Origin of the sequence: Colwellia psychrerythraea, from assembly GCF_000764225.1 — a bacterium.
Lineage (GTDB): Bacteria > Pseudomonadota > Gammaproteobacteria > Enterobacterales > Alteromonadaceae > Colwellia > Colwellia psychrerythraea_D.
In genome coordinates this window covers 1-57,671 of sequence record NZ_JQED01000046.1, presented here as the reverse complement: position 1 = coordinate 57,671, position 57,671 = coordinate 1, and the positions used below count along the sequence as shown (strand labels likewise).

52 protein-coding genes and 1 rRNA gene (1 of these 53 running past the window's edge) are annotated in these 57,671 nt (G+C 37.6%); 32 read left to right on the top strand and 21 right to left on the bottom strand.

Annotation, left to right across the window (positions count from 1 at the left end; all coding sequences use genetic code 11):
- From ND2E_RS05185 to ND2E_RS05225, 9 genes are all read left to right on the top strand, one after another.
- Nucleotides 1-547 carry the 3' portion of a pilus assembly protein PilM gene (locus tag ND2E_RS05185; protein ID WP_033095018.1) on the top strand. 533 nt of this gene lie to the left of the window's left edge, so only the last 547 of its 1,080 coding nucleotides appear in the window; the start codon falls outside the window, past its left edge; it ends in the stop codon at nt 545-547.
- On the top strand, nt 535-1,101 hold the full coding sequence (locus ND2E_RS05190) for a PilN domain-containing protein (protein WP_033095017.1): 567 nt from the start codon (nt 535-537) through the stop codon (nt 1,099-1,101). The genes ND2E_RS05185 and ND2E_RS05190 overlap by 13 nt, the downstream gene beginning before the upstream one ends.
- Entirely contained in the window at nt 1,101-1,697 is a 597-nt protein-coding gene (locus tag ND2E_RS05195; protein WP_033095016.1) for a type IV pilus inner membrane component PilO, read from the top strand. Before ND2E_RS05190 ends, ND2E_RS05195 begins: the two co-directional genes overlap by 1 nt.
- Nucleotides 1,694-2,248, top strand: coding sequence for a pilus assembly protein PilP (locus tag ND2E_RS05200; protein ID WP_052056835.1), 555 nt, complete (start codon nt 1,694-1,696; stop codon nt 2,246-2,248). Before ND2E_RS05195 ends, ND2E_RS05200 begins: the two co-directional genes overlap by 4 nt.
- An 11-nt stretch (nt 2,249-2,259) precedes the next feature.
- The gene (locus tag ND2E_RS05205; RefSeq protein ID WP_033095015.1) at nt 2,260-4,362 is read left to right on the top strand and encodes a type IV pilus secretin PilQ; all 2,103 of its coding nucleotides are present in this window, start codon (nt 2,260-2,262) and stop codon (nt 4,360-4,362) included.
- Between the two features lie 240 nt (nt 4,363-4,602).
- The gene (gene aroK / locus ND2E_RS05210) at nt 4,603-5,121 is read left to right on the top strand and encodes a shikimate kinase AroK (protein WP_011041333.1); all 519 of its coding nucleotides are present in this window, start codon (nt 4,603-4,605) and stop codon (nt 5,119-5,121) included.
- A 35-nt stretch (nt 5,122-5,156) separates the two neighbouring features.
- Nucleotides 5,157-6,221: a 3-dehydroquinate synthase gene (gene aroB, locus ND2E_RS05215; RefSeq protein WP_033095014.1), complete on the top strand. Its 1,065-nt coding sequence runs from the start codon at nt 5,157-5,159 to the stop codon at nt 6,219-6,221.
- Between the two features lie 61 nt (nt 6,222-6,282).
- The gene (locus tag ND2E_RS05220; protein ID WP_033095013.1) at nt 6,283-7,686 is read left to right on the top strand and encodes an SPOR domain-containing protein; all 1,404 of its coding nucleotides are present in this window, start codon (nt 6,283-6,285) and stop codon (nt 7,684-7,686) included.
- 257 nt (nt 7,687-7,943) lie between these two features.
- Complete coding sequence (locus ND2E_RS05225; protein ID WP_033095095.1) at nt 7,944-8,753, top strand: Dam family site-specific DNA-(adenine-N6)-methyltransferase; 810 nt, start codon at nt 7,944-7,946, stop codon at nt 8,751-8,753.
- 32 nt (nt 8,754-8,785) lie between these two features.
- Here the strand turns inward: ND2E_RS05225 and ND2E_RS22735 are convergent, their stop codons facing one another.
- Together ND2E_RS22735 and ND2E_RS05230 are read right to left on the bottom strand one after the other, a co-directional pair.
- Nucleotides 8,786-8,962 (bottom strand): DUF2970 domain-containing protein, encoded by a 177-nt coding sequence (locus tag ND2E_RS22735; protein ID WP_081962082.1) that lies wholly within the window; start codon nt 8,960-8,962, stop codon nt 8,786-8,788.
- A gap of 445 nt (nt 8,963-9,407) precedes the next feature.
- The gene (locus ND2E_RS05230; protein ID WP_033095011.1) at nt 9,408-10,097 is read right to left on the bottom strand and encodes a TorF family putative porin; all 690 of its coding nucleotides are present in this window, start codon (nt 10,095-10,097) and stop codon (nt 9,408-9,410) included.
- A 426-nt stretch (nt 10,098-10,523) separates the two neighbouring features.
- On the opposite strand from ND2E_RS05230, the gene rpe reads away from it, so the two are divergent.
- Nucleotides 10,524-11,198, top strand: coding sequence for a ribulose-phosphate 3-epimerase (rpe, locus tag ND2E_RS05235; protein WP_033095010.1), 675 nt, complete (start codon nt 10,524-10,526; stop codon nt 11,196-11,198).
- 57 nt (nt 11,199-11,255) lie between these two features.
- A complete protein-coding gene (trpS, locus tag ND2E_RS05240; protein ID WP_033095009.1) occupies nt 11,256-12,263 on the top strand; it encodes a tryptophan--tRNA ligase in 1,008 nt (335 codons plus the stop codon).
- Between the two features lie 119 nt (nt 12,264-12,382).
- Here the strand turns inward: trpS and ND2E_RS05245 are convergent, their stop codons facing one another.
- Together ND2E_RS05245 and ND2E_RS05250 are read right to left on the bottom strand one after the other, a co-directional pair.
- The gene (locus ND2E_RS05245; RefSeq protein WP_033095008.1) at nt 12,383-13,453 is read right to left on the bottom strand and encodes an FHA domain-containing protein; all 1,071 of its coding nucleotides are present in this window, start codon (nt 13,451-13,453) and stop codon (nt 12,383-12,385) included.
- Nucleotides 13,444-14,715, bottom strand: a complete 1,272-nt coding sequence (locus tag ND2E_RS05250; protein ID WP_033095007.1) for a S1 family peptidase — start codon at nt 14,713-14,715, stop codon at nt 13,444-13,446. Before ND2E_RS05250 ends, ND2E_RS05245 begins: the two co-directional genes overlap by 10 nt.
- Before the next feature lie 216 nt (nt 14,716-14,931).
- Between ND2E_RS05250 and ND2E_RS05255 the strand changes: the two genes are divergently transcribed.
- Nucleotides 14,932-15,843 (top strand): penicillin-binding transpeptidase domain-containing protein, encoded by a 912-nt coding sequence (locus ND2E_RS05255; RefSeq protein WP_033095006.1) that lies wholly within the window; start codon nt 14,932-14,934, stop codon nt 15,841-15,843.
- A gap of 180 nt (nt 15,844-16,023) precedes the next feature.
- Nucleotides 16,024-18,306, top strand: coding sequence for a TonB-dependent receptor (locus ND2E_RS22210; protein ID WP_052056833.1), 2,283 nt, complete (start codon nt 16,024-16,026; stop codon nt 18,304-18,306).
- 203 nt (nt 18,307-18,509) lie between these two features.
- On the opposite strand, the gene ND2E_RS05260 is transcribed toward ND2E_RS22210, so the two are convergent.
- The gene (locus ND2E_RS05260; RefSeq protein WP_033095005.1) at nt 18,510-18,818 is read right to left on the bottom strand and encodes a hypothetical protein; all 309 of its coding nucleotides are present in this window, start codon (nt 18,816-18,818) and stop codon (nt 18,510-18,512) included.
- 125 nt (nt 18,819-18,943) lie between these two features.
- Here ND2E_RS05260 and ND2E_RS05265 point away from each other — a divergent pair, with 125 nt between their 5' ends.
- The 3 genes from ND2E_RS05265 to ND2E_RS05275 all read left to right on the top strand — a co-directional run bounded on the left by ND2E_RS05265 (nt 18,944) and on the right by ND2E_RS05275 (nt 22,343).
- Nucleotides 18,944-19,354 (top strand): MmcQ/YjbR family DNA-binding protein, encoded by a 411-nt coding sequence (locus ND2E_RS05265; RefSeq protein WP_033095004.1) that lies wholly within the window; start codon nt 18,944-18,946, stop codon nt 19,352-19,354.
- Nucleotides 19,355-19,708: 354 nt separating this feature from the next.
- Nucleotides 19,709-21,817 carry an LruC domain-containing protein gene (locus ND2E_RS05270; protein WP_052056831.1) on the top strand — a complete coding sequence of 703 codons (2,109 nt, stop codon included), beginning with the start codon at nt 19,709-19,711 and terminating at the stop codon, nt 21,815-21,817.
- 10 nt (nt 21,818-21,827) lie between these two features.
- The gene (locus ND2E_RS05275) at nt 21,828-22,343 is read left to right on the top strand and encodes a hypothetical protein (protein ID WP_033095003.1); all 516 of its coding nucleotides are present in this window, start codon (nt 21,828-21,830) and stop codon (nt 22,341-22,343) included.
- A gap of 218 nt (nt 22,344-22,561) precedes the next feature.
- Here ND2E_RS05275 and ND2E_RS05280 read toward each other — a convergent pair whose 3' ends face one another.
- Nucleotides 22,562-23,425, bottom strand: a complete 864-nt coding sequence (locus tag ND2E_RS05280; RefSeq protein WP_033095002.1) for an alpha/beta hydrolase family protein — start codon at nt 23,423-23,425, stop codon at nt 22,562-22,564.
- 439 nt (nt 23,426-23,864) lie between these two features.
- On the opposite strand from ND2E_RS05280, the gene ND2E_RS05285 reads away from it, so the two are divergent.
- The 3 genes from ND2E_RS05285 to prsT all read left to right on the top strand — a co-directional run bounded on the left by ND2E_RS05285 (nt 23,865) and on the right by prsT (nt 29,155).
- Nucleotides 23,865-24,635, top strand: coding sequence for a PEP-CTERM/exosortase system-associated acyltransferase (locus ND2E_RS05285; RefSeq protein ID WP_033095001.1), 771 nt, complete (start codon nt 23,865-23,867; stop codon nt 24,633-24,635).
- A gap of 67 nt (nt 24,636-24,702) precedes the next feature.
- The gene (locus tag ND2E_RS05290; protein ID WP_052056829.1) at nt 24,703-26,301 is read left to right on the top strand and encodes an FAD-binding oxidoreductase; all 1,599 of its coding nucleotides are present in this window, start codon (nt 24,703-24,705) and stop codon (nt 26,299-26,301) included.
- 28 nt (nt 26,302-26,329) lie between these two features.
- Complete coding sequence (prsT, locus tag ND2E_RS05295; protein WP_033094999.1) at nt 26,330-29,155, top strand: XrtA/PEP-CTERM system TPR-repeat protein PrsT; 2,826 nt, start codon at nt 26,330-26,332, stop codon at nt 29,153-29,155.
- A gap of 827 nt (nt 29,156-29,982) precedes the next feature.
- On the opposite strand, the gene ND2E_RS05300 is transcribed toward prsT, so the two are convergent.
- Together ND2E_RS05300 and ND2E_RS05305 are read right to left on the bottom strand one after the other, a co-directional pair.
- On the bottom strand, nt 29,983-30,900 hold the full coding sequence (locus ND2E_RS05300) for an EDSAP-1 family PEP-CTERM protein (protein ID WP_033094997.1): 918 nt from the start codon (nt 30,898-30,900) through the stop codon (nt 29,983-29,985).
- Nucleotides 30,901-31,519: 619 nt separating this feature from the next.
- The gene (locus tag ND2E_RS05305; RefSeq protein ID WP_033094996.1) at nt 31,520-32,386 is read right to left on the bottom strand and encodes a kinase; all 867 of its coding nucleotides are present in this window, start codon (nt 32,384-32,386) and stop codon (nt 31,520-31,522) included.
- A 227-nt stretch (nt 32,387-32,613) separates the two neighbouring features.
- On the opposite strand from ND2E_RS05305, the gene ND2E_RS05310 reads away from it, so the two are divergent.
- The 4 genes from ND2E_RS05310 (at nt 32,614) to ND2E_RS05325 (ending at nt 34,397) form a co-directional block, all read left to right on the top strand.
- Nucleotides 32,614-32,874, top strand: coding sequence for a DUF3081 family protein (locus tag ND2E_RS05310; protein WP_033095091.1), 261 nt, complete (start codon nt 32,614-32,616; stop codon nt 32,872-32,874).
- 56 nt (nt 32,875-32,930) lie between these two features.
- Nucleotides 32,931-33,536: an HAD family hydrolase gene (locus ND2E_RS05315; RefSeq protein ID WP_052056828.1), complete on the top strand. Its 606-nt coding sequence runs from the start codon at nt 32,931-32,933 to the stop codon at nt 33,534-33,536.
- A gap of 88 nt (nt 33,537-33,624) precedes the next feature.
- A complete protein-coding gene (locus ND2E_RS05320; RefSeq protein ID WP_033094994.1) occupies nt 33,625-34,101 on the top strand; it encodes a CIA30 family protein in 477 nt (158 codons plus the stop codon).
- A gap of 80 nt (nt 34,102-34,181) precedes the next feature.
- Complete coding sequence (locus tag ND2E_RS05325) at nt 34,182-34,397, top strand: TIGR02450 family Trp-rich protein (RefSeq protein WP_033095090.1); 216 nt, start codon at nt 34,182-34,184, stop codon at nt 34,395-34,397.
- A 139-nt stretch (nt 34,398-34,536) separates the two neighbouring features.
- On the opposite strand, the gene ND2E_RS05330 is transcribed toward ND2E_RS05325, so the two are convergent.
- The 3 genes from ND2E_RS05330 to ND2E_RS05340 all read right to left on the bottom strand — a co-directional run bounded on the left by ND2E_RS05330 (nt 34,537) and on the right by ND2E_RS05340 (nt 36,909).
- On the bottom strand, nt 34,537-35,067 hold the full coding sequence (locus tag ND2E_RS05330; RefSeq protein WP_033094993.1) for a lipoprotein: 531 nt from the start codon (nt 35,065-35,067) through the stop codon (nt 34,537-34,539).
- Between the two features lie 124 nt (nt 35,068-35,191).
- Nucleotides 35,192-35,938 carry an SDR family NAD(P)-dependent oxidoreductase gene (locus ND2E_RS05335; RefSeq protein WP_033094992.1) on the bottom strand — a complete coding sequence of 249 codons (747 nt, stop codon included), beginning with the start codon at nt 35,936-35,938 and terminating at the stop codon, nt 35,192-35,194.
- A 98-nt stretch (nt 35,939-36,036) separates the two neighbouring features.
- Nucleotides 36,037-36,909, bottom strand: a complete 873-nt coding sequence (locus ND2E_RS05340; RefSeq protein WP_081962080.1) for a LysR family transcriptional regulator — start codon at nt 36,907-36,909, stop codon at nt 36,037-36,039.
- Between the two features lie 94 nt (nt 36,910-37,003).
- Here ND2E_RS05340 and ND2E_RS05345 point away from each other — a divergent pair, with 94 nt between their 5' ends.
- Nucleotides 37,004-37,504, top strand: a complete 501-nt coding sequence (locus tag ND2E_RS05345) for a lactoylglutathione lyase family protein (RefSeq protein ID WP_033094991.1) — start codon at nt 37,004-37,006, stop codon at nt 37,502-37,504.
- Between the two features lie 74 nt (nt 37,505-37,578).
- Here the strand turns inward: ND2E_RS05345 and ND2E_RS05350 are convergent, their stop codons facing one another.
- The gene (locus ND2E_RS05350; RefSeq protein ID WP_033094990.1) at nt 37,579-38,109 is read right to left on the bottom strand and encodes a hypothetical protein; all 531 of its coding nucleotides are present in this window, start codon (nt 38,107-38,109) and stop codon (nt 37,579-37,581) included.
- Between the two features lie 9 nt (nt 38,110-38,118).
- Nucleotides 38,119-38,361: a hypothetical protein gene (locus tag ND2E_RS05355; RefSeq protein WP_033094989.1), complete on the bottom strand. Its 243-nt coding sequence runs from the start codon at nt 38,359-38,361 to the stop codon at nt 38,119-38,121.
- A 247-nt stretch (nt 38,362-38,608) separates the two neighbouring features.
- Here ND2E_RS05355 and ND2E_RS05360 point away from each other — a divergent pair, with 247 nt between their 5' ends.
- Nucleotides 38,609-40,624: an amidohydrolase family protein gene (locus ND2E_RS05360; protein ID WP_033094988.1), complete on the top strand. Its 2,016-nt coding sequence runs from the start codon at nt 38,609-38,611 to the stop codon at nt 40,622-40,624.
- 97 nt (nt 40,625-40,721) lie between these two features.
- Here the strand turns inward: ND2E_RS05360 and ND2E_RS05365 are convergent, their stop codons facing one another.
- The 3 genes from ND2E_RS05365 to ND2E_RS05375 form a co-directional block, all read right to left on the bottom strand.
- Nucleotides 40,722-42,428 carry an RluA family pseudouridine synthase gene (locus tag ND2E_RS05365; RefSeq protein ID WP_033094987.1) on the bottom strand — a complete coding sequence of 569 codons (1,707 nt, stop codon included), beginning with the start codon at nt 42,426-42,428 and terminating at the stop codon, nt 40,722-40,724.
- A 271-nt stretch (nt 42,429-42,699) separates the two neighbouring features.
- Nucleotides 42,700-43,665, bottom strand: a complete 966-nt coding sequence (locus tag ND2E_RS05370) for an NAD(P)-dependent oxidoreductase (protein WP_052056826.1) — start codon at nt 43,663-43,665, stop codon at nt 42,700-42,702.
- Nucleotides 43,666-43,789: 124 nt separating this feature from the next.
- The gene (locus ND2E_RS05375; protein ID WP_033094985.1) at nt 43,790-44,281 is read right to left on the bottom strand and encodes a putative 4-hydroxy-4-methyl-2-oxoglutarate aldolase; all 492 of its coding nucleotides are present in this window, start codon (nt 44,279-44,281) and stop codon (nt 43,790-43,792) included.
- A gap of 172 nt (nt 44,282-44,453) precedes the next feature.
- Here ND2E_RS05375 and prmA point away from each other — a divergent pair, with 172 nt between their 5' ends.
- Nucleotides 44,454-45,335, top strand: a complete 882-nt coding sequence (gene prmA / locus ND2E_RS05380; RefSeq protein WP_033094984.1) for a 50S ribosomal protein L11 methyltransferase — start codon at nt 44,454-44,456, stop codon at nt 45,333-45,335.
- A 92-nt stretch (nt 45,336-45,427) separates the two neighbouring features.
- On the opposite strand, the gene ND2E_RS05385 is transcribed toward prmA, so the two are convergent.
- From ND2E_RS05385 to ND2E_RS05400, 5 genes are all read right to left on the bottom strand, one after another.
- Nucleotides 45,428-47,227, bottom strand: coding sequence for a tetratricopeptide repeat-containing diguanylate cyclase (locus tag ND2E_RS05385; RefSeq protein ID WP_052056824.1), 1,800 nt, complete (start codon nt 47,225-47,227; stop codon nt 45,428-45,430).
- 8 nt (nt 47,228-47,235) lie between these two features.
- Nucleotides 47,236-47,481: a hypothetical protein gene (locus ND2E_RS05390; protein WP_033094983.1), complete on the bottom strand. Its 246-nt coding sequence runs from the start codon at nt 47,479-47,481 to the stop codon at nt 47,236-47,238.
- A gap of 109 nt (nt 47,482-47,590) precedes the next feature.
- Nucleotides 47,591-48,412: an SAM-dependent methyltransferase gene (locus ND2E_RS05395; RefSeq protein WP_033094982.1), complete on the bottom strand. Its 822-nt coding sequence runs from the start codon at nt 48,410-48,412 to the stop codon at nt 47,591-47,593.
- A 202-nt stretch (nt 48,413-48,614) separates the two neighbouring features.
- Nucleotides 48,615-49,202, bottom strand: a complete 588-nt coding sequence (locus ND2E_RS0121750) for a GNAT family N-acetyltransferase (RefSeq protein WP_052056822.1) — start codon at nt 49,200-49,202, stop codon at nt 48,615-48,617.
- Nucleotides 49,203-49,331: 129 nt separating this feature from the next.
- Nucleotides 49,332-50,657 carry a pepsin-like aspartic protease gene (locus tag ND2E_RS05400; protein ID WP_033094981.1) on the bottom strand — a complete coding sequence of 442 codons (1,326 nt, stop codon included), beginning with the start codon at nt 50,655-50,657 and terminating at the stop codon, nt 49,332-49,334.
- A 291-nt stretch (nt 50,658-50,948) separates the two neighbouring features.
- Between ND2E_RS05400 and dusB the strand changes: the two genes are divergently transcribed.
- The 6 genes from dusB to ND2E_RS0121745 all read left to right on the top strand — a co-directional run.
- Nucleotides 50,949-51,965 carry a tRNA dihydrouridine synthase DusB gene (gene dusB / locus ND2E_RS05405; protein WP_033094980.1) on the top strand — a complete coding sequence of 339 codons (1,017 nt, stop codon included), beginning with the start codon at nt 50,949-50,951 and terminating at the stop codon, nt 51,963-51,965.
- Nucleotides 51,966-52,021: 56 nt separating this feature from the next.
- Entirely contained in the window at nt 52,022-52,309 is a 288-nt protein-coding gene (fis, locus tag ND2E_RS05410) for a DNA-binding transcriptional regulator Fis (protein WP_011041412.1), read from the top strand.
- 147 nt (nt 52,310-52,456) lie between these two features.
- Nucleotides 52,457-54,064 (top strand): bifunctional phosphoribosylaminoimidazolecarboxamide formyltransferase/IMP cyclohydrolase, encoded by a 1,608-nt coding sequence (gene purH / locus ND2E_RS05415; protein WP_033094979.1) that lies wholly within the window; start codon nt 52,457-52,459, stop codon nt 54,062-54,064.
- A gap of 547 nt (nt 54,065-54,611) precedes the next feature.
- Nucleotides 54,612-55,472: a class I SAM-dependent methyltransferase gene (locus tag ND2E_RS05420; RefSeq protein WP_052056820.1), complete on the top strand. Its 861-nt coding sequence runs from the start codon at nt 54,612-54,614 to the stop codon at nt 55,470-55,472.
- A gap of 39 nt (nt 55,473-55,511) precedes the next feature.
- A complete protein-coding gene (gene purD, locus ND2E_RS05425; RefSeq protein WP_033094978.1) occupies nt 55,512-56,807 on the top strand; it encodes a phosphoribosylamine--glycine ligase in 1,296 nt (431 codons plus the stop codon).
- A gap of 778 nt (nt 56,808-57,585) precedes the next feature.
- Nucleotides 57,586-57,671 (top strand): 16S ribosomal RNA (locus ND2E_RS0121745); the annotation flags it as partial.

Below are 57,671 nucleotides of genomic sequence, written 5' to 3'. Positions count from 1 at the left end.
AGCTTATGATTTATGTTTAACCCAGCTTCCAGATGATGCTAAAGATAAAGTTGTCGCGATAGTTGATATTGGTTCTACAGTGACATTATTCTCTGCAACTGATGCAGGCAAGCACATTTATAGTCGTGATCAAATGTTTGGAGGAGAGCAATATACCCGCTCTATTGTCTCTTATTATAATAAGTCTTTTGAGCAGGCTGAAGAAGCAAAAACATCTAACGACTTGCCTCCAAATTATACCTTTGAAGTATTGGCTCCCTTCCATACCGTGTTAATGCAGCAAATACGCCGTGCGATTCAGATGTTTTTAACAACTAGTGGCCAAGAGAAAGTTGACTATTTATTAATTTCTGGGGGCACAGCGGCCTTAGAAGGCATTGAGAGTTTACTTACAGAAGAATTAGGGATACATACCGTTATTGCAAATCCTTTCAATGACATGTCATGTGGTGAACTTATTGAGCAAGATGAACTTGCAAATGTTGCTCCTCAATTAATGGTAGCAACAGGTTTAGCCCTAAGGAGTTTTACACCATGGCACATATAAACCTACTCCCTTGGCGTGAAGCTGCACTGAAGGCGCAGCAAAAAGAATACTTTACCCTTTTAACTGCCGTCGGCTTATTTACCTTAGCATTGATCTTAGCTGTTAATTTTTATTATCAAGCGCATATCGATGGTCAAAATAGTAAAAATCAATACTTGAAAAATGAAATTGCACAACTTGATATTCAAATTGCTGAAATAAAAACCTTAAATGCGAAAAAGTTAGCCTTACAAAAACGAATTAATGTTGTTGAACAACTTCAACGTAGTCGTAATGTAGGTACGCAAGTGCTGGATGAAATAGCAAAAATTATCCCTAATGGTATCTATATCATTGAGCTAGAAAAGCAAGGTAATATTTTACAGCTAACTGGTAAGAGTGAATCTAATAACCATTTAGCGAATATGATTCGTGCGGTTGAGTTATCTGATTTATTTGTTGATGCTACCCCTGAGTCTATTACTTCTGATGATGGGTCGCCTAAATTGCTTAGTAGTTTTAAAATGAAAGTGAAAATTAAAGGCTTAGATGATGCTAAGAAAGGACGCAAATAATGAAATTTGATGCATCCCAATTTGACAATTTAGAACTTGAAAATATAGGCCAATGGCCGGCAGCAGCCAAGCTGCTTTTAGCTGTTTTTTTAGCTGTAATGGTAGGGTTTTTAGGTTATATAGGGTTGATAAGTGATAAGAGAGAACAACTTGATCGCGCCTTTCTTGAGGAGACGACTCTAAAAGAATCCTACCGTGCAAAATACCATATTGCTGCAAATTTAGATTTATTTCGCGCTCAAATGATTGAAGCCGAAGATACTTTCGCTAATCAATTACGTAGTTTACCCAATAGCCATGAGATTCCCGGTTTATTAGATGATATTACCTTTGTTGGTACAACGAGTGGTCTTGATTTTGTTAAGTTAGAGTGGCAACCAGAGATTAGTAAAGCGATTTATATTGAATTACCGATTGATATTGAAGTTATTGGCCCCTATCACTCATTTGGTCAATTTGTTAGTAAAATTGCGGGTTTACCAAGAATCGTGACCTTACACGATTTTAAAATAAAAATTTCACAAAGCGATAGTGATATCTTAAATCTAAAGCTGCAAGCTAAAACATATCGTTATAAAGAGGTGGCAGCCAAATGACACAATTTCAACAAATGTTGATAAAAATAATTTTCAGCGTCACAACACTCACTTTAATTTCAGGGTGTTTTGATGATATTTCAGAAATAAAAACTCACATGGATCAAGTGAAAGCAACAACCACTAATTACATTGAACCTATGCCTGAGGTTAATCCTTTTCATCACATTGCTTACTCAGCTGATGACCTACGCAGCCCGTTTGTATTACCTAGGCCTGAAGCTATTCAGCAAAAAATGCAACAAATGGCAGGATGCTTAAGTCCCGATACAAACCGTCGAAAACAACCACTAGAAAAGTATGCTTTAAGTGATTTAACTATGCGCGGTACCTTAGGTGATGCAACTATGTTGTGGGCTTTACTTGAAGCATCAGATTTAAGCCTACATCGAGTTGCTCTAGGAAATTATCTTGGTTTGTATAATGGTCGAATCACACAAGTGAGTGCAAAAGCAGTGAAAATAATTGAATTAGCTCCAGATGGTGCAGGGTGTTGGGTAGAGCGTGAAGCTACGTTAAATATCGTACAATCTGAAGAGTCAAATAAGTAAAGGAATCAATAATGCTATTTAATCAAATTAAAAATTATAAAGGCTTTACTGCTATTAAAGAGCTATGGCTTATTAGACTATTTTTATTTTCCATTTTTATGCTGTCGTTTTCGGTAAATGCTGTTAGTGATGATAATGAGTTGGTGGGTATATCTTATAACACCATCCAAAGTGATCAAATTGTTGTGGTGTTCAGTTTTACAGAAAAGATAACTTCCTTACCTGTAGTTAAAACATCGATGACGCCTGCTTTTGTTGAAGTAACATTTGACGCCAATACTTTTGGTAAAGATTTAAAAGAAACTTTAGTTAATCATGCGGGTGTTAAAGAGATCAATTTAGATGCTACGACCGGAAAAGTTGTTGCATTAATTAGTTTAGAAAAACTCGCGGTTTTTGATGTTTCATTGAATAATGAAAATGAATTTTCTATTACCTTTAATACTGGCCAGTCAGCTGATGTTGTTGAAGCATTGAGCCCTGCAGGTGATGACTTTATTAACTATATCGAGTCTATTGATTTTAGATTAAATGAAGAGAATGAAGGACAAATATTAGTTTATCTTAAAGACAGTATGTTAGCAGCTGATGTAAATGATAAATTGGGTAAATTAAATGTCGAATTTCATAATACAGAAATTATAGATGATTTGCTTTATAAGTTGGACGTTACTGACTTTGGCACGCTTGTAAACAGTATCGAAACGTTCAAAGAAGGACGAAATGCCCGTTTAGTCATTGATGTTGAAAGTGGCTTTATTTTTACTCAAAAGCAAGAAGATAATTTATTCATACTAACGGTAAAGAAGAAACCAGAAAAGGCGCCGACCTACTTAGGAGAAACGGATGATTTTACTGGTCGAAGTATCTCATTAAGCTTCCAAGATATTCCTGTTCGCACCGTTCTACAGATCATTGCGGATTACAATGAATTTAATTTAATTATCAGTGATACCGTAACAGGTAATATCACCATACGTTTGGATGGTGTACCTTGGGACCAAGCCCTAAGCATTATCTTAAAAGTGAAGGGCTTAGATAAACGCATGCAAGGGAATATCTTGATGGTTGCGCCGAGTGATGAACTAGCGGCACGTGAAGCGCAAACCTTACAAGCAAAACAGCAAGTTGAAGAGCTGGCGACTCTATATTCCGAGTACCTTCAAATTAACTATGCAAAAGCATCAGAGTTTTCTGAACTTATTAAGAATGAAGATACCAGCATTTTATCTCCTCGCGGTAGTGTGTCAGTAGATGAACGAACTAATACGCTGTTAATACGCGATACCGCTAAAAGTATTGAAGATATTAAGCGCATGATTACTATCCTTGATGTGCCTGTTCGACAAGTAGTTATTGAGGCCAGAATGGTAACCGTCAAAGATAACATGAATGAGGAATTAGGTATTCGCTGGGGAGTAACTAACACAGATGGTGAGTTTGCAACTTCAGGTACAATCGAAGGGGCTAGTACCGCCAATGGCACTAGATCAGATACGCCAGGTGTAGGTCAAGTTCCTTCTGTTGGTGATGGACTTAATGTAAATTTACCAGTGGCTAATGCCGCAGGGACAATTGCTTTTCAAGTAGCTCGTTTAGCCAATGGTACTATTCTAGACCTAGAGCTTTCTGCTCTTGAGAAAGAAAATAAGGGTGAAGTCATCGCAAGTCCTCGCATTACTACTGCAAACCAAAAGGAAGCATACATAGAGCAAGGTGTTGAGATTCCATACCAAGAAGCTGCCTCAAGCGGTGCAACATCAACTCAATTTAAAAAAGCTGTATTAAGTTTAACGGTAACACCACACATAACGCCTGATGATAAAATAATCTTAGACTTAGTAGTTACACAAGATACTATTTCGGATATTACCAGTGGCCTTGCTCCAGCAATTGATACGCAGCGTATTGGTACACAGGTTTTAGTTAATAACGGTGAAACCATTGTACTCGGTGGTATTTATCAGCAAGCAATTATCAGTACAGTTTCTAAAATTCCCGTTTTAGGTGATATCCCTTACTTTGGTTGGTTGTTTAGAAATTCAAGCCAGTTAAATGAGAAAAAAGAATTACTCATCTTCGTTACCCCGAGAATTGTGACTGACCATTTTTAGTTTATACCTGAAGAAAATCCATTAAATGCTGTAATTTTTCACCATTTAGTGGATTTTTTGTCTTAATAAGAGAGTTTTTAACTAAGATATCACTATTGTTACTTGCAATTTATGCTTAACACTTGCGATAATTACGCCCTTGAAATTTCCGAGGGAGACCTCTTTTGCGTCAAAAGCTCAATTTCACAGTATTTAGACTTTTGGCTGTTCTGTTAACCCAACGAGTATTAAGTAAATCTAATGGCAGAAAAACGTAACATATTCCTTATAGGCCCTATGGGTGCTGGCAAAAGCACTATCGGTAGAGAAATAGCAGACCGATTGCATCTTGAGTTTTTTGACTCTGACCAAGAAATAGAGCGTCGTACAGGAGCAGACATCGCTTGGGTTTTTGATCTTGAAGGTGAAGAAGGTTTCCGCAAAAGAGAAGAAACGGTCATCGAAGACTTGAGTGAAAAGCATGGCATTGTATTAGCGACAGGTGGTGGTTCAGTAATCAGCACGAATGTTCGTAATCATTTATCTGCTCGCGGTATAGTTGTATATCTAGAAACGACAATCGATAAACAAGTTGCTCGTACACAACGCGATCGTCGTCGTCCACTTTTACAAACATCAGAAGAGCCGCGTACAGTTCTAGAAAATTTAGCTGTTGAACGTAATCCTCTTTACGAAGATATTGCTGATATTATCGTGCAAACCGATGATCAAAGTGCCAAAGTTGTTGCTCATAAAATTATAGAGCGACTCGACTTTTAAATTTAATCTGCGTTGGAGTCTAGTAGTACCCTAATATGGCAATTCTTAATCTTGAACTAGGCGAACGTAGTTATCCTATCTATATTGATTCAGGTCTGATAAGCAAAACAGACCTGCTCTCAACTCATATTCGTGCTAAACGTGTGTGTATTGTAACAAACGATATTGTTGCACCTTTATATCTAGACTCATTAAAAGCTAAATTAACAGACTTTACCGTGGATGAAGTGATACTTCCTGATGGTGAAGCTGAGAAAAACTTAGCAAACTTTGAAGTTATCATGTCTCACTTGCTTAAATATGAGCATGGCAGAGATACGACGTTAATTGCCTTAGGTGGCGGAGTCATCGGTGATATAACTGGTTTCGCAGCAGCCTGTTATCAGCGTGGCATTGACTTTATCCAAATCCCAACAACGCTTCTTTCTCAAGTTGACTCTTCAGTTGGTGGAAAAACAGCAGTAAATCACCCGTTAGGTAAAAATATGGTGGGTGCATTTTATCAGCCTAAAGCGGTATTTATCGATATTGATAGTCTTAAAACCTTGCCAATTCGTGAGTTTAATGCAGGAATGGCCGAAGTTATTAAGTATGGTATTTTAGGTGATAAAGCTTTTTTCATTTGGCTTGAAGATAATATTTCAGCGATTAAAGCAGGCGACGAAGACGTTTTAGCACAAATGATAGAAAAGTGCTGTCAGTGTAAAGCTGATATTGTCGCTAGTGATGAGAAAGAATCAGGTGTTAGAGCATTACTTAATCTTGGTCATACTTTTGGTCATGCTATTGAAGCTGAGCAAGGTTATGGTAAGTGGTTGCATGGTGAAGCCGTAGCTACTGGCATGGTACTTGCTGCTAAATTAGCTGTAGCAATGAATTTGCTTGAAGTGTCAGAACTTCGACGAATTGAAGGAATTATTGCAGCGTTTGATTTACCTATAATAGCTCCTCAAGATATGGGCTTCGCTGAATTTATTCGTCATATGCGTCGAGACAAAAAAAATATTGCCGGTAAGTTAAGGTTTATCATACCAACAGCTATTGGCCAATCTGAAATTCGTGACGATGTCACACAAGATACGCTTCAAGAAATTCTCTAAATACCTTTTCTCGTAGGCATATGATCTACGAGAAAAACTTAAAGAATAGAAAGGACTAAGCATGTCTACATCCGCTAACTCTCGTTCAACATATCCAACAACACACAGACTAACTGAGAGTGAATCTACCTCTGCGGATGGAAATATAGCGATCAGTGTAACTGCACGGATTGATTATAATCTACGTTTTGCTAAACAAACTGTTTTAGTGGTTGGTGACAATACTGAGCAGTATTCACCGTTGGCTAGTCAATTTTTAGTCAGTCTTTCAAATGCTAAGCCAGCTGGTTTGCATTCTGATACTCAAGATAATCATATCAATGTGGCATTTATTGCAGCGTCTTCCAAAATAAATGATATTCAGATGCGATGTCGTTTAATTGAACAATTATTTGTAAATACTCTATTTGATCCTGAACAATCGCTAGCGGTCAGTGTATTACGTTTTGCCAAACAACATGGTGAAGCTATTTCTATTGTTATAGATCATGCGCATGCTCTTTCATTACAAGTTAAATATGAGTTATGCCAATTAGTTACCTTAGCTAAAAAAAATAAACTAACGATTAATGTCGTGCTCTTTGGCTTAACTGAAGCTGCTCAGCAATTGGCAATGAATAAAAGTTTGTTTAAGAATAAAATGGTTGTTATTGCTGCTGAATCTGGTCAAGTGATTAGCTTAGATGATAAAAGAATGACACGGACAAAAAGTGCTAGCCCTTTAAGCTTATGGCAAAAAATAAGTTTGGTTAGCGCCATTGCCATTATTGGTGTTGCGCTCATTTGGGTTTATTTACTTATAGCTGAAGATGTCAATAAACAAGCGTTTAATATAAAAGAGCCAACAGTACTTGAAAGTCATTCCTCTCAAGATATAGTCTTACCTATCTCAAATGACATTCCAAGCAATGAAAATACGAGAAAAATGCAAAAGAAACAAAAGACAACTTTAATTGAGCAATCGACTAATGTTAGTAAAGTAACAGATGCAGTACAAGCAACGAGTGAAGAGATTAATCAAGCTTTAATGACTCATCATCTAGCTAAACCCAACAAGAGAATCCCAGCTGAAGCTGGTGATGTTCTGCAAGCATTATCAGTTGTGGATAAAAAGATTAATGCGAATAAAGAGATAGTTAAGCAGAATATTACTGTTGATATCAATAATAGCTATTATCAAATCAAAGCAGCAGAATTTTCAAAGGGTTATGTTATTCAAATTGCAGGATTTTCAGATGAAATATTAGCAAAGCGATTTTTATCACTGTACTCTGAAGAAGACCTTCATAGCTACCAGAAGCAACATAGTGGAAAACTTTTCACGGTTATCACAACGAAAGCCTTTCCAAATAAAGCCGAGGCTAAGTCGATTATTCAGGCGTTACCAATACAACTCATTGAACGTAAACCTTGGGTTAAGTCTATTTCATCAGTTATCAACGAAATTAATACCTTTAAGCAATAATTCAAGCTACAATCCGCCCTTAAATTATTAAGTAAACCACAGCTTAGGCTCTTAAGTAAAAAAGTTAATTACAAGCAAGATTAAAGAAGATAAATTTCTATTAATCAATGCTATTGATATTAGACTTGTATACTTTGTTCCTGCTAAGATCTAAGCGAAAGATTACAACTGCTATTATTCTTCAGAAAATAACGCCAGCATCAATTACAGTATTGGCAATAAGGTCTAGAGTGAGTAAAGATACATTGCAAACTGATATGCGATCTCCGCTAAAATGGGCGGGCGGCAAGAAAAGAGTTGTAGGTGAAATCCTAAAAGTTTTACCTATAAAAGGTAAAATAAGACTTGTCGAACCCTTTGTCGGTGGAGGCTCTGTGTTCTTGAACGTAGAGTTTGATGAATATTTATTAATTGATATGAACAAGGATTTGATTTCTCTTTTCAATATCATTAAAAATCAGTCTTCTCAGTTTATTGCAGATGCTCAAATATACTTTACTGGTGATTATAACCAGCCAGAAAAATATTATGAGTTGCGTAAGCAGTTTAACGAATCTGAGGACCCTTACCAACGTTCCTTACTCTTCTTGTATCTAAATCGACATGGTTACAATGGGCTATGCCGTTATAATAAAAGTGGAGGCTACAATGTACCATTTGGAAGATATAAGCATCCATACTTTCCTAAAGCGGAGTTAGAGTTTTTCTCAAAGAAGGCTCAAAGAGCTACGTTTCTGCAAGGCGATTTTGAAACAGCATTCACTCAAATAAAAAGTGATGATGTTATTTATTGTGATCCGCCTTACTCTCCAATTAATAGAACGTCTAATTTCACCGCTTATGCTGGTAATGCATTTACCGATGAAGATCAGATCCGCTTGGTGGCTTGCGCTGAAAAAGCAAAGCAGCAGGGGGTGGCGACTATTATTTCTAATCACCATGTAGAGTTTACCCGTGAACTTTATAAAAATGCAGATAAACAGGAGTTTTTTCAAGTGCAACGTTCAATAAGCCGAAAGGGCAAAGGACGAGTAAAAGTTAAAGAAGTATTAGCACTTTATAAATAGTTACTTTACAGATACGTGATTAATAAGTTGCATTAGTTTGGCATAACTAAGCTGACGACTGCTACCAAACACCCTATAAATATTAGTACAGCGATGATGCCTGCAATAATAAAATGGGATAGTCGACCTTCAGAGAAATCTCGTTTACGGTTACTTTCATTTTGCACACCAAAAAAAGCAGCTGCGACACTTTTAAAGGTGTTTTTCATGCTGCTTTGAATGAAAAAAGCTAAAGTTGTTTTAATGGAAGCTATGATGAATAAGCTCTAGTAAATCTAAAAAATGTAAATGCGTTGATTTACTCTCACCTGACAACCAAGATATCCAGCTTTTATTCGACATATTAGTGGTATGACAGGGGTGATTTATATGATTCATGGGCAAGTGCGATTCAACAACCATGCATGAGTTTAGTAATTTTGCTTGAACGCTTTGATCGCCGGAATAATTACTTAGTGTAAATAAGGTGATGAGGGTAAATGTAAAAGCAAAGAGAAATTGCTTAAACTTAGAAAGAAAATAGTTTGTCATAATCCATTTTGACATGATTTTTCACTGTTGACTAAAAGAGGTGAGTCAGTATAACTTAGACACACCTCAAAGTCTTTGACTATTTTTTCAGCTATTTATCAAGTAGCTGAAAAACAGACTGTTTTATAAATCAATATCAATAGAATACGAAACAGTAAACTTCAGATCATCGTTGTCCATGTCTGTATCTGATACCGCGAAGGTGAATCCATCTTTGCTCAAGCTAACACCGTAATCACTATAATCATCGCTTTTGTAGGCATCATCGAATGAGTAATCACCTATATGTAGCGCTAAAGTTAAACCTTCGGCTACTTCAAATTCTGCATCTGCAGAAATGTATAATGCACTATCAGCCCACTTCGCACCATCATCATTATTTACACCGTAGTTGGCTGAAATTGAAAAGTATGAGTAGCTTAATGAACCGTACACTTCACCAAAATCATATTCATTAGTACTATCAGTTTGAGCTGAATCCGGGTAAGCATAATAAATGTATCCAACATCATAACCAATACCTTGACCAAGCTCACCACCAAAGCCTAAATAAAAATCTAATTCAGCGCTAGCATCATCACCAAAATCTACATTAGAAGCCCAAGTCCCTGCATAAAAGCCTGATTCGTGCGCATAGTCAATACCACCAGAAATCGCGGCAGCATCATCTGTTTGTGTAACACCACGCCATAAATAGTTACTAGTTGCCCCAACGTTTGCAGATAACCCTTCAACAGCAAATGCTGTAGGTGCTGTAATCGAAGCTGCTAGTAGAGCAGAAGAAAGTGCGATATTTACCAGTGTTTTTTTCATATTATTCTCATTGTGTAAAAGTTATTAGATAAGTTAAAGATAGTTTTAAGCTAGTTAGAGATTTGCAAAGTTAATGCCCAAGTTGATTTTTAAGTGCCTTTATAAGGTTTATGTATAAAATTCAAATGGATATGGTGTTTTTGCTATGTGGTACTATATCCACAGGATTAGTGGAGCGCGCTTTTTTGGTGCGTTAATTTAAGTTATGTGCAAAAGCAGTGCGTTAGGGCATTCATTTAATCGGCGATTGCAGGGCTAATCGCGTGAGGGAAACACTTGGGCAAATAGCTGTTGAATATTCAGCGCATTGACTAACTATGTTTTATCCCTTTTCCTTGTCAAAAGTTTTGTTAATTCCCACTGAAATCGTGCACTTTGGTTGGTAACGGGTATAATAGCGGCATATTTTTTTAGGAACCTTTGCTCATGTCACCATTTTTAATTGCCCCTTCTATATTATCTGCCGACTTTGCTCGTTTAGGTGATGATGTTGCTGAAGTCCTAGCGGCGGGCGCCGACGTCGTTCATTTTGATGTGATGGATAACCACTTTGTGCCAAACCTAACATTTGGTCCGATGATCTGTAAGTCTTTACGTGATTACGGTATAACGGCTCCAATCGATGTGCATTTAATGGTTAAGAATGTTGATACTCTTATTCCTGGTTTTGCTAAAGCAGGCGCTGACATCATAACTTTCCATCCTGAAGCCAGTGATCATATAGATAGAAGCTTACAACTAATCAAGGACAATGGTTGTAAAGCTGGTTTAGTGCTTAACCCAGCGACACCTCTGCATTGTTTAGATTTTGTCATGGATAAACTTGATGTGATTTTATTAATGTCAGTAAATCCAGGTTTTGGTGGTCAATCCTTTATTCCAACCACATTAGATAAGTTACGTTTGGTAAAAGAAAAAATTGAGCAAAGTGGTTATGACATTCGCTTGCAAGTTGATGGCGGTGTTAAAGCCAATAATATTGCTGAAATTGCTGAAGCAGGGGCAGACATGTTTGTTGCTGGCTCTGCAATATTTTCTCAAGATGACTACAAAGTAGCAATTGATGAGATGCGTAGTGAGTTAGCAAAAGTAGCGCAATAAACATTAGTGAATAATAGCAAAAAACAGTAAAGCATTCTGAATTTAAAGGGTAAAAAAATGACAAGTAAACCTATTGTATTAAGTGGCTGTCAGCCATCAGGCGAGTTAACTATTGGTAATTATTTAGGCGCATTAAAACAATGGGTTGATATGCAATCAACACACGAATGTTACTACATGTTAGTAGACCAGCATGCTATAACCGTTCGCCCTAAGGCCGAAGATCTACGCAATGCAACTTTAGACGGTTTAGCCCTCTATTTGGCTTGTGGCGTTGACCCTGAAAAAAGTACTATCTTCATTCAATCGCATGTTCCAGCACACGCGCAATTGAGCTGGGTGCTGAACTGTTATACTCAAATGGGCGAGTTAAATCGCATGACTCAATACAAGGATAAGTCTCAAAAATCTGAAGCTAATATGAATTCAGGTTTATTTACTTACCCAGTATTGATGGCAGCAGACATCCTGCTTTACGGTGCAGACCGTGTTCCTGTTGGTGATGATCAAAAGCAGCATTTAGAATTAGCAAGAGATATTGCTACGCGTTTTAATAACCTTTATGGCGATATTTTCACCGTACCAGATCCATTCATTCCTGAGCACGGTGCTCGTGTAATGAGCTTGCTTGAACCCACTAAAAAAATGTCTAAATCTGATACTAATCCAGGTAACTTCATTGGCTTATTAGAAGACCCTAAAAAGATTGCCAAGAAAATTAAACGTGCGGTTACTGATTCTGATGAACAAGCTCACATATATTATGATCTTGAAGAAAAGCCAGGTGTATCTAACTTATTGTCATTATTGTCTTGTGCCACAGGTAAAAGTGTTGCTGAGTTAGTGCCAGCGTATGAAGATAAAATGTACGGTCATTTAAAGGGTGATGTCGCTAATGCAGTAGTTGCCTTGTTAGAACCAATTCAAACTAAGTTTCACCAATACCGTGCAGATACAGAGTTCTTAGAGCAAGTCATGCGCAATGGTGCTGAAAAAGCATCTGCTCGAGCAAACAAAGTACTGGCATCGGTATACGAAGCGGTAGGTTTTATTCCCCGACCATAGGTTGCAATACTGAACTGCTTCATAATCAGTAATTGCACAAACAAAAAAAAGCTTATTTTCGTCACAAAATAAGCTTTTTTTATGGGCGCTTCATGAGCGTTGTCTTATTTTTTCTATTATTAGTCTTCTTCTAGAGCGGCTTTACTCGCTTGCTCAAACAAGTTATTACTTTGTTTAATAAAATCGTCAACACTATTGCTGGGCGCTATTAAAAAGACCGGTGCCATAATGGTTGCATTATAATTAGGGTGCGGATTAAACTCCCGCTTTTTACTGTATTGTAATAAGTAGGTGCCGCCAAACAGTAACGCAGTAATGCTTATTGCTACAACAATCCGACGCTTAGCGCTCATATGAAAACCAATATAGCTGTTTAGCCAAAGTAAACCAAAGGCCAAGAAAATTGGTATTAACGCAATGAATAAGCCTAAAACAGAGTTACTAGCAGAATTAAATACAACAATCTCCTCGAGTAAATCACTGAACCACATCAAGATGAAAAAGACAAAACTAATGCCAAACTGAGCTAATACCCTCGGTTCATTTTTCGTGAGGTGGGATACTAAGGCAACGCCAGCAGGCCATAGGGAAAATAATAAACTCATACTAAAAGCGCTAACAAATAACTGGCTTATATTCGTTTCTACTTGTTGATTTAAGTAGGAAATATTACCGGCGATTAGCATAAATAAAGCCAGGCTCATAAAGACTGCAATGGGATGTCGGATAAAATCAATAAGCGACTCAAATGGGCTAAGGGCAATGGTGTCTGATATTTGATGATCACTAAATAGCACTCTTAACTGGCTTTTGCCTAAAGTGATGACATCACCATCGTTAATCACTTGTTGATGCGCATCTTGCCGTTTTTCTTGGTTATGCTGTAATAGCGTTCCATTAACTGAATTGTTGTCATTAAGGCGCCAGAGACCTTGTGAATATGTTAAAGAGAGATGTTTTGGGCAAATATGCGGGTCAGTTAAAATTATATCATTATGATAATTTCGGCCAATAGATATCTCATTTAGGTTAAATTTATGGCGATGTAATAGTTTATGGTTACGACTGATCTCTTCAATAATAATCTCACCTTGTTCAAGTGATAAATTATCGTTTTCCATTGCGGTTGTTGGCGCTATTTCTGTGGCGCGATCATCAGAGTGGTGAGTTACTTCCATACCTACTTCCATGAGACAGCCTCCATAAACCTACCAGTAAATGCCATCGCATTCTCTTGGCTGACGCCAGCAAGAGTAAAGTGACTCACTAACGCTTGTTGATTTTTATCGACACTAGCCCCTAAATATAAAACATCGAATAACCCAGGAAAGTCTTTGTAAGCACGAGTACAGAAAATGCTCTTGTTATTAATAGCCTTGCCAGTATTAGCAGTACTTGATGGTGTTACTAAGTCATGGTGGCATTGATATTCACTGACATCGTTTTTTCCCGCTCTATTGCCAGCACCAGCTCGGGCTATCTGCTGTTGGTATAAATGATAAAACTTATTATCACTTAAGTTTTTTGCCTGCATAAAACGAAATTCAATTTCGACACTACCGGTAAAAAAGTGCGATGAAAGGTAGGTATTTTCATCGAGTGAGCAATTGGCGATGGCTGCTAAAATAAGCGCATCAGTTTTATCAGCATTAGAGTCGCCCCAGCAGCGGATAAAGGGGACTTCGATAATTGGAATCATTGCTTTACCTGCTAGCTCTTTGTTTTGCCAGTTATTATTAAGCAAAGCTTGCATTAACTTGTTTTGATTAGCTAATAACTGTTCAGCCATTTGCTGTTTAATATCAATAGGGGCTTTTTTGTTATAGTCATTAAACAACTTGACCAATTTATCATGAGGGACTAAAAAACCAATTTGGTTGCCTGATGTGGCAACATTAATACCGACTACCTTTTCAGACTTGTTTACTACAGGACCACCACTCATACCGGAGTTAATAGAGCCGGTGAAGTGAATACGTTCATTAAACGACTCTTTTTTTAATCCGTTGTAGGTGCCAGGTACAACAATCATGCCTAAATCATGAGGGTTGCCTAAAGCAAATAACTTTTCACCTTTAATAGGCTTTTGATCCGAAAGCTGGAAATAAGGCATTCCTTCTTCAACCTGACGTTTTACTAATGCCAAATCATTAATAACATCAACACTAACCAATTCCACCTCTGCCATCTTTCCTTGATGATCTAAGTACTCAATGCGATATTTTTCAGGATGACGGGCATAGCTAGATATCACATGATAGTTGGTGGCAATAATGCCATCACTACTGATTTGAAAGCCTGAGCCAATAGAAGACTTCTCTCCGCTGGCTTTATCAATTAATTTAATTTGGTAAAGAGAGGGAGTAAGCTGTGCAAATATTTCCTCGGCTTGCTCAGCGGCAAACGCAGTAGAACTAAATAGTACAAAAACTAAAGTAAAAAAAGTTTTCATTCATTTTCCTGTTGATAACCTATTTAACCATTGTGACACTTAATTTGTATTTGTCACCTTATCAATGACATAAATCATCTTGCTTGATATATGTCATTGCTCCTTATACTGAAGCCACGTATGATTTTTCTTTTATGTATTCTGGTTTTGCTTCAGAATGTAAGTTCAGTAGAGTGACTAAAATTTTCTATTCAGTTTTCCAATAAAGAGGTTTGTGTGAAAAAAATTATCAGTATTGTTAGTGTATTAGCATTAAATGGTTTCATTCACCAAGCAGTTGCTAGCAATGAGTTGTGTCTTGCTAGCAGTAATGATTGTACTTTTGTTTTACTGAGTGAAAAGAAAAGTGAAGCAATGACACAAATAGTCAATGAGGCATTGAGTGAAGATGTAAATACTCAAAATAGTGTCAAGGTGACTCAAGGCTCTTCATACACAGAAGAAAATGAGGTGTTATCACTGGTAAATGAAAGGAGAGCAAAGCAACGCCTATCACCTTTTTCTACTTTTAAAATAGCAAATAGCCTGATTGCATTAGATAGCAAGCAAATAGCGAGCGCACAACAAGTGTTAACCTTTGATAAAGAGAAATATCCGGAAAAAAAATGGTGGCCATCGGTTTGGAAACTTCCAGAGTATGACCTTTCGACAGCATTTAAGTTTTCTATGGTGCCTATTTTTAGACAAGTAGCGTCAAATATAGGGCAAGATAAAATGCAAACTTATGTCTCAAAATTTAATTACGGAAATCAGGATATATCTTCTGGGTTAGATAACTTCTGGCTAAATGGTAGTATGAGAATATCGGCATTAGAACAAGTCCGCTTTTTACAAAAAATGCATGGAGGACAGTTAGGTGTTAGTCAGCACAGCATTGATACCCTAAAAGAAGTCATGTTGGTTGAAAAAAAGGCTAACTATTTGCTCTACGCAAAAACAGGAGCAGGTAAAGCAAATAGCAATGATAAAAGCAGTAAGGCTATGCTAGGTTGGTATGTTGGCTTTGTTGAAAATGATAAAGGTGTACATTATTTTGCCTTTAATTTTACCCGCGGTAGTTATGCAGAAATGAAAGCTGATCGTATTGAAATTGCTCGAAATCACTTGAAAAAAGCAGGTATTATCTAGTATTTTTGAATTAACATTTTCTGCTTTTTTGACCTAGCGCAACTAAGCTAAATTTAAGGTGCGACACTTTGTCGCACATTGTCCAATTCCATTTGTTTCCGAATGTAATCACTTACAAAATAGCGTCATACCAATTCAATTAATTGAATTTATTCCAATATTACTGTAAGTGATAAACACATGAATTTTACTCTAAAACCTCTTGCTCTAGCTGTTAACCTCGTTATCTTAGGTAGTAGTGCTATTACGCTTCCCGCTTTAGCCAATAATGCTCAAGGCGCGATTAAAGATATTGAAGTTATCACTATCTCAAATCAACGTCATAATTCACTCGAAGACAATCAAAGTTTCGCGCAAGGCAAAACAACTGAAGCTGATTTAGCCAATTGGCTAGCTTCTGTTCCTGGCGCCAATATTAACAGCAATGGCCCTGTCACAGGTATAGCTCAGTACCGTGGTTTATTTGGTGACAGAGTTGCTACAACACTTGATGGTCATCCTATTATTGGTGCAGGCCCTAATGCCATGGACACACCTTTAAGTTATTCAACACCACTCATTGTTGATTCAATGACAGTATATCGTGGTATTGCACCAGTTTCTGCGGGCATGAGCACTATTGGCGGTGCTATCGATATCTCAATGCGTAAAGCCGAAGTAATGAATTCAGAAAACCTTCATGTATCTGGTGATTTACAAGCAGGTTATCGAAGCAATAACAGTGCTAGTACGCTGTCAGGTGTAACCAACATAGCTACAGGTGATGTTGCGGTATTACTTTATGGCAATACTCAAGCTGGCGATAGTATGGAAAGTGGTGATGGAACGGTTATTGAACCGACTGATTTTGATAAAACTCAAGCAGGTTTTGATGTAAGACACGCGACTGAAAATAACACTGTTGGTTTGAGTTATCACTATACAAAAACGACCGACTCAGGCACGCCAGCGTTACCAATGGATATTGAATATATAGAAAGTAGCCGAATTAATTTAGATGGTGATTTTCAATTGGGACAATGGCAAGGCGAGTGGTCCGTAGGTTATTTAGATGCTGATCACGGCATGACTAACTTTTTAATGCGTGCCCATGACCCAATGAAAAAACGCCGTAATACAGCACTAGCAGATACGACAGACTTTAAGTTTGTCCTAAATCGTGAGTTCAGTTTTGGCGAATTGAGCTTTGGCGTTGATGGTTATCTTGCAACGCACGACTCAGTTATTACCAATCCAACTAATGAGATGTTTGAAGTAGTTAACTTTAACAATGTTCAAGATGATCGTTTTGGCTTTTTTACTGAATGGCAAAATCAGTATGGACAAACTACCGTTCAGTTTGGTGTTAGAGTAAAACATGCGATATCAAATGCTGATGAAGTAAGCGGTAATATGGCGATGAATATGGACTCAGGCATGGGTGGCATGGACTCAGGTATGGGTGGCATGGACTCAGGTATGGGTGGCATGGACTCAGGTATGGGTGGCATGGACTCAGGCATGGGTGGCATGGACTCAGGCATGGGTGGCATGGACTCAGACATGGGTGGCATGAATTCAGGTATGATGCCAAGTATGGCAAGTTTATTAGGTGATCTAGAAGATGATTTTAATAAGGCAGACCGCAAAGTTTCAGACACCAATGTAGATATTGCCCTTAGCACTCAAACCCAACTCAGTGAAACTTTATCACTTTACGTTGGTGTAGGAATGAAAAACCGCGCTCCATCATACCAAGAGCGTTATTTGTGGACACCAATGGAGTCGACGGGGGGACTAGCAGATGGTCATACCTACATTGGTGATATTGACCTTGAGTCAGAAACAGCGTACCAAGCTGATCTTGGTTTAACCTGGCAATCAAGTGACTTTATGATTGCTCCACACATATTTTATCAAAGCATTGACAACTATATTCAAGGCACGCCGCTGGATATGGATGATTCGTCAGCGAAAATGATGGCGTCGATGATGGCAAATGACGACAACCCACTTAAATTTAGCAATGTAGATGCTAAATTATATGGCGCGGATGTTAATTGGTATTACAACCTGACAGACAATTTCCAATTATCGGGAATTGCTAGTTATGTTAGAGGTGAGCGTCGTGATATTGATGATAACCTATACCGCATTGCACCACTTAATGGTCAAATAAGTGTTAGTTACCATAATGAAAATGTCATCAGCAACTTAACGTTAGTTGCTGTGGCGGCACAAGATGATGTTTCTGCAACAAATACCGAGAAGGCAACCTCAGGATATGGTTTAGTAAACATAGATATTGAGTATTTTGTTACCGCTGATTTTACCCTGCGTGGTGGTGTTGATAATCTGCTTGATAGAGAATATCAAAATCACTTAGGTGGCTATAATCGTGTTAAAGAAGTTGGTACCCCTGTAATGGATAGATTGCCAAGTGAAGGTTTGAGCGCCTGGGTAGAAGCGACATACTCTTTTTAATAAGGTTATATACCCGTTCCACTTGAAGAAGAATGATTCAGCGGGAATATTAAGTGATGAGGTAAATCATTTGCCTAATAAAACCACCTAATCTAAATGACAAAAGCCCTTATTTTTAAACGTAAGGGCTTTTTTATGCAGGAAATTTTTGTTTTATTGCTTCATACATGTCAAAGAATTGTTGGATCTTTGTGTATTTATCACTATTTCATAGAAGACTTCTTATGGAATATCGTATGAAATATTTCACTAAAACTAGCCCTTATCAACCAATAATGCCATGGCTTACTCGTCATAGTGTTTTTCTTCACCGAAGCCTGATCTTTAGCCCGCTCTATTTTATTCTGCTTTAATATGGTGGTTTTTTTTATTATCTCTCGTCGTTCACTCGCTTCATTGGCTCGTTCAGCAAACTCTTTTCTCTTTTTAGCATTCACCTGAGATAAAATACTAACGACATTGTTTGAAGTTTTGCCTTTCATTTTTTGTTTCAGTTTTGGTGTACTACACATAAGTTCACCTGAAATATAAAATTGAATTTATACTATAGAAGAACTTAATGCGGGGCTTAATATTTCATCTTATACAGAAGTACGGTAAATTGTTAATCAGCATTTTTTTGCTAAGGAAGCAAATTATGGTTGATAGCCTAGACTACATAAAAGCAGAACAGTATCTACTTAATAAGCCAGAAACTACGTTAGATTTCCCCTTTGGCGAAGACGTTAAGGTCTTCAAAGTGAAAAATAAAATGTTTGCGACGTTAGCCATCGGAAAGATGGGCAAAGGTGACGGGAAAAGTGATACTTCCAAAAAAGTGGATTGGTGGATGAACTTGAAGTGTGATCCTGATGAAGCCGTTATGTTACGTGATATATTTCCATCCATTATCCCTGGTTATCATATGAATAAGCGCTTGTGGAATACAGTCATTCTAGATGGCTCAATTCCACAGGGTGAAATTGAGCGCATGATCGATAACTCATTTAAATTGGTGGTCGCTAAAATGACCAAGAAAGAACAGCAATCTATTCTAATAAGGCTTTAATAATACGACATACCTAGCGTTAAACGCTTCTAAGTTATACACATCCGTATTTTTATCGCTAAAATTGAATCTTATTCAATACTTCTTCATAAAACTATCTGTGTCTGTATTTAAGAATGTCGTGATGACGTCCATTCGTTAAATTTATCATGACAAAATATAAAAATAAGAACAAAGCACAGTTAATATTTACCATTTTGCATTTTTATTTTCAGATCGCGAAATAACACTACCGTTTAAACATACTAAAATAAAAGCTTGATGTAACCTATTGTAAAATTTGGATATTATTCTTGGCATTGTTGTTGCAAAACTCTATTTAATAATTAATGTTATGTGGAGATGTAACTCACTATGATAAATTCAGCGAGAAAAAAAACAGTTAAAGGTATTTTATTTGCCATAGGTATGACTAGTATAGCTTTACACGCACAACCCTTTACGGAGTGTCCAACAGAAGCCTTTTTAGTTCAGGATAAATTAGCCAATTTGTATGGTGTGCAATTAGCAACGGGATTTTATGAAAAAACCTCACCTGCAGATTGGAATCAGCAAAAAATGAATGCATTGGCATTCAGCATCCATGACCGTTATCTATACGCATTCAACTATTACTACGGCACTATTGTTCGTATTGGTGCGGACTTTGGGGTTGAGCCAATATCGTTATCAAATTTACCAAATAAGGGTTTCTATGTTGGTGACATTTCTGTTTTAGAAAATGCTTATTACCTATACCGTCCTGGAGAGAATTTTGGTTTGTTTCGTGTTTCATTAGATGCGAGCAGTGAAGACTATTTACAAATGGAAAATATCGTTAACGGAACAACCCTTAACCTAGCTATTTACGATTTGGCGTTTCATCCTGATAATGGCTTTGCCTATGCGGTTGATCGTTGGGGTAACCTTTGGAAAATCGATGTGCAAGCGGGTACTTCGGTTAAGCTTAGTAATGTAGGTGAGTCAGGAACATTTGGTGCTGTTTACTTCGACGTTACCGGCAACTTATACATTAGCAGAAATAATGACGGTAATATTTTTAGAGTAAATACGAACTGGGACTATCCTATTGCTGAATTTTTTGCATACGGACCTTCATCTAGTAACAACGATGGCGCGCGTTGCGCACTTGCCCCAATCATTTCTCAAGACTCACCTACGACCGATTTTGGTGATGCTCCTGACTCTTATGGCTCTAGTATAAACAATAATGGTGCACGCCATGATGTGGGTGATGGCACCTTATTCTTGGGTGAGACTGTCGTTAGCGAAACTAATGCTTACGCAGATAATGGTTCTGATATTGATGATAATGATGGCATTCAATTTGTGACCGGTGTTGAGGCTGGTAAAACAGCGATTGTAGACATCACCTCCTCAGCTGATGGCTTTGTAAATGCATGGGTTGATGCTGACAAGGATGGGGAGTTTGACGCTGACGAACAAGTCATAATTTCAGAGGCAGTGAATGCGGGTAGTAATGTTGTCGCTTACGACGTACCAACTTGGAGTGAAACAGGCTCTACTTGGTCACGTTTCAGGTTGAGTTCTGAAGAATCTTTATCCCCTACCGGTGGCGTTTCTGATGGTGAAGTAGAAGATTATCAAATTGATATTGCTGAACAGAATGTTACGGCGATGCACTACCCTTCTTCTGATACTTGGGCTACCTTGGCATTTGAAGATAACTGGCCGCTGGTGGGAGATTACGATATGAATGATCTGGTTGTTCATTATCGACTTTCATCTTACGACGTAGCGGGAACATTAATGCGAGTTAAAATAGAAGGGCAGGTCGTTGCTATTGGCGCATCTTATCATAATGGTTTTGCATTTAGGCTTCCTGGATTACTTCGAAGCGAAGTAGACACTGATCGTTTGGTCTTTAAAATTAATGGTGTTGTGCAAAGTGTTTTACCGCTTGAAGCGGGGAAAGAGGAAGCAATATTTATTGTAGCCGATGATCTTTGGGATTTTGTGACCTCGGGTGAAACATGCAAATATTACCGCACTGAAGCAGGTTGTGGCTCGAGCATTCAAATGACTTTCTCATTGGAAATACCCATGGAAGCGAATGTCAGCAAAGACAATGTCGCTGATTTCCCGTACGACCCCTTCATTTTCTCGTCTGAAGGACATGAAAGAAACTACGTATTTGGCGAAGCACCGGGAAGAAGGTTTGAGGTTCACCTTAAAAATCAATCACCAACAGAGGCTTTTCAAACAAATTTCTTAGGTCGTGGTGATGATGCATCAGATGCTGCTAATGGAGAGTATTTCATCAATGCTAATGGTATGCCGTGGGCTATAAATATTCCGTATGAGTGGCAACACCCCGTAGAGTATATGGACATTAAATATGCCTACCCAGATTTTCATAGTTTCGTAACAACTTCAGGTGAGCTAAATGTAGATTGGTTTACGATTGAAAAAAGCAATACTAACAACGTCTTTAAACAATAAGGAGAAGATCATGAAACTGACTAACATTGTATTGGTATCTATGATGAGTTTCTTAATGGTGGCATGTGGTGGTGGCGGCGGGGATGATTCTTCAACTTCTACACCTCCAGCTGTAGCGACTCCTGCCCCTGTTGACCCGATAGTGAATGAACCTGAAGTGGTTGAAGTCGAGCTAGATCCCAATGCTACCTACGATACAACGGCTGAACTTGTTGTTGCTAAATCATTCATAATTGATCAAGAGTATGAACTAAGGGTAAGTTACAACAATGATGATAACCTGAATGCCTATTTGTCAGTGTGCACTGAATTTACTGAAGGGAAAAGTGGTGTCAAGGTCAATTATAAAAGTTGTTTATTACGAACTTCTATTGAAAGTGATTATGCGGGCACGTTAAGGGTTGCAAACGATAAGGATCGATTGGTGATGGCCATCTGGTATTTAGATGATATGGATAACCCGAGATATGAAATATGGGAAAATGACAGAGATGTTATAGGAGTGCGAACATTTGAAGTCAATTGATAGGACGGTAATCGCCTAGTAAAAATAGTGACAATATTGAACGTGCCTTAGAAATTGCTCTCATCAGGAAGAACTAAACTAAAGGAAAGGTTTAGTTCTTGTTAACTGACATAGCTCTAATTATTTATTTTAAATAAAGGAGTTATAAAATTAATGCAATATCATACTAGGCGCTATGAAAATAAATTAATTAAATAACTAGTCACTAATATCAAGGGCTAATACTTTCCTAACCAGTTTAATGCATGAATCCATAATGCCTGCGATTGTCGACTAAAGAATTTCATATGGCCTATTTCATCTAAGGCATAGTCATCAGCAGATAAAGTGAGTTTTTCTGCAGCTATTTTTGTGAAGACACTAAGCATGTCTTCAACATTTTCATTAATTGCTATGTCATCATCTACTGCATTCACCCACATAGATGGTGTAGTTAATTCATCATATAAATGTGTATGAACTGTTTTACCAAAAGAAGCTTTTACATAACCTTCGCTATTGCACCAAGCACGCCATTGTTGAGCAACTCTTTTAGGCAAAGGTTCGCCCATGCCTAACCATTGAGATTTTGTATGACCAAAAAAGGTATTACTTAATGGGATGAATAAGTTCATAAAAAAATGTGCCTTTATCGCATAGGGTAGAGGCATGTTTTTTAATTGACCTGATGAACTGGCAAAATTAAAGATAGAAGTAAAATCTTTCGCATTATGCATTAGTCCAACCAATTGCCCGCCTGCACTGTGTCCTATTAAATGATAATTGGTATTAGGAAATGTTATTTTCAAATGTTCCAATACGGCAGGCATATCTTTTTCACCCCAAGACTGTAATGACGCATCACTTTCACTAACGCTTCCTGTTAAAGAGCCTCCAATACCTCTATTATCAAAGGTGATTATGCCATAGCCTTTTTCGGCAAGAAAAGCAGCAAAGCTGGCATAAAACTGTCTTTTTATCCCTGTTGCGGGGCCTATTAAAATTGCGCCCTTCAACGATTTTTTGGGGGTGTAGATTGTTGATGCAATTGCAAATTGATCTACACATATAACTGTTACGTCAGTTGAATAAAAGTTAGCCATAAAGGTGATGTTTGTAGTGTTAATATAAATCTTCTGGTATGACCACTTTACAGGGCTGATGATAAAAATCAATAGCTGGCAATTTTAGAGATAAAGTCAAACAAACTCTCTTCCACTATTTGAACTTACACAGCCGTCACTCGATTTAGTTCCTATTAATATCGATTAGCGACTGTCTTGGTATACCTTGTTTTCTCTGAGGGTAAAGTTTTGATTTGCATTTTAGAGCAAAAAACATCCCATATCTCTAATGCAATAAAATGGAGGCCAATATCATCATCAGCTAATCCGTAATTTATCGGGCTTTATCTAGCTTAAATTTTTAAAAAACAAAATCTTAAATTACTAAACTGGAAGGAGAGTAAAGTTAATTACTGTTATGTTCAATTGACGTCTATAATAGTAATTTATAACCCCTTTTCAAGCGAAAAACTCAATAATGGGTGAGTATTCAATTGCTAAAAATTTTAATCAGTTTTTTCAAATCAAATTTGCTGATACAAAATTACTGCGTGAAGAAGCGTTCAAAATTCGATATGGCGTATATTGTGACGAATTAGGTTGGGAACCAGAAAACCTTCTTCAAATGGAAACTGACGATTGCGATGATTATGCATATCACTGCTTGTTAGAGCATAAACGGACTGGCGTATATGCCGGTTGTGTTCGCTTAGTTATTCCTCCGGTAAAAAAACCCGATCTTGCTTTGCCTTTTGAGAAAAATTGCTTACACAGTGCTCATAAAGAGATATTAGACTCCACAAAATTGATACGAGGAAGTTTTGGAGAAATTTCACGACTTGCGGTACTCAATTCTTTCCGACGAAGAAAAAAAGAAAAAAAGGCGCCATTCATTCTAAATGCTGTTAACTCCGACACTATTTATACCGAAGAGGAGCACAGACATTTTCCGAATATTGCCATGGGATTATATATTGCAGCCGTTGCCTTAGCTGATATTTGCAATCATGTAGGTTCTTTCGTAATGATGGAGCCAAAATTAAATAGGCGGTTACGACGATTTGGTCTGCCTTTCGAGCAAATAGGTGATGAGATTGACTATCACGGCATGAGAGCCATGTTTTTTTTGTCTAGATATAATTTTTGCTCACAACTAAATCCTGAGTTGAAAGAACTCTATGCACAGATTTATGACGACTTAGTTAAACAAGTATTTTTATTGCCACATACTGATGTTACGAATAGATAGATTGGATAAGTATTTTGCCCATCGATATATTTAGAATTAAATTGATTTTTTGAGAAAGAGGTTGTTTATGGATTTCAAACAAGCTATTGCACAATGGGCTGAAATTCTGCCACCAGCGAGTGTCATCACTGACAAAGCTACTTTAAACAAGTACGAAACAGCAACCTATCATACTCCTCACTCAGTTGTGGCAATACTCAAACCCAATAACAAGGAACAACTACAGCAAATTGTAAAAATAGCTTCTGAACATAAAACGCCACTTTACCCTATCAGCACAGGAAAAAATTGGGGATATGGGTCGAGCGTACCAACATCAAATAACTGTACAATTGTAGATTTAGGTAACATGAATAAAATTTTGGATTTTGACCAAGATTTAGCCTATGTAACACTTGAACCAGGGGTGACACAAAAACAACTCTATGATTTTCTTCAATCTAAAAATGCACCTTTATGGATTGATGCAACAGGCTCTTCTTCACAATGCAGTATTATTGGTAATACGCTAGAACGAGGGTTTGGCCATACACCCTATGGTGACCATTTCTCAAATGTTTGTGGGCTAGAAGTGATACTTGCTAGCGGCGAAAGTTTGCATACCGGCTTTGGCCGTTTTTCTAATGCCAAAGCTGCAAGTGTATATAAGTGGGGCGTAGGGGCGCACCTTGATGGACTTTTTAGCCAATCAAATTTTGGTATTATTAGTAAGATGACTATATGGTTAATGCCTGCGCCTGAATATACACAAGTATTCTTTTGTAATGTAAACAAAGATGAACTTTCTGAACTTGTTAACTCTCTCAGACCATTACGTCTTAATGGCACCCTTAAAAGTGCTATGCATATTGTCAATGCACATAAAGCTGTATCTGCTTTTGGTCAATACCCTTGGAAAGAAGTAAATGATGTTACTCCGCTTCCTAGTGATTGGTTAGAAAAGCAATGCAAGAAATCTAAAATTGGTGGTTGGAATGCTTCAGGCGCCCTCTATGGTACAAAGGCTGAAGTAGCTTTGGCACGTAAAAAGCTGAAAAACGCCTTAAAACATATTAAATCAGTAAAATTTTTCTTTCTTGATGATCGCCTAATCAAGATGGCAAAAATGATTAAAAAACCTTATCAATGGCTTACAGGTGTAGACCTAGATAAAGCGTTAGAAATCGTTGAACCTCTCTTTGCCTTAAAACAAGGCATTCCAAGTAATACTTTTTTACCCAGCACCTATTGGCGTAAGAATACGCCCGCACCAGCTGCTGATGAAGCAGATCCAGACAAAGACAGGTGTGGTCTACTGTGGTTAGCACCAATAGCACCGATGACAGGGCAACATGCGGTGATTCTTGAAAAAATCATAGAAGATACATTGATTAAATATAGATTTGACCCTGCTATTTCCATGACACTTTTAACAGAACGTTGCATCGATAGTGTTATCGCTATTACCTATGATCGTGATCGTCAAGGAGAAGAAGAGAGGGCTCTTACTTGTCATGATGAATTACTGAAAAAATTAATTGAAAAAGGCTATTACCCCTATAGGCTTTCTACTCATGCAATGGGACAGCTCCCACAAGCTGAAAAAGGCCATGGGTTAGCGATAAATAAAATAAAACAGGCTCTTGATCCGAATAATATATTTTCGCCGGGACGCTACGAAAATTAATAAGCACCACTTGAATAAGGACGATATTTTGAAAACATTAATGAGTAACGATATAAAACAAACTAACAACAGACTGTTTAAAGTATTAGCTTTGTTCTGCCTTTTTTCAATCCAAGCATGTAATCCAGCGCAGGATTATAGTAACTATATGGTTGAAGTGAAAAGTCAGTTAAAACAAGGTAGGCCTCAAAATGCTATCATCCTTTTAAAAAATGTAATAAGTGAGAAGCCTCAAGATAGTATAGCTCGATTAGCTTTAGGAAATATCTATTTAGATATAGGTAATCTAATTTCAGCTAAAAAAGAAATAAATATTGCCTATAAGCTTTCGCCTGAAAATCCAGAAATAATAGTTGGTTTAGCCAAACTATTTGTTCATTTAAACGAGTTTGAAGAAATAAACCAGCTGTTTTCTAATAGGGGGGATTGGCCATCAGAGTTAATAGTTGAATCTTATGCCATTCAATCACAAGTTGATATTTATCAGGGCTATTTAGAACAAGCAGATGAAATTTTAACCAAAGCGGTTCAAATAAATGCAAAACACCCTGACGTTTTATATTCATTAGCGCTTTTAAAAAGTCAGCAATTATTGTTCTCCAAAGCGGATGGCTACCTTGAACAACTACTAGAGCATAACCCAAACCACTTTGCAGGTATTTTACTCAAAGGTGACATCGCTTTAAGAAACAAATATTTCGATGAGGCTATTCGGTTGTATGAAAAAGCGAACAAGGTAGTTCGCGCCGATAACTTGGCAAAAATAAAACTTGCGCAGGCGTTAATAGAAGCAAATAAGTTAGATACCGCTAAAGAACAACTACTCAAGTATTTACAGACCACCCCTGATGATATTTACATAAACTATTTATTGGCTACCATTGAATTCATTCAAGAAAATTATGAAAATTCCGCGCAATTTGCTGAAAAAAACCTCAGTAATTATTCAAAGCACCCTGAAAGTTTGTATATTGCATCGTCATCAAACTATTTAATCAATAATTATGAATCTGCTTACAATCAAGTTCGAAAACTCCTTGTAATAATGCCAGAATATGCAGCTGCTCTAAAACTAAGAGCTGCTTTGGAATTGAAATTAGGTTTAAACGAGCAAGCAACCACAACCTTGGCTCAAATAGAGGATAGTACCTTTACTGCAAATGATAGCGAATTAATCATAGCTGCAGGTTTGGCTTCCATCAAAACCGGTAAGATTGAACTCGGCAAGCAATTTTTCGTTAGGGCTGATGCCTTAAACGCGGAAAAGTTAGACAGTAAACTAGCGCTGGCAAGCTTAGCATTACAGCAAGGCGATGTTAAGTCGGCAATAACTGTGCTGGGTCAAGCCGTAGAAACAGCCCCGCAATCATTGCAGGCAAAAATAGCCCTAACCCTAAGCTATTTCAAAGACAGGCAGCCCGAGCAAGCTCTGAAAGTTGCACAACAGATAAGTCTTGAGCATGCCGAAAGTCCCTATGGCCCAATGCTTGAAGGACTAACTTATGTAATGAAACAGCAATTGAAAAATGCAGAAAGTGCATTTATGCGAGCACTGTTAATTCGTCCTGGTCACCCTAACACCACCCATTTATTAGCGGCACTGGTAATGCAACAAAGCAAGGATGTGAAACGAGCACGTAGCTTATATATATCAGTGATTAAACAGTACCCCGATGATGTCACTTCATTGATAGAATTATATGTTATTGACCAACAGGCGGGCAAAAAAGAGCAAAGCATTAATTGGCTTGAGCAAGCCATCGAAATTAGCCCTGAGAAACTGAAACCTAGGTTACTATTGGCACAATACTATTTAAGCAATAATGAAGCTAGTAAATCTATGGTGATCAGTAAAAAGGCATTAAAGGTGCACCCGGAACATCCTAGTTTATTAGCACTACTCGGTGATGCTCAAAGGCATATAGGATTGCAAAAAGCATCGATTGAAAGTTATCAACAACTTCAACAAATTGCACCTGAGATGTTTTTTCCATATTATCGCTTGGCAGAGGTTTACGAAAAAACAGGACAGCTTGAGATGGCGCGGGAATCAGTAACCCGTGCGCTAAAGCTCAAACCTAAACACATAGGGAGCTTGGTGATTAAAGCTCGAGTCGCCTTAAAAAAGGGAAATGTCGAAAGTGCAAAAACGATAGTTAAATCATTGGATAAATCAAACCCTCATCCTCTTTCTGTCACCAAATTACAGGCGCAAATTGCGTTGAGTGAACAACGTCCTGCTGATGCGGTGAACTTGTATCAAGAGATACTCGCTAAACAAGAGACCAACCACAATACCATTCACCTTTCGTCAGCGTTATGGCAGCAATCTGAGCGACAAAAAGCAATAGATACCTTAGTGACTTGGCTAAATAAACACCCTAAGGACATTATGACCATGAATGTCCTTGCAGATTATTATTTGAATGATAATCAAGACAAAGAAGCTGCTAAGCTTTATAGTAAACTGGTTGAGCTAACTCCTAATAATAGTCTTGCCCACAATAACTTAGCTTGGTTGCTACTCAAACAGAATAATAATGTAGATACTGCATTAAAGCATGCTATTCAGGCTAATCAATTATCACCTAACTCGTCAGATTTCTTAGACACCCTAGGTCTAGCACATTATAGTAAAGGAGATTATAGTGCAGCTAAGAAGGCTTTTTCTGACGCGGTATCACTCCAGCCAAACGGATTGGATATACAGTTTCACCTTGCCCAATCCCATGCGAAAGTTGGAGAGAAATTACAAGCAGAAAAAATGTTAGAGCATTTGCTTACTCAGCAAGATAGCTTTTCTTCTAGCATAGAGGCTAAGGAATTGCTCAATCAATTGAGAGCAGAGCAGTAGTTAATTACCTTTTTCTCTCATCCATCATGACAAGTAATGCACTTTAACCTCCAGCACACTAAGTTACACTGCTGCTGGAGGTTAAAATACAGCATTGCAGTTGCCCCTTTCAAATTCTCATTGCGCACTCAGGTATAATAACAATTGCCATTTTTACATGGATAGGTGCTTTTCTAAGATCTTTCGACTTAATAACAGCTCCTCGTGTTATGCGCCACAGAATGCATAACTTACTTGTTATACATCTACTTGCCCTAAGTACAGTAATTTCAGGAACCGAAGGCTTGAAAGGCTTTGCAGACTTTGGACATTTAAAATTTGATTGAGTTATACCAATTTCTTTAAGTTTGTTATCTTGTTGTGCGTAGGAAAAATAAATCAGGGCAAGGCGCTCGATTGAGTAATCGCTGGCTATTGGGATTGAGAGCAACGTAGTCATGAAGTGTTTTGGCCCGTACAAGTGAGCAATAATTTAAAAAATTGGTATTAACCTGTATCGATCATTTAAAACCGGTATTGTAGAAAATAAAATATTAAAGGATAAAACAGTGGTCTGACATACTTCTTAGTATACATGGTAAGCAAAGCAGTAAAGCGCGTAACTAATGTACTCAGATTGTTCTAAGGGATAAGAAAGTATGGTTAACTTTGTTGGCTATTTGGGCGTTATGTTAAACTTCATATTTTGAGGTGATTTTCTTTGTACTGTTTGAGCCCATTTAAAATGAGCTTAAAGCTGGTAAACGGCAACTTTAAGCTCAATAGGATGATGCTCAATTTTTGCTAAGGTTATGCATTATTAAGCGGCACAACTTGAAGCGGCACAACTAGGTTTTACTACGGCGTGTAGAAGCCAAACCCATTAAAGCTAAACCAAATATCGCTAGCGTAGCTGGCTCAGGTATTGGTTTAATAGCGTTAAATCTACCTCTTGTGGTTTGATTAATACTTAGGGTATAGGTATTTGCTGCTAACAGTTGAGCTGATGTCGCTGAAAAATGTAGAAAGCCAGAGTCATAACTTGTGCTTCCCGCGCTTAACTGTGTTCTAGCTTCGTTTAACTCGCCAGGGGCAAACGAAAAAACATCCACTCCATTGGTGTTATCGAATATGTTGATACTAAAACCAAGCGCAGCAAAGGCACTTACATCATCTTGGTGCAACAGAGCTTGAAGCATCGCTTGGGCGTCAAATTCAAATCTGATAGTATCATCTATACCAGAAAATGAGAATTGAGTACCTGTTCCAACATCGGCATTACCGGAGCCAGCATCGGTCACCTCCGTTTGTCCTTCAGTGATTGCATTAGCAGTAACAGAGGAAGCAGGACCAAGGCCTGTGATCAGCGCACCCAATAACTCGGTATCGCCACGCATGAAAGAATTGTTTACAGGTGAGGCTTGCATCGTATATGAATCTTCATAACTACAGCCCGCACCAACACACGAAGCGTTATCGTCAGCGTTACCACTACCAGCGGTTACGTCTAAATTACCTCCAGCAGTACTATCATTACTTGCAAATCCATTATTATTAGTTATTGCAAAAGTAGTAGAGAAGTTACCAATTTGTAAGTCGTCAAAATCCCCTACATCATATTGAACATTATTACCGTTAAAAATTTGAAAGTTATCAATCAACAGGTGTGAATAAGTCTTGGCCCCAGCATAAGCTTGGCTACTAAGACCAGTTGCTAACATTGCAACCGTGGCTAATGCCAGTGCTTTTTTGTTAAAGTTTTTCATCATTATTTCCTTGTCTACTTTAAATTCTGTTTTAAATTCTGTTTGAATTATGTTTGAATTTCTACTTGCTAACTAGATGAACTAGACTAATTAGAAGGCGACTAGAAACCTACAGTGATATAAAATGCATAAACTAAACCAATAATATTTAACCCTGTAAAATCAACAACAGAGAAAAAAATACTTTAATTAAAATTAATTAAAAGTTAAAAGTGTAAAAAAATCTGACACTATTTCTGCGTATATTGACAGTGATATATCCACTAAAAACTCTAATGATTCTTTATTGCTAGAGTGTTTAATCAGCCTGTGTTGCCCGTTATACAGGCGATGTTGTTGATTTTAGAGGAAATGTAACGCTTACGATATATTGATTGAGGGCTATCTTGACATTAGAATTATAATTTAAAGAAAGTAGTTATGAACTGTTCATTGTGTGATTTAAATAGTGCAAAACCAGCCAGTTACATTCCATCTACTTTGCTTAATTTTTACTCAGTGACAAATATAAATTTTAGTCGAAGTCGAGTCTCAGTTTTTTATCACTCTGTTAGTTCAGTGTTCAATAAAATTAACAAAAATAGATAAAGTGACTTGGTGCGCTTTTCCAAGTAACCCTTTAAGGGATATCTATAATATGCCGAGCAGCATCTAAATGAAAAACAGTATCAGCAGTATTTGGAAAAGTATGGCTACCTTGTACGCTAAGTCTTTGGAAGTACTGAGTGAAGTTGAAGACCTCTGCGGGTGACATTATTTTTGAATGAGACAAACCAATATTACTAGCCAGCAACTTTTGTTCTTGCTCTAAACGCCATTGGTAAACACAATCAAAAGAGGGCGCTTGCAATGCTAACCAAAAATCCATCTTTTTGTATAGCGGTTCAAAGGTTGTTTTAAGTTGTTGATTAACGTAATTTCGCCACTTTCCATCTGCATCGTATTGTAATTCGAGCTCATTAATTGGCTTTTGTAATTGCTCAGCGGATTGAGATGTTATGCCCCAGCACCAACCTTCTAATAATACAATATCGGCAGGTCTTTTAATTGTCGGCCACTGGTTTTGTGGAAATGGCTCATCGATAGCTTTGTTGAATTTCGGGATAGTGAACCCTGTGCTTTGCGTTGATAATTGAGTTAAAACACGGTGAAGGGCAGTCACATCATGAGTGCCTGGAACCCCTCTAGTCGCTAAAAGCGGGTGAACATCATTAGCTAATTGATTCCGCTTTTTACTTGAGAAATAAAAATCATCTAAAGACATGATGACAATATTTAGTTGATATTGCTTCATTAAATATTCAGCAATGAAGTCAGTGAGTGTTGACTTACCGCTACCTTGACAACCATTTATTCCGACAAAATATACGCCTTTTTTTTTGTTAAATAAACTAACTATTCGATCAGCGAGGGGTTTGTAATGTGTCTTTACCGTTACCTTAAACTCATTAGGTAATTTATGTCGTGTAATAAAATCTGAAAGCATTTTTCACCCTTGATTATTAATAAATACCGCTATGGCGTTATTGATTACGCTGCTGTAACTGAGTCCAATTATTTCTTCTAAATGTAGTAAAGCATTAAGGCTTTTATAAAAGAAGCGTACATTATGAACTTATTTTATTGTTCTAACGTAATGCTATTATAAGATTAACTATCGGAGTTATCATATGTTTCACATGTTTTTACTATCAGATGATAACGTATATTTTCATGACTAATAACACCTTAAATTATAGAGACTTGTTGTTGATTTTTAATTTAATACAGACCAAGGGGGTTAAACTTTCGAGTGCCTATGAGCTTCTAGGTATTAATGCGCAGCATGATTTTGATGGTTATACTTGTTGGTTAACTTATAAAGATCTAACCGTAACTTTATTATTTCATGGAAAATTCGATGTTCAATTTGATAAAAAAGACACCTTCAATGAGTTTTACACAAAGGTAAACTCAATGATCGCACTTAATTGATAAATATTATTGACTGCTTTCAATTGCATGATGCCAATGATCGGAGATATTAAATAGTGTTAACACATAAACTGCTAGGCGTTATTTTTGACCTAGACAACACCTTGGTTTCTTCATCATTAAATTTTGATAATATTCGCGAAGCGGTAGGCTGTTCAAAAGATATCGATTTATTGAGTTTTGTTGACTCACTACCGCAACAGCAAAGACTTGATGCCCAGCAAGTGTTAGTTGACTATGAAATCAATGATGCGCATAGTGCTAGCAAGTTGGCTGGTACTGATGAACTCTTAGCATTATTGTCCAAACTATCTATACCTTGCGCTATTGTCACAAGAAATTGCAAACAAGCGGCTTTGATAAAGTTACACAATAATAATATTGATGTGCCTATCCTATTAACGCGGGAAGATCATAAAGCTAAACCCGCCCCTGATGCTTTATTACATTTAGCCCAATATTGGAATTCTCCCCCAGAAAACTTACTGTACGTAGGTGACTATTTATATGATCTGCAAGCAGCGCAAAATGCTAATACTATGTCCTGTTTGGTAACTTACGCTAAAGCGCTGAGTTATGCGGGTTTAGCAGATATTGTAGTGGATGATCTTATTGAGTTAAGTGGTGCTATTGAACAAACCTATGGACTTATTACTGATTGATTTTATTATCAAATTTTATAGTGATTATTTCTCGATCCTCATGACCAACAAATAATCGATTTAAACGTCTTAACAAGAGTCATCAATTATGATTAATTTTATTGAGCAGCAAAGCGTTGAAAATTGGCGTATAACTGATGATGGTGTTATGGGCGGGAAATCGAAAGGACGTTTCGTCTTCAAACAGGGTACAGGCACTTTTCTTGGTAAAATTTCACTCGATAATAACGGTGGCTTTAGCTCTGTATTTACAGAGATTGAACCACTAGTTCAGGGTATTAAAACGGTTACGATTGATCTTGAAGGTGATGGGTTAATATACCAATTAAGAATGGTAGTAAACTTCAATGGTTTTCGCTTATCTTATAAACATATCGTTAAGACAGTTGCAGGGCAAAGAGGTAAGTTCACTTTTACCCTAGCTGATTTTCAAGCCTCATTTAGAGGCCGTCTTATAGATAATGCGCCTGTATTAAAATCGGAAGATATTCGTGAAGTCGGGTTTTTAGTCACCAGAAAAACCACAGGAGCATTCTCTTTATCTGTTTTCAGTCTGAGTTTTTAAAAGTGTTTATCAATAAACAAATAAATTTCAGGCGTAAATAAAAGCTAAGTAGTGTAGTAAATGAGGATGAAATTATGATTATGAATAAAGTGAATCCTAAATCACTCATTCGCAGTAAGTGGACCAAGGTTGACATAACAAATAAAGAAAAGCACTTTATCATCACTCTTGTAAAATTTGATGAAAATCAAAAGATTGTTGAATGTATTATTGAAGCAGTTATGACTAAGAGCGAATACAGTATTGATTGGCGTGAATTAAAGGAGAGTCAAAACTGGCTTATGGGTTGGCAGTAATTTTCAAACATCCTCTTTTGCTAGCTAACCTATCTTTGGGTTACAGTGTAATATCGCCCCAAAATATTGGCACCTTTAACGCCTGATAAGCTGTTCATCACCTGCGCTCTGTAACGAAGGATGTGAATCAACATTTGCATCATAATTTGTTAGCGATTAAATGACTTCTTAATTGATTTAGCGCATCTACTGAAAACCCTTTATCGTAAAAATGAACTATGCTGCCGTCTTTAGTGAGTAATACCACTCTTGCGTTATTTGGGTGTTCATTACCAGTAAAGGATTGTACTTGTTCCCCGTCTTTATAAACCGTCACCACGCCTTTCCACAAAGGTTTAGGAATACCTGCACGCATACCATTATCAATCACTGTGCTGAACATTCGAGGGAATAAACCCTGAATGGTTGGTATTTCATAAGTCGGCACGTTAGTTTTAGTCATATCTAACGCAATTAACCACCGGTCGATATCAAATTGTGAGTTTTGTTTATAGCCAATCAATAGAAGGGTAAAGTCGCCATCAAAATCTTGAGGTATGCTCATGGTCTTTTTTTCAAGTGTTTGACCACTAATTGAAGGAAAGACCTTTCCGGTAATATCTTGATTAGGATAGTTAACGCTACACGCAGTAACTTGGGTGATGAAAAGCAATAAGGTATATAGACGCATTGATAAGTACTCGTTAATTAATACAATTATCTAGCTATACGTGAGTTAGCTTCCTTCAGTTCACAAAAATTTTTTATTGAACAATTATCTTTGTATTTCCATAGTGAAGGAGCATATCAGCAATTTACCAATTGATTGATTTACCTTGCCAATCGAGATAGCTGGCCCTTTGATCGTATGAAGTGTTTTCAACAATTGTTAACAGTTGCTTGGCAACAAATTCACAGGTGAATAGTTTATTTTCAGGCACGTTTTTTTGGAAAGGTTTTGATAAAGGCGTGTCGGTTGTGCCTGGATGAAATGCAATTATTTTGACATTTTTATTTCTGCGAGCAATTTCAATTGCCGCAGTTTTTAGCATCATATTCAGTGCTGCTTTAGATGCTCTATAACTATACCAACCCCCTAAGCGGTTATCACTGATGCTACCGACTCTTGCACTAAACACGATAATCTTACAAGAAGAGTTATTTGTTATGGTTGGCATTAAGTGTTGAATCCATAACATCGGAGTTAGTGCATTCGATATCATCACTTCACTAAAGGATTCAACTGTTAACGCCTCTATACGCTTTTCCGGTTGAATACTTTGGTTATGAAGTATGCCGTTACAGATAAAAATACGGGTAATAGGTACGTGATCATAAGTGGCTAGCTCTTCAATGGCGTGTTCAATGGATTGTGACAGGTAATCATTAACGCTAATAATATTTACACGGTTATTTTTTTTATTGCGGTAAAGTAAATCATCAGCATTTACATCGCGACTTATCAGAATCAAGCCGATAGTTTTATTTTCTCTTAATTGTAAAACTAGCGCCTTAGCAATATCACTATTTGCGCCTATAATCAGTACTTGTTGAGTTATCATTAAATACCACCTAAAAATTGCTACATTGCTGATGTTCTTCAAAACAGCTTTGGCATGGTGAATTTATACGGAAAGAGTTGGCTTAACGATCACTTAAGCTAACTAATAAGATCGATGATGAGCGATTTAATATATTGCGTACGACTATTTTCAAAAGAGAGACGGTTTTGGCAAAGGTATAAAGTTTCATTAACCGTATGTTTCAAAAAATGTACTGCAATGTCGTCTTGTTTATGAAAAGCATTCACAGCATGTAGCGGTAGCACAGTAAAACCTAGACCCCGACTAACGGGTTCTAAAATTAAGCTGATTTGATTTGAAAACCCCGTACGTTCAAACTGAGTTATATGTTCAAATTCACCGTAATTTTCACTTAATAACTGTTGCGCATGATGCTCAGCATCAGGGTGGTCGATAAAACCAAGAGCAATTAATGTTGGCCAGTTAATTACTTCAATTTCTTTTGATGTCACTAATACTAATGGCTCTACCGCTATTGACGTGCTCAATAAAGTTGCGCTTTTTGTCTGCTCTGTCAGTAAACCAATATCTACCTTTCTATCGGTTAAGTCCTGTTCAATGCTGGAGTTTGGCGCAAACATATAATCAATGACTAATGTTGGGTGGCGTTGTTGTACCTCCAATAACTGGGAATACAACTTTAAACCAACACTGCCAGGCGTGGTTATTTTTACTGTGCCTATTAAGGGATCATCATGTTTAATCGACGATTCAATTTCTTCAGAGGTTTTCAGTAAAACTTGACCTTGTTGGTAAAGTTTGTCGCCAGCATCGGTAAGTGAAAAAGATTTTCCTTCGCGCACAAGTAATAAGGTGTCTAGTTGTTGCTCCAATTTCTTTATATGCTGGCTTACTCCCGATTGGGTCATAAATAACTTTTCAGCTGTTTGTGTAAAGTGACCAATATCGACGAGAGAGCAAAATGTTTTTAACCAAATAAGATTAATCATTACAAAACGTACTTATAATTATGATTTATGATAATTGTACGTAATTTATCTTCCATCGTAAACTACACCTATCTGAGTAACTGAGGAAAATAAAATGAGCAAAGCATATCCTAGAACATTCTCCCATATTGGGATCTCTGTACCTTCAGTAGAGAAAGCTGTTAAATTTTATACTGAAGTACTGGGTTGGTATTTGATTATGAAGCCCACTGAAATTGAAGAAGATGACAGTCCTATAGGTGAGATGTGTACTGACGTATTTGGCGCTAATTGGGGCAAGTTTAAAATTGCTCATATGTCTACTGGCGATCGTATTGGTGTTGAACTATTTGAATTTAAAAACCAAGAGAACCCAGATAATAACTTTGAATACTGGAAAACAGGTGTATTCCATTTCTGTGTGCAAGATCCAAATTTAGAAGAGCTGGTTGAAAAAATTGTCGAAGCTGGCGGTAAAAAACGTATGGCTGAACCTCGTTATTACTACCCAGGTGAAAAACCTTACCGCATGATTTATATGGAAGACCCGTTTGGTAATATTTTAGAGATATATAGCCACAGTTACGAATTAACTTACGCAGCAGGCGCTTATTAAGCTGACTCTGTTACATAAATAATGCAGCGTTATAGCATTCACACACTAAAAGTGTGAATGCTTACTTACCCGATTTAATAGTTTCTTAGTCTATGTCTAATAACTGCACCGGCTATTTTATCCCAAGCTACGCTATTATAACTAGCCACCATGTCATGCTTTACCTCAGCCCAATATGACATAAGATCCTTATTTAACTTAAACACTTCAATATATTCTTTCTCTACCACAATAAATTGATTTTTATAAGGCAACAGCCATTTCGATGTCGCACTGTTAACTAAGATCTTTCTTGCTTGTGTGTAATCAGCAAACCACTCATTAATAAAACCGCCACAACCTTTAGGATAAAAAAAACTACCCATGTTTGTCGCTATTAATTGCTTGTTACTACCTGATAAAAGTAGTTGAGCTTCATGCCAGTCCTTAAAGCCTAATTCCATTGAAACCAGAACTAGGCAATGCTTTAGCTTTAACAACTCCGGTGATGCGATGTTGATTTTCTTTAAAGGAATTTGCATAGCTATCACTAAGCTAGGCTCTGACTTCAATGCTTTTAATAACTTCTTTGCTTGGGTTTTAACTTCTTGTAATGCATATTCCATTTTATACCCCTACTTCAATTCAATTGTTGTCTGAAATGAAAAAGCATTCGCCAAAGATAACTCAAAGCTTGCTGTAAAAGTGTTCATTGACAATAGGTTGTAGGCATCACATATAACAAAGCACAGCATTAATAAAATGAGCTTGCCGAATGTAGCAGTACCTTTGCGGATAGTGGTGAATTTATTTTTGGTGCTTGATTTAGTTTTTTGGGAGTGGTCGGGGTTAACCTGATGGTTTTCTTGAAAAGTCACAATTCAATTCCTCTAAGTAAATTGGCATTCCGCAAAGCCTACTTAGTTCGTATTGAACTGATTAATTATAGATATCAGAGTGAATTCATCTTGAGCGGAAAAGGCGTCTCTGCAACCTAATGACGATTCTAGTGGACTCACTTTTTGAAGTCAACACTACATTTATGTAGATTTTTGCATAATTTTTATCTTTGTTAGTTAGTCAACTATACTTGGCAAACCCAATATAAATACGGAAATTAGTCTAATGAATTGGTCACTTTTACGATTTCTATTCGCGTTCTCATCAATGGTATCGGCAGTAGTTTTTGCCAATAACACATCAATAACTAACCTTGTTTATTCAGAGAAAGGATTAGCAGGTAAACAGATCATGACAAAGGTTTCAGATACTCAATATCATGGGAGTTTGGACCTGCGTTGGAATAATCGTATTTTCAAAATTGATGAAAAAATAAAACTTAATGGAAAAGGGCAAATTTTAACTTTTGAATCTACGGGGTTGTCGCCATTTGGTGCTGCTATTGCAGAATCGTTTAAATGGCAAGATGGCATTGCTCGTTGGGAAAGCAACAAAGAAGACGGCAGATTAAAATCTTCAGGCGAACGGTTTTACCTCCCAGTAAATAGTGCCGTTGTTGCTGAAAACTTAATGGTGCAAGCCATGTTGAAGAATATAGGAAACTCTATCGATCTATTACCGTCAGGTACTGCAAGATTAACAGCATTGAAAACGGTTAAGTTATCAGGAGATGATGGCTCAGAGCAAGTTACCTTATACGCCATCAGTGGTTTAGGTTTTACTCCTGATTTCAGCTGGTATGACGGGCAAGGAAATTTTTTTGCTAAAGATAACTCGGGTTTTATGAAAGTAATACGCGAAGGTTTTACGCTAGATGATTTTGAAAAACTAAAAGTAATTCAAAATTCAGCTGAACAAGAATATCTTGAAGGTGTTGCTCGTAATATAAGTCATTCTTATTCCACCTTGCTGATTAAAAACGCCCAAGTAGTCGATGTAATTAACTCAGTGGTACTTAAAAATACAGATGTATTATTTAAAAATGGCAAGGTGTCTCAAGTTGCTAAAAATATTAATGTGCCTGAACACACGTCAACTATTGATGGTACAGGAAAGACCTTAATGCCCGGGTTGTGGGATATGCACGGTCACTTAAGTAAGGATCATGGCTTGCTTAATGTGGCTTCGGGAGTAACGAATGTTCGAGATGTTGGTAACAGTCACGACAATATAATGGAGATAGAGCGGTTATTTAATACTAACCAGGTCATTGGTAATCGCGTTTTTAGAGCTGGTTTTTTCGACCAAATGAGTGAGTTTTCTGCTGGTTTGTCGGTGAAGTCATTAGCCGAAGCTCATGAAAAGATTGATTGGTTTGCTGATAATGGTTATATACAAATCAAACTCTATAGCTCTATCGATCCTACTTGGGTTGAGCCCATTGCAAAACATGCACATAGACGAGGTTTGCGTTTAAGTGGTCATATACCTGCATTCATGACAGCAGAGCAAGCTGTTAACGCTGGTTATGATGAAATTCAGCACATTAATATGCTATTTTTAAATTTTTTGGCTGGTACAGAAGTAGATACTCGTCAGCAACTTCGTTTCACCTTAATAGGTGAAAAAGCAGGAGACGTAGACATTGATAGTAAAGAATTTAATGACCTTATTCAGTTACTCGCCGATAACCAAATAGTTATTGACCCTACGTTATCAACTTTTAGAAGTTTGCTATTAAAAGAAAGAAAAAAAATTGATTCTGAGTTTCTTGCTGTTGCGGAGCATTTACCACCTAATGTTTTACGCCAATTAAAGGGGGCTGAAATGCATGTGACTGATGATTTAAAGGATAACTACCAAGCGGGAGCTGATGCCTTGTCTGCTTTGGTTAAGAAATTATACGACAAAGGGGTACCTATCGTGCCTGGTACCGATAACATCGCAGGATTTACACTCCATCGTGAACTTGAATTATACGCTGATGCCGGTATTCCTGAAATGGAAGTTCTTAAGATCGCTAGTATAAATTCGGCCAAACTTGTTGGGGCAGCACATTATTTGGGCTCTATCACCGAAGGTAAGTCAGCAGATGTGCTTTTGATTGATGGTGACCCACTCAAAGACATGTCAGTTTTAAGAAAAATTTCTCTGGTGATAAAAGATGAGTATTTTTATAAACCCGAAGAGTTGTATCAAATACTTGGAGTAAAACCCTTTACGCCATCAAGTCACTTGTAATTGTGTACAAATCACAACGATTGTAAGACACGTTGAAACTACAGCGTGTCTTACACGCACTAACTTAATTCTGTTTGAGGATTTAAAGCAAAATTAGCTAAAAGTTTTCTGCTATTTCAAAAGTTAACTGCTCTTTAGTTATCGGATGTGTGAAGCTTAAACGTTGGGCATGTAAATGAAGTCTATCTGCGCTATTGCCATATAAGCTATCGCCAATAATGGGAAGGTTAAGTCCGTCAGGATGAGCGCAGTGCATACGAAGTTGATGTGTTCTGCCGGTAATAGGGTATAAAAATAACTTACTGGTGTTATCTACTTCCTCAATAAGCTGCCAATGCGTTTCAGCATATTTACCATGCTCGTGGCATACCATTTGTTTTGGCCTATCATCAAAGTCACCACGAAGAGGCAAACATATCTTGCCAGACGTCTTTGCTAACTTACCTTCAATCGTTGCCACATAACGTTTGCTAATCTCTTTATTCATAAACTGCTGTTGCAAATGTTTATGGGCACGTTCATTGAGCGCTAACATCAGTAAACCCGAAGTGGCCATATCTAATCTATGAACAATCAAACCACCGCTTGCTTGGGGGAATTGTGTCTTAATACGAGTATATACCGAGTCTTTTATCGACTTACCTGGCACAGATAATAAGCCAGCGGGTTTATTTACCACGACAACATGCTCATCTTGAAAAACAATCTCTATCGCTATATCTTCAGCAGGGTTATCCAATAGAGGGTTTTTATCTACCGCCATACCTGCAAGCATATGGCCTAAAATGGGCAGGCACTTACCTTGGCAAGCAGGGTAGAAGTGTTTGTGCTTTCTTATTTCTGATTTAGGTTGGTTTCCCCACCAAAATTCAGCCATACAAAGCGGTGTTAAGTTATGTTCAAAAGCAAATTGTAATAACTTTGGTGCGGCACAATCACCCGAGCCCGCTGGCGGTTTTTGCACTAGGGTATCGGCAAAAATTTCAATTAAGTCTTTGCTCTCACCTTTATTATTGAGCATTCGATATTGCTTGAAAAAGTGCTTTTGTAGTTTTGCAGAACGCTTTTTCCTGAGCTTTTTTAACGAAGCTATTTCATTAGTAAGTTGCTGTAAATCATTTGAGGTTAAGCTAATCTTTGTTTGATGATGCAACTTTAATGCATGTAGTGCTTTTTTATCCGTTACGCTAGCGCGAGATAGTGCAATGCTAATATCTCTGTGTTCGTCTTCAGGTAATACTGCCGTGTTTAACCAAGTCCGTCGGTCTTTACGGGCTTTTTTATTATCCCGCATCTGTTGCTGCAAACCTTGTATCTCTTCATCAGATTTAGCTATTTCAGTTTCCAATAAAAGCATTAATTTACTAATATCAGGGTTAGCCTCAAGTTGTGCAATGGTCTTGTTGATATTATTGATTTCAACTTGTTGCTGTTTCTCAAATTCATTCTGCTTATACGCTTGATGAATCGTAGGAACAAAGTTAATTGCAGTGTCGTCGTTGGTTTTATTTTTATCGGTACTACTTTCACCTGTGTTGGTCTCATTCGCATTGCCTGAAAGCGCTGCTAAGTAACCAAGTTTACCTTGAGCATCTTTAACTATTAATACCCCATACATTCTGCCTTGTTGTTCAGCTTCTACAGGATGAAACCTTTCCAATTTTTGTTGTAACTCTTCACTGGCTACTAATGCTAACGGATGTGGCTGATAACAAAATGGGTAGGTAAACTTATTGGGTAATGCATAGTGTGAAACATCACTAGCAAAAGCGGAAAGGTAAGTTGAATTCGAAATATTAGACATAAACGGTATTGTTACAGAGCAGTAACCTTAAGTGATAACCTTGGCTTTACCATGGTTACTTTATTAACTATTGTGCGTATTCTAATCGCAATTAATATAATACGCACTTTAAAAAAAGACTATTTTAGTCAGTTAAAAATAAGCGAAAGTTATTTCATTGTTTCGTTTGTGGTTTTCAAAAATGATTTGCTTACAGCTGAAGCAAAAAAAAAGCAGCTTTATAGCTGCTTTTGTGTAATTTTATCTATTGATTGTCACAAGTTTATAAGAACTAGCTACCGCTAACGATGGTTTGGGTACTAATCTCACTTGCAATTAATGCAGCATTGCTGGGTAACTCTTCGTTACCGCTAAGTAAGTAAATAACTTGTTGACCCTTTTCAGCGAGCTCTAAGGCATGTTGATAATTGAGCATAATGGTTGAACTGATGCTCTGAGGGTACTTTTCTGCATCGCGACGAACATACTCAATCAGTTCTACATTTACCTCGCCATCATAAAAAACAGCATCGGCAAATTGTAAAGCGCGGTGGGCATTTAAGGTTAAATTATCGGGATTACCTTCACGAGTTTGGATAAAAATAATTTCACCTTGAGGAGGCGCAATTTTTTCTTTCAAGCTCATAATCAATAGTTGCTCAGCTTCTTGCTGTTTGTCATCAAGTAATGCTTGTCCTATTGAACCACGTAAGGTGTTTTCCCAAAACGTTCGACGATTACGAATACCTTTGATGCGAGCTTTGACATGGTCACGAAACTTTAACGAAAAATCAGCCAAGCGTCCGTAACCTTGCGGTAATATTTTCTCTATCTGTTCTCGTAACATACGAATGAGAATAGGTGCACTGCCAGAGCTTGACAGCGCAATAATCATCGGCGAGCGGTCAATAATTGCTGGCGTGATATAAGTACAAAGGGCAGGTTGATCAACCACATTAGCAAGAATGTTAAATTCTACGGCTTCATGATAAACCTGCTCATTAACGTCGGTATTATCAGTGGCAGCAATGACTAAAGTCGTCTGAGTTAACAAACCTGCTTTATAGTTATGCTTTAACCAGCTTAATTCATTTTCGTTAATTAGGCGCTCTACACCTTCGGTAACGCTTTCCGCCATTATGGTAATCTTGGTGGTGGTTTTTAACAGTAATTCAATCTTGCGAGCAGCAACATCACCGCCACCAATAACCATGGCATTAATTTTACTACCATCAAGAAAAACGGGAAAATACTTCATTTAGATGTCAACTCTTCTACTTACCTATTTTATAAGCTCAGGTTAACATAGCAGAAATGATAAAACCTTAATCTGTATTATAGGTATAGTAAATTTAGCACTTATTTTAGTATTGAATTGACACTTAACCCGCTGTAACGCTTAACTTTGATTCACTAACCGCTAGCCCGTTCGCATCACCATATACAAACCAACCAGGTATAAAGTCAATATTGGTAAAATTAACAACAATATTAGTATCGCCAACACCTAACTTTTCTGTTTTTATCGGATTACAACCTAGCGCTTTAACTGCAATATCTAACGTACCAATAGTGCCAGCATCACGAATACAGCCGTTAATTACCACGGCTTGCCAATTATTTTTTACTGCATTTTCAGCTATCATATCGCCTAACAATGCGCGGTTCATACTGGCTTTACCATCAACCACTAAGACTTTACCCGACCCATCGGTTGCTAAAAGCTCTTTCACTTTAGAGTTATCTTCAAAGCATGAAACGGTAACAATCTCGCCACAAAAAAGTGTTCTTTTACCGTAGTCAATAAAGGCTTTCGTGGCTAAGTTAAGTTGTTCAGGGTATTCGTCAAAGAGATCCGGCAGTAAATCTAACATGGTATTTTCCTTTTTCTGGTTATTTATGCCTACTCTAGCAGCAATGAATGATAAACTAGCATCAAGCTTATTTATTGCTACTATTTGCCAATGACATCGTCTCTTTTACGCAACTGACAACCATAACGACAACGAGTAGCAGCAAACACAAAATACCTGTAGAGAAAATCAAATGCCTTGGATACAACTGAGATTAAGTGCTAACGAAGACAATGCGGAAAAATATAGTGACTGGCTTTCAGCCTGTGGCTCACAAGCGGTGACTTTTATTGATGCACAAGACACCCCAATATATGAACCACTGCCTGGTGATGAAGTTATTTACTGGTCAAATACAGTCGTTATGGGCTTATTTGATGCTAGCCATGATATGGATAAGGTGATTAGTTATTTGCAAAGTATTCACCCAGACAAAGAACAAATGCGCTACAAGTTAGAGCAACTAGAAGACAAAGACTGGGAGCGTGAATGGATGGATAACTTCCATCCAATGAAGTTTGGTGATCGTTTGTGGATTTGTCCTAGCTGGCGCGATGTACCTGAGCCTGATGCGGTCAATGTCATGTTAGATCCTGGCCTTGCTTTTGGCACGGGAACCCACCCAACGACAGCATTATGTTTAACCTGGTTAGACAGCTTAGATTTAAAAAATAAAACCGTCGTCGACTTTGGTTGTGGCTCGGGCATTTTATCACTGGCAGCCCTTAAATTAGGCGCTAAGAAAGTTATCGGAATTGATATTGACCCACAAGCACTACAAGCCAGCCTTGCTAATGCTGAGCGTAACAATGTGTCTGATAGACTTGAGTTATTTTTACCTAAGGATCAGCCCGAATTTAAAGCTGACGTTGTTGTCGCCAATATTTTAGCTGGACCATTACGTGAACTAGCACCAACTATTATTGAATATGTAGGTGATAAGGGCTTGTTAGCCTTATCTGGCGTACTAGAAGAGCAGGCTGAAACCCTTCAAGAAATTTACGGACAGTGGTGTGATATGGAACCAGTGAGCGTGCAAGAAGAATGGGTTCGTCTAAACGGACAGCGCAAATAAGTAAATCCAACAATAGAGTATCATCCCCGAAGTTTCTACCCGGGGATGAGGTCTTTTTCAACTGAATTTAATGAGTAGCGTAGTGCTCGAGATTACGTCTCATAGTCCCAAGAATTATCTAGTTTTTTAGGTTTTTCTGTTTGAGGTATTTCGAACATAGTAATTCTGTTACGGCCTGCATTTTTTGATGTGTAAGCGGCCATATCAGCATCGGCTAATAGTTTATCTAAAGTAAAGCCAGACCGTTTTACATCGGTGACGCCAAAGCTAGCAGTGATTGAAAAATCATGCCCAGATTCTTCGGTAATTATTGCTTCAATTGCCGCTCGACAAGCTTCTGCGCGCAGCATAGCCGCATCAATATTACAGCTTGGTAATACTAAGCAAAATTCTTCACCACCTAAGCGGGCAAAAATATCATTTTGTCTACCTATGCCTTTACAAGCTTTAATGGTTTCTTTCAACGCCCAGTCACCACAGGCATGACCAAAGATATCGTTAACCTTTTTAAAATGATCCAGATCGAACATGATCAAACTTAAATCTTGTTTGGCGTTTTGGCAATACTTCAATGCACTATTAGTAACTTGGGTAAAATGACCACGGTTATAAATGCCTGTTAATGGATCATATTCCGCTAACTGTCGCACCCGTTTGTGTGTACGCCAAAAGCGCATACCAAGGAAGGCGAATACAATAATAATTAATCCTAAAGAGAGAATTATTAGCTTTCTGTTATTCGCTTGAGTTTTTGCTAATGCTTGTTCAGCGGCTAGGGCATTGTTTTGTTCGTTAAGTAGTTTTATTTGGCTTTCTTGTTCAAAGGCTTGGTGTTCAGCAAGCTGGAAAGCAAGGTGTTTTGCTTGGGTTTCATTTATATAGGTTTTATCAAGTTGGGCATATGTTTCATAATACTGAAGTGCTACTTCTTGATGGTTACTTCGTTTTTTAGCTACCTTATAGAGTAGCTTATAAGCTTTAATAACTGCTTGTGTTGTTTTAATCTTCTCACCAATCCTTACTGATTCCAAAGCAAGTTCTTCTGCTTTAATTAAATTGCCTTGTAACCAATAAGCTTCAGCTAATGAAGTGTATATTTCTACAATTAGTCTAGGATACTGAGTAGCGTTTACTTGTGCTAAGTGAGGGGTTAAAAATTTGATGACTTCTTCTGGCTTATTGTTGGTAAGGCTAAACTTAGCACTGTAAGACCGGATGAAGTTTGCTGCAATAGCTTCATCTTCACAGAGACTTATTGCTTTTTTTATTTCAATATCATTATTTTCTAATTGATTTAAATGTAATTTTGATTCAATAATCATTGTTGCTGCGAAGCATGCTGTTCTATTTTTTGGATCACTGTTGAACAGTTGTTCTGCATATTTTAAGCCTAAGGTATATTGACCTAATTGATTATAAAAAATGGCCGTTACCGTTAAGCCATTTAAGTGTGTTTCAAGATCTTTTATGTTAGGTAATTCCTCTAACAAAATAGATAGATAAGATAGGCCTTCAGTCCAATTCTGCTCAATAGCAAAAATATTTATTATTGTTAGGCGGGCTCGAAATTTTATTGATAAATTAGCGTCACTTGCAACTAGAATATTTTGAAATAGAGGTAATGCCTCTTGACCTTTACCATTAAATGTCAGTTTATAGGCTTTTAAATAGTTTAAATAATAACTCTGTTGTTTTGTTAGTTGTGTCGATTTTTCTTCTAATTCAGTAAGTAATCTTTCGAATTTACTAGGGTCGCTAGTTCTTATTTTGTTGGCAGTTTCTAATAATAGGTCAATGTTTCGAGTAATGCTTGCTGATGCACTTTTCGTAAAATGAAAAAGTAATAAGAATAGAACTAAATATAGGTTATTTGCTCTATTCTTATTAATCATAATTAATATTAACCGTTTACTATTGATTTAATGTCAGATGCATCATCATCTTCTTCTTTCTCATCATCTTCGGCAGGTACTAAAAGACAATATACATCTGGGCAAATATCTAATTGACGTTCGAGTGAAGTTACGTCTTTATTGATGACAGCCTCTGCTTGTTCTGCAGTAATGTCTGCTTGGGCTATTAATTGTGCAACATCAGCATTTGACAGTTGAGCCATTGCTTCTAAAACTTGTATTACTTTACTCATAGTGCTTACTCCATTTTGTTGTTGTTGTTGTTGTTGTTGTTGTTGTTGTTGTTGTTGTTGTTGTTGTTCTTAAAATTACAGCGTTTTACTTAAACTTTTTTTGCCAAGTTTATAAAACTAGACTTAATACTGGACCCTTTTTTGCTCTTTCCTCTTTTGCATCTATAGCTGCTAATTTTGCCAATACCGCTTCATTAGTCTGCATTTTGCTACAAGGCGGTATTACCAAAGTAGTGTGCATTAATAATTCAGCATCAACTAATTCAGTGAGTGCAATCGTATCAGCGCGCATGGTATCAATAGCAATGCCCTTGGCTTGATATAAAATCACTTGATGATCGCTAGGGTAATATTCCAATAATAAATCAACCAGTACTTGGCGATAAGCGCTACCGGTAGAGAACTTAGCAAGAGATTTATCTCCAGCCAATGCTACTTGCCATAATATTAGATGTGCAGAGGTATCTACATTTCGTTTATAAAACATAAACTGACTAGTTTCATAGTGACTACACCCTGTTTTTCCGGGATCAATTCCTAAGTCTGCGTATAAGCAGTCTTCAGCAGAAATACCCGGTTCCATGCTGGCAGGCAAGTTTTCGAGTTCAGCTTTTTTAATTGCTCTATGGCTAATACAAGCAAATACCCCTGGGTGACCATAAAAGGCAGCAACCACCTTTTTGCCATTGCGCACTTCGGCCAATATTGCTTCGACCATCTCGTTATAGGTAATGTTGCGGTTTTTACCTTCTTGGTAATAACATTGCAGGCTACGAACGTCAGAATTCATACCTTCTAACCATTTTTCGGCAAAACCGTTGGCCATCAAAGAAAATACTACTTCAGCTTGTTCAATATGACTTTTAGCGATAGGGCTAATATGTGCACCTAACGTCATGCCAGTGCCAACACACACTAAACTTCCTGACATAGTGAATACCTTTATTTTTTATTGTTATTATTTTTATGACTTTACATAATATCTCTAGAACGGGTTGGTACTAGAAGCAATTACATTGCTTAGTAAATTAGCAGAAAGGGTGTACTTAAGGCAACGGCTAATCTTCTTTTTAGCATCTTGTTATTGTTAGCAATCTCTCATCGCCATTTAATCGGCAGTATTATGCATTTCTTTAGGTGTATTTAGGTGAAGCATTGATAAATACCTTTTTAATTAACCGCTGCTTCCATTGCTGGTAATCGAAGTATTGGTAGCTTGTTTTACCACTATCATTTTGTAAATTAGCAGGTAAGAAAAAACCAAGCTTGTTAACAAAGCGTTTGGTGGCTAGATTTTTACTCGCGTAAACGGCATTTATTCGTTCTAGTTTTAGTTGAGTAAAGCCGTATTCCATTAACGAACCCATCGCTTCTTCAGGAAATAACTTTCCATTAGCCTTAGTATTTAACATTATGCCTATCTCGGCTTGTGTAAGTTCTCTATCACCTTGCTGAGTAATGTTTGTTGTAGGCCAAGTAAACCCTTGTATGCCAATTGCTTTGTTATCAGCCAAACTGACAATTACCCAAGTCATGATACTGGGTTGAGCTTTCTTCATTATTTTCAAGGTATTGTGAAACGCTTTTTCTGCTTTTTCACCGCTCAATGGGGCACTAATATTGCGCATCACTTTGGCATCGGTATAAAGGTTAATGAATAGCGCTTTGTCTTCCTCAGATAACGGTCTTATTAATAATCGTTCGGTAGTAAAGCTATGCATTTATATCCTTAGTAATAGGTACATTTCATCTTTAGGGTTCATTAAAGCAATAAAATGTGCAAAAAATGTGTAAAGAGCAAATATTTAAATTTTTTCGTAATGCAGTTATTGCTTATATTATTTTTTTAACTACTTGTTTTGCTCAGCAAACTTAATTACACCTGTTTTATGCACTGAACGGTCAAACACTACGTAATAATTATTTAACAATGGTAAACCAATAATGCTTTGATTAGGCCATTGTGGTAATTGACTTAAGATACGAAAACACGCTTTGTCATAATCAGGTGTATTAATTTGCCAATAGGTTTCTGGCGTACAGGAAAGTTGTACAACTTTTTCTGCGGTAGTAGCGGTTGCTGGTTCGCTGACAAAATTAAAATACAGTGTTGGCCACTCAGACAGTTGTAATTTACTACTATCTATACCAGTTAATTGCGCGCTCATCTCTTTAAAAGGCGCTAAACATTGAGCAAAGTTAGCGTTATAAGCAATGAGGTCAGTAATCACTTGTTGGTATATTTCAGCCGTAAGTACGATGCCTCCTGCACCGGTATCAATTATGGCGTTGGTGAAATAACTTTTAAGGTGCTTTTGGTCAAGTGGTGCTGCTATTACTGGTTTATTTGTGCCAACTTGAACTGATTTTAACTCTACATTGTAATAAACATCGTGTTCAACCTTGATGCTTTGAAATTCACCTTGGTATAAGTCGGTTTGCTCTTCACCTCCGCCTAATATTAATAAACCTTTGTTTAAGGGATCGTTGGCTAAAGCAGTCGCAGGTATCTTATCTTCTTTGTTTGAGTGGCTTTCATTAACATGTATCGCAGAGCGTTTACTGTAGAAAGCAAACTTATTAGCGCTAAGCTGCTGTTCTGCTAATAAAGTGAAGTAGGGCGTTACATCGTGTTCAGGGTATTTCCACATTAGTTTTTTAAAGCTAACCAAGTCTTCACTAAGCTCATTACTAAACGGCCACGGGTAACTCAGCGCAGGAGCAATATTATGTTCGGTAAAGTAATCGCTAAAATCAAAGCTTTTATTTAAGTGATGATAAGCCAAGCCTAAAATGCCATCGGCTTCACCAAAGGTTTTACTCTGTTTTGCTGAATGCACCAGTGCAATCGGCGCGTTAGTTAAATTCATGCTTGAGCTTTTCGCAATGCTTTGCGGGTGTTCAGACTGATGGCAATGCTCATGAATATTAATACTTGTAAATATCACCGGGCCATTCCAACCGCCAACACCATAATTAACTTCTTGAACTGCGGTACTCGGTGTTAATTCTTTATCAAGTGTTGCTTGATACGAAGTGCTTTTTACTACCAGCGTACTGCTACCGGTATCAAGTAGTAGATTAACGGGGGCTTTTTCGCTACCAAGGTGCAAAGTGGCGCTGTAGTCACCTTGTCCGAATACATTGGTAATGGGTAATCTCAAAAGTGTTGTCATTATATTTATAATTATTATTAGCTTAGGTAAGTGTCAGTAATTTTACTTTGCCACAGTTGCAGCCGTTGTTCGAGCTAAGTTTGCGACATATTTGGCTTTATCTTTTTTGAAGGCTTTGTCAACCAATTTATTCGGAAATTGTACGATTTACGCTCACATTAATACTTTAATAAATGTCAATATCAAAAAGGTGAAAAAAATCAAATATTGTTCAAATTCTATGCTTTTCAATTGAAAAAAAAACGAGTAAACTTAGCGCCCTTTTGAAAGGTAGCTCAAAAAAACAGCAGTATGAAAATAGGTACTTATCAACTTAATTCGCAGGTAATGCTTGCCCCGATGGCAGGAGTCACCGATCAACCATTTCGACAATTATGTTGTCAATTGGGTGCGGGTTTAGCAGTGTCTGAAATGCTTTCGTCGAATCCGAAAGTGTGGAATACCGAAAAGTCTAAATTAAGAATGCTGCATGGTGATGCTGCAGGAATTCGTTCGGTACAAATTGCCGGAAGTTGCCCTGATGAGTTAGCGTTTGCTGCCAAAGTGAATGCTGATAACGGCGCACAAATTATTGATATCAATATGGGTTGCCCGGCAAAGAAGGTAAATAAAAAATTAGCGGGTTCTGCGTTATTAAGAGAGCCAGCACAGGTTGAACGTATTGTTCAGTCAGTGGTGAATGCGGTAAATGTACCGGTTACGCTAAAAATTCGCACTGGATGGTGTGAAGATACCCGTAACGGTATTGAAATAGCAAAAATTGCTGAAAATAGTGGAATCGCATCACTCGCAGTGCATGGCCGTACTCGTAATGACTTTTATAAAGGCAATGCGGAATACGACACGATTAAAGCAATAAAATCAGCTATTTCAATTCCTGTAGTGGCAAATGGTGATATTACGTCACCAGAAAAGGCGCTACAGGTTTTAAATCATACGGGTGCGGATGCCATAATGGTTGGCCGTGGTGCACAGGGTCGTCCGTGGATTTTTCGAGAAATTAATCATTTCTTGGCTACGGGTAAAAAGATGTCTGCACCTGCATTGAGCGAAGTTCGTTCAATTGTATTGGCACACGTTATGGAGTTACATCAGTTTTACGGCGATTTCAAAGGTGTGATGATCGCTAGAAAACATGTTTCTTGGTACATACAAAACTTAGTTGAGACCAAAGACGGTTTTAGCGCAACGTTTTCTATTGACCAAGGCAAAGCGTTTAGGGCTATTTTTAATGCTTTAGCGTCAACCGATGAACAATTGGTGACGTTAGACAAATTTTTTGATGACTTTGTGACCAGCTCTCATTAGGGCGAGTACAAGTTGTTGTAGTTTTATTTTATTAACAAAAGAAAGAGTTATATCATATGTTCGAACAAAATGTTTCTTCTCCATTTATCACTGGCGATATTCAAACACAAACAAAAACTTCTCCATTACGTAGCCAAGCTAAAATTGCAATTAGCAACTACTTATCACAATTGAATGGTAACGATGTTGATGATATGTATGACCTTGTATTGAGCGAAATTGAAGCGCCAATGTTAGAAGAAGTAATGATGTACACTCGCGGTAACCAAACTCGCGCAGCTAACTTACTAGGTATTAACCGTGGTACTTTACGTAAGAAACTTAAAAAATACGGTATGAACTAATATCGAATTTCAATGAAAAGCACCCTCGGGTGCTTTTTATGTTTTATAACACTCAAAATCACTTTAAATAATCATGTAACCATGCAAGTTAACGGCACATTGGCGGTAAGTTAGCAGTAAGTTACAACAAAGAAGGTAAATAAACAGATGGATACTCCACGTCCAATTAAACGCGCACTGTTAAGTGTTTCTGATAAATCAGGTATTGTTGAGTTTGCTCAACGTTTAAGTGAGAAGGGTGTTGATCTTCTTTCTACTGGTGGTACAGCAAAATTATTAGCTGAAAACGGCATCAAAGTAACTGAAGTTTCAGATTATACTGGTCACCCAGAAATCATGGATGGTCGTGTTAAAACGTTACACCCTAAAGTACATGGCGGCATCTTAGCGCGTCGTGGTACCGATGAAGTGGTAATGGAAGAAAACGATATCAGCGCAATTGATATGGTAGTGGTTAACTTGTACCCGTTTGCCAATGCAGTAAGTGATGAAAATTGTTCCTTAGAAAATGCGATTGAAAATATCGATATCGGTGGACCTACAATGGTTCGCGCCGCTGCTAAAAACCATAAGGACGTAACTATTGTTGTTAATGCTAGCGATTACGATCGTGTATTAGCTGAATTAGATAGCAACAATGACTCGTTAACGTATAAAACACGTTTTGATTTAGCTATCGCAGCATACGAGCATACAGCTAGCTACGACGGTATGATTGCTAACTACTTTGGTAAAATGTTGCCTGCTTACGGTGAAGCTGAAACTGAATCAGAAGCTTCTTTCGAGAACAAAGTTAAATTCCCGCGTACTTTCAATAGCCAGTTTATTAAAACACAAGATTTACGTTACGGTGAAAACTCTCATCAAGATGCAGCTTTTTACAAGGAAGCGAATCCTGAAGAAGCGTCTGTTTCTACTGCCAAGCAATTGCAAGGCAAAGCTTTATCTTATAACAACATTGCCGATACTGATGCAGCATTAGAATGTGTTAAAGAATTTGATGAACCAGCTTGTGTTATTGTTAAGCATGCTAACCCATGTGGTGTTGCCATTGGTGATGATATTTTAGCGGCTTATGAAGGCGCTTATAAAACCGATCCTACCTCTGCTTTTGGTGGCATCATCGCCTTTAACCGTGAGTTAGATGCAGATACCGCTGAAGCCATTGTTTCTCGTCAATTTGTTGAAGTAATCATTGCACCAAGTGTTTCAGATGCTGCTGCACAAATTGTTGCTGCTAAACCTAACCTACGTTTATTAGAATGTGGTCAGTGGGATAATAAAACCACAGGCTTTGATTATAAGCGTGTTAATGGTGGTTTATTAGTACAAGATACAGATCAAGGTCGCGTAACAAGTGATGACTTAAATGTAGTAACTAAACGTCAACCAACTGATGAAGAGATGCGTGATTTACAATTCTGTTGGAAAGTTGCAAAATTTGTGAAATCTAACGCGATTGTTTACGTTAAAAATAGCTCTACTATCGGTGTTGGTGCAGGCCAAATGAGCCGCGTATACTCAGCAAAAGTTGCGGGTATTAAAGCTGCTGATGAAAACTTAGAAGTGAAAGGTTCAGTAATGGCCTCTGATGCATTCTTCCCATTCCGTGATGGTTTAGACGCTGCAGCTGAAGCAGGAATTACTGCAGTAATTCAGCCGGGTGGTTCTATGCGTGATGACGAAGTTATTGCTGCAGCAGACGAACATAACATCGCTATGGTGTTCACAGGTATGCGTCACTTCCGCCATTAATAGTGTCCCTTGTCGCTGCTAAGTCCAATTTAGGCGTCAAAAGTACTCACTGACATTCGTCAGCTCCGTGCTTTTTTCTTTAAATTGAACAGATCAGCTTAAAGGAACTTTATTAAAAATGAAGCTACTTACATGTAATAAGTAAAAGATAGGTTCACAGGTGCACTAGAGTATTTGTTATTCCCGTAGTTTATCGACGGAAATCTAAAAGTGTGCTTACCTTAATTACTGATCAAAGCAGTGTTGATTTATTTACTTACAATGAAAATTAGTATGGAAATAAAATCAACGCTGCTTGTTTGTTTAATACCATTTTGATTAATTAAGATTACAGCTTTAATGAGGATAAAGGTTCAATAACAAGGCGCTTGATTGACTAATAGCAGGCTATTAGGATTGAAAGCAACGATGTTATTGGAATTTTAGACCATTTGAAAATGAATTCTTAATTAGTGTAATTGGTATAATATCTGTTATAAATATTGCCATAAATTAATATCTTTAAGGGTATTGATAAAAAACTAATAATTTTACAAGGAAAATAGTTATGACAATTAAAACAAACGCGCTTAAATCAATTGCTATTGCAGTAACTTTAAGCTGTAGTGCATTAAGTTTTTCTGCGACTGCGCATGATACTCATGCACATGAAGCTAATACTAATAATAGCGCCTCAACAAAAGCTCTTGAAAATGCGGTTGCAGGTGATCATCGTACCGCTAAAAATAAAGCACGTGATCAATATCGTCATCCTATTGAAACACTGAACTTTTTTGGCTTTACGCCAAATATGACTGTTGTTGAAATTACCCCAGGTGGTGGTTGGTACACTGAAATACTAGCACCAGCTTTAAAAGGGTCGGGTAAGTTATATGGTGCCCATTACCCTGATACGGGTGAAGATAACTACTACAGCAATTCTCGCAAAAAATTAGTGAAAAAATTGGCGTCTGACGTTGTATTTAGTGAGGTTATTTTAACTGATTTCACACCTCGACAAGAAAGTGAATTAGCGCCTCAAGGAACTGCAGATCTAATTTTAACCTTTAGAAACTTGCATAATTGGAAAGACGCTGGTGTAGAACAAGTATTCAAAGATGCTTTTAATGCACTCAAACCTGGTGGCGTTTTAGGCGTAGTTGAACACAGATTGCCAGCAGGTGTTAGCCCTGAAAAAGCACGGGGTTATGTCTCTGAAGCAAACACTATTAAGCAAGCCAAAGCGGCTGGTTTTAGATTTGCTGGCTCATCTGAAGTTAATGCCAATGCAAAAGACTTAGCTATTCATCCAAAAGGTGTGTGGACATTACCGCCACGTTTAGCACTTGAAGATAAAGACAGAGCGAAATATTTAGCGATTGGCGAAAGTGATCGCATGACATTAAAATTTGTTAAACCAGCTAAGTAACTGCTGATTTAGCGTAAAGAAAATATATAGGAAAAACATATGAAAATCTTAGTTATTGGCGGCGGTGGTCGTGAACATGCGTTAGCGTGGAAAGCGGCTCAATCAAGTCAGGTTACTAAAGTGTTTGTTGCCCCAGGTAATGCGGGTACTGCTACTGAAGCAAAATTAGAGAATGTTGCTATTGATGTTACTGATAATGCTGCTTTAGTTGCTTTTGCTCAACGTGAAGACGTTGCCTTAACTATTGTTGGTCCAGAACAACCACTTGTTGATGGTGTTGTTGATGCTTTTCAAGCACAAGGTTTAGCTATTTTTGGTCCAAGTGCCAAAGCTGCACAGCTAGAAGGTTCAAAATCATTTACTAAAGACTTCTTAGCACGTAATAAAATTCCTTCTGGTAGCTATGCAAAGTTCACTGACGTTGAGCCTGCATTGGCTTATGTTCGTGAACAAGGAGCACCAATTGTTGTTAAAGCCGATGGTTTAGCAGCAGGTAAAGGCGTTATTGTGGCGTTAACATTAGCTGAAGCTGAAGATGCGATTACTGATATGTTAGCGGGCAATGCCTTTGGTGATGCTGGTCATCGCGTAGTGATTGAAGAGTTCCTTGAAGGTGAAGAAGCAAGCTTTATAGTAATGGTTGATGGTAAGAATGTTTTACCAATGGCAACAAGCCAAGATCATAAACGCGCGTTAAATGGCGACTTAGGTCCTAACACAGGTGGCATGGGTGCATATTCTCCAGCACCGGTAGTTACCCCTGAGATCCATGATCGTATTATGGCCGAAGTTATTATGCCAACGGTTGAAGGTATGGCTAACGAAGATGCGCCATACAGTGGTTTCTTATATGCAGGCCTTATGATCGCCGCAGATGGCACACCTAATGTTATTGAATATAACTGTCGCTTTGGTGATCCGGAAACACAGCCTATCATGATGCGCTTACAATCTGATTTAGTTGACTTATGTTTAGCCGCTACTCGTGGTGAATTAGATAAAGTGTCTATTGAATTTGATAGTCGTGCTGCCGTTGGTGTTGTACTTGCTGCTCAAGGTTACCCAGCAGATTACCCTAAGGGTGATGTCATTTCAGGTTTAGATACTAATAATAATGTATCAGCCAAAACATTCCATGCTGGTACCAAGCTGAACGAACAAGGTGAAGTAGTGACTAATGGTGGTCGCGTACTTTGTGCAACTGCTTTAGGAAACTCAGTGACAGAAGCACAACAAACTGCATATGAATTATTACATCAAATTACTTGGCAAGGTGTAGAGTTCAGAACTGATATTGCTTATCGTGCGATTGAACGTGAGCAAGAAAACAGCTAATTAAATGTAGCGCGAGTTAAAGTGTATGATCATCTTTGAGATCTAACGTATTTTTATCTTGTGATCATTTAGAGAATTATAAAAAACCGACTTTAGTGTCGGTTTTTTTATTTTTGAGCAGAAAGTCTGGTAAATATCTTTAAATTTTACACTTTAATGCTGAGAAGGATAGACATATTCGCATTATAATAAAGAGCTTATTTAAACAAAAATAATCAAAGATCCTTTATGATCGTGCCGTATAGCCCAATAATGAAGCTATGTGTATGATAAGTGACCGAACAAGCGTAAAGGTGAAAATAACCCTTGATCAAAAGCGAAAAGTCTCTAAAATGCGCCACCAGTTCCAAGGGGTAACCCAAAGAACTGTTTTGATAAGTTATCTAGTTGCTTTTCGGGTAATTCAGCTAACTTAACGTTTCATTTTAAAATGTTTTTGAAAATACTTTGAAATAAACGTTGACATCAAAACTAAGGAGCGTATTATACGCCTCCTACTTCGGAGCAACGGTAACGAAGTCAAGCGAATAACGAATGAGATTATTTGCTCCTTAAGTCTTTCGATTTAAGATTCTTTAACAATTAGTTATCATGCAATTTGTGTGGACACTCACATTACAGTTGTTTTACTTAGTTTCCTTTGGAAACAAAAAAAACGCTTAATGAATGATGTTCATGCAAAAAATATATACTTATATATGTAATGCGATATCTGCTTAGGCAGGTATCACGACAGAATTCATTGAGCAGCATCACTATGTGATGCACAAACGATTTTTAATTGAAGAGTTTGATCATGGCTCAGATTGAACGCTGGCGGCAGGCTTAACACATGCAAGTCGAGCGGTAACATTTCTAGCTTGC

Coding starts and splice junctions, on each gene's coding strand:
- ND2E_RS05275 (WP_033095003.1), top strand. CDS start 21,828: ATGAAACTGACTAACATTGTATTGGTATCTATGATGAGTTTCTTAATG.
- ND2E_RS22210 (WP_052056833.1), top strand. CDS start 16,024: ATGAATTTTACTCTAAAACCTCTTGCTCTAGCTGTTAACCTCGTTATC.
- ND2E_RS05205 (WP_033095015.1), top strand. CDS start 2,260: ATGCTATTTAATCAAATTAAAAATTATAAAGGCTTTACTGCTATTAAA.
- ND2E_RS05230 (WP_033095011.1), bottom strand. CDS start 10,097: ATGAAAAAAACACTGGTAAATATCGCACTTTCTTCTGCTCTACTAGCA.
- ND2E_RS05250 (WP_033095007.1), bottom strand. CDS start 14,715: ATGAAAACTTTTTTTACTTTAGTTTTTGTACTATTTAGTTCTACTGCG.
- prmA (WP_033094984.1), top strand. CDS start 44,454: ATGCCTTGGATACAACTGAGATTAAGTGCTAACGAAGACAATGCGGAA.
- ND2E_RS05265 (WP_033095004.1), top strand. CDS start 18,944: ATGGTTGATAGCCTAGACTACATAAAAGCAGAACAGTATCTACTTAAT.
- ND2E_RS05220 (WP_033095013.1), top strand. CDS start 6,283: ATGTCTACATCCGCTAACTCTCGTTCAACATATCCAACAACACACAGA.
- purH (WP_033094979.1), top strand. CDS start 52,457: ATGGATACTCCACGTCCAATTAAACGCGCACTGTTAAGTGTTTCTGAT.
- ND2E_RS05365 (WP_033094987.1), bottom strand. CDS start 42,428: ATGTCTAATATTTCGAATTCAACTTACCTTTCCGCTTTTGCTAGTGAT.
- ND2E_RS05375 (WP_033094985.1), bottom strand. CDS start 44,281: ATGTTAGATTTACTGCCGGATCTCTTTGACGAATACCCTGAACAACTT.
- ND2E_RS05370 (WP_052056826.1), bottom strand. CDS start 43,665: ATGAAGTATTTTCCCGTTTTTCTTGATGGTAGTAAAATTAATGCCATG.
- ND2E_RS05200 (WP_052056835.1), top strand. CDS start 1,694: ATGACACAATTTCAACAAATGTTGATAAAAATAATTTTCAGCGTCACA.
- trpS (WP_033095009.1), top strand. CDS start 11,256: ATGACAAGTAAACCTATTGTATTAAGTGGCTGTCAGCCATCAGGCGAG.
- ND2E_RS05395 (WP_033094982.1), bottom strand. CDS start 48,412: ATGTCAGGAAGTTTAGTGTGTGTTGGCACTGGCATGACGTTAGGTGCA.
- ND2E_RS05420 (WP_052056820.1), top strand. CDS start 54,612: ATGACAATTAAAACAAACGCGCTTAAATCAATTGCTATTGCAGTAACT.
- ND2E_RS05290 (WP_052056829.1), top strand. CDS start 24,703: ATGGATTTCAAACAAGCTATTGCACAATGGGCTGAAATTCTGCCACCA.
- ND2E_RS05330 (WP_033094993.1), bottom strand. CDS start 35,067: ATGCGTCTATATACCTTATTGCTTTTCATCACCCAAGTTACTGCGTGT.
- ND2E_RS05270 (WP_052056831.1), top strand. CDS start 19,709: ATGATAAATTCAGCGAGAAAAAAAACAGTTAAAGGTATTTTATTTGCC.
- ND2E_RS05325 (WP_033095090.1), top strand. CDS start 34,182: ATGAATAAAGTGAATCCTAAATCACTCATTCGCAGTAAGTGGACCAAG.
- ND2E_RS05350 (WP_033094990.1), bottom strand. CDS start 38,109: ATGGAATATGCATTACAAGAAGTTAAAACCCAAGCAAAGAAGTTATTA.
- purD (WP_033094978.1), top strand. CDS start 55,512: ATGAAAATCTTAGTTATTGGCGGCGGTGGTCGTGAACATGCGTTAGCG.
- ND2E_RS05320 (WP_033094994.1), top strand. CDS start 33,625: ATGATTAATTTTATTGAGCAGCAAAGCGTTGAAAATTGGCGTATAACT.
- ND2E_RS05385 (WP_052056824.1), bottom strand. CDS start 47,227: ATGATTAATAAGAATAGAGCAAATAACCTATATTTAGTTCTATTCTTA.
- ND2E_RS05305 (WP_033094996.1), bottom strand. CDS start 32,386: ATGCTTTCAGATTTTATTACACGACATAAATTACCTAATGAGTTTAAG.
- ND2E_RS05225 (WP_033095095.1), top strand. CDS start 7,944: ATGCGATCTCCGCTAAAATGGGCGGGCGGCAAGAAAAGAGTTGTAGGT.
- ND2E_RS0121750 (WP_052056822.1), bottom strand. CDS start 49,202: ATGCATAGCTTTACTACCGAACGATTATTAATAAGACCGTTATCTGAG.
- rpe (WP_033095010.1), top strand. CDS start 10,524: ATGTCACCATTTTTAATTGCCCCTTCTATATTATCTGCCGACTTTGCT.
- aroB (WP_033095014.1), top strand. CDS start 5,157: ATGGCAATTCTTAATCTTGAACTAGGCGAACGTAGTTATCCTATCTAT.
- ND2E_RS05245 (WP_033095008.1), bottom strand. CDS start 13,453: ATGGAAGTAGGTATGGAAGTAACTCACCACTCTGATGATCGCGCCACA.
- ND2E_RS05300 (WP_033094997.1), bottom strand. CDS start 30,900: ATGAAAAACTTTAACAAAAAAGCACTGGCATTAGCCACGGTTGCAATG.
- ND2E_RS05190 (WP_033095017.1), top strand. CDS start 535: ATGGCACATATAAACCTACTCCCTTGGCGTGAAGCTGCACTGAAGGCG.
- ND2E_RS05390 (WP_033094983.1), bottom strand. CDS start 47,481: ATGAGTAAAGTAATACAAGTTTTAGAAGCAATGGCTCAACTGTCAAAT.
- ND2E_RS22735 (WP_081962082.1), bottom strand. CDS start 8,962: ATGAAAAACACCTTTAAAAGTGTCGCAGCTGCTTTTTTTGGTGTGCAA.
- ND2E_RS05340 (WP_081962080.1), bottom strand. CDS start 36,909: ATGATTAATCTTATTTGGTTAAAAACATTTTGCTCTCTCGTCGATATT.
- ND2E_RS05280 (WP_033095002.1), bottom strand. CDS start 23,425: ATGGCTAACTTTTATTCAACTGACGTAACAGTTATATGTGTAGATCAA.
- ND2E_RS05260 (WP_033095005.1), bottom strand. CDS start 18,818: ATGTGTAGTACACCAAAACTGAAACAAAAAATGAAAGGCAAAACTTCA.
- dusB (WP_033094980.1), top strand. CDS start 50,949: ATGAAAATAGGTACTTATCAACTTAATTCGCAGGTAATGCTTGCCCCG.
- ND2E_RS05360 (WP_033094988.1), top strand. CDS start 38,609: ATGAATTGGTCACTTTTACGATTTCTATTCGCGTTCTCATCAATGGTA.
- ND2E_RS05400 (WP_033094981.1), bottom strand. CDS start 50,657: ATGACAACACTTTTGAGATTACCCATTACCAATGTATTCGGACAAGGT.
- fis (WP_011041412.1), top strand. CDS start 52,022: ATGTTCGAACAAAATGTTTCTTCTCCATTTATCACTGGCGATATTCAA.
- ND2E_RS05310 (WP_033095091.1), top strand. CDS start 32,614: ATGACTAATAACACCTTAAATTATAGAGACTTGTTGTTGATTTTTAAT.
- ND2E_RS05345 (WP_033094991.1), top strand. CDS start 37,004: ATGAGCAAAGCATATCCTAGAACATTCTCCCATATTGGGATCTCTGTA.
- aroK (WP_011041333.1), top strand. CDS start 4,603: ATGGCAGAAAAACGTAACATATTCCTTATAGGCCCTATGGGTGCTGGC.
- ND2E_RS05335 (WP_033094992.1), bottom strand. CDS start 35,938: ATGATAACTCAACAAGTACTGATTATAGGCGCAAATAGTGATATTGCT.
- ND2E_RS05285 (WP_033095001.1), top strand. CDS start 23,865: ATGGGTGAGTATTCAATTGCTAAAAATTTTAATCAGTTTTTTCAAATC.
- ND2E_RS05195 (WP_033095016.1), top strand. CDS start 1,101: ATGAAATTTGATGCATCCCAATTTGACAATTTAGAACTTGAAAATATA.